The organism is Corynebacterium hesseae, assembly GCF_037850265.1.
Lineage (GTDB): Bacteria > Actinomycetota > Actinomycetes > Mycobacteriales > Mycobacteriaceae > Corynebacterium > Corynebacterium hesseae.
The window spans coordinates 507485-565155 of the sequence record NZ_CP137211.1 but is presented as its reverse complement, the minus strand read 5'-3'; the positions used below and the strand labels follow the sequence as shown (position 1 = coordinate 565155).

The window sequence follows — 57671 nt, the reverse complement described above, 5'->3', positions numbered from 1 at the left end:
AGGACTAGCCCCAGACCGGTTGCTCGTTGAGGATGTCCTCGACTCGTTTGGCTTTGGGGATGGAGGGGAAATACATCGGCTTGTCATAGCCGTGAAGTGCCAGCGAGATCCCACCGCGGCGGCGGCGCGCACCGCGGATATCGGTGAGCGGGATCGAATCAACGCGCTTGCCTTCGCGGGCGATGACGCGCAGGTTGGTCACTATGAAACGCTTGCGGCGGGCTTTGATGAGGGGCAGGACAAAGCGCCAGACGGCAAGCAAGGCCCATATAGCTACCAGGCCATTGCGAAGCGCTAGGTCAATGCCGTTGTAGTCACACCAGCCGATGGCGATCCAGCACACCCCAGTAATCACGACGAGCTCTAGAAAAGGAAAGAGCAGCGTGCGAAACGGGGCGGTCATGTCCGCGCGAACAACTTCGCCGCGGCCCATCTGCATGAGGTTCATGGGGCTCATGGTACCTCCCTGCTCCCGCTGCCCAGGTGAGAGGACGTCACGTCCCAAGCCTTGCAGGCCCAGCCAAGGCTTCGCACATGGCATTTCCTAAAAGGCGTCAGTCAAAAGGCGTCTTTGCCCCCGAAAACGCCATGTGGAGGCGTCCAAAAGGTGTCTTTGACCCCAAAGACGCCTTTTGACTAATGCCTTCTGACAGATGCCTTTTGAATAGCGCCATGTGTCGAGCACGGCGCCTTCTATGAAAGCCTCGCCGGTCGACGCTTGGATGTCCCAGCGCGGGCGATTATTTATCAGCCGGGCGCAGGTGGATGACATCACCGGCGGAGTAGTACTCGCCGCCGACGTTGATGCGGCCGTCGTCAGCCACGCCCTCGACGGTGCCGATCACATCGCCCGTCGGGGCTTCGAGGCGAACCTCTTGGCCAATGGAAGAACACACCTTGCGGTAATCAGCCATGAGCTGTGGGTCCTGCTGCTCCCACTGGGTGATGCGGCGGCGCAGGTTCTTCAGAACGGTGATGGCCAGCTCAGTGCGGTCGGTATCAAGCCCCTCGAGCGCTAGCGAAGTCGCGGCCTCGATGGGCAGTTCCTCGCGGGTCAGGGTGACATTGATGCCCATGCCCACGACCACGCGTGCTGAAGGCGGGTTAGCGGCTTGAGTCTTGGGCGCGACCTCAGCCTTGTTGATTTCGGCCTTATTAACTTCAGCCTTGTTGATTTCGGCCTTGTTGATCTCTGCCTTCGAGACTTCAGTCTTCGGAGCGGACTTGAAAGCCTCCCCCACAGGGCCGGCTTCCGCGAGGATGCCGCACAGCTTCTTGCCATCGATGTGCACGTCATTGGGCCACTTGAGCACCGCACCATCGACCGAGTCGGTCACGGCCAAGCCGGCAGCCAGGGGCAAGGTGCCAAGGTGCTCTAGCGACTCCGGGAGGATCAGAGCGGAGAAGATAAGCTGCGACCCCGCCGGGCTCACCCACTGGCGGCCCAAGCGGCCTTTGCCGGCCACCTGTTCGTCAGCAAGCAGTACGGTGCCATCAGCCACCTTCTCCGCCTGCATGAGATCGGTATTGGTGGAGCCAGTGGACTCGGTGAAATCGATGACAGCGAAGTCGTCACTCAACGCCTCGCGGATGCGGTCCATATCAAGTGCAGTCATGCACCCTAGGTTACCCGCCGGGCAGTGGCCTTCTAGACGTAACTAAAAGTAATCCGGATTGGCCAGAATTGTGTGTGCGGTGGCCTCGTCGAGACAGGTGGTCAAGACCGCTTGCGGCAATGCATGGGTTACCTGTTCAGGCGTAACGGAGATCTGCCGAGAATCCGCTAGGAAGGACACAGTGTCCTCAACCAGCTTGTCGTAGTCTGCGCGTTCCTTCGCGCCGAGGCTATCTGGTTTGCCTTCAGTCACCAGCACGTAGCGGATCTCCGGGGCAACCCACTCACACACCCACTCGCCGTATTCTTGCGCTTCCGAATCCGAAAGGTCCAACCCCATCCGTTTCATGCTGGCGCGCATGGTGTCACGATCAACCTTGCCGTTATCCACCAGTTGTGAGCGCACCTTTGATGAGTCCACGGTGTCGGCGAAAATAGCGCGGAACACGGTATCGCGCTGAGCCGCGGAAGGCGAAGTGGACTGCGTCGAAGACGCGTCAGCGGTCCCAGTGGAAACAGTTGTTAGCGGTGTGAAAGTCTCTGCAGATTCCGTACTAGAGCAACCAACCAAGAGCACTGCGAGGAGCGGGGCGAACTTCTTCATAGCGAATTCCAGCCTAATCCACGTGCCGCTGGGTGCTAGTGTGTGTCCATGGCAAAGGTCACTTTTGAGAACGTCGGCATCACCTATCCCCGCGCCGAGAACCCCACGGTCAAAGACCTCAATCTCGAGATTGCGGATGGCGAATTCCTGGTCCTCGTCGGACCGTCCGGCTGCGGTAAATCCACCACCCTGCGCGCCCTCGCGGGACTCGAGCCGGTCTCCAGCGGCCGCATCCTCATCGACGGCAAAGACGTCACAGGGCTGGAGCCCGGCGAGCGCGATATCGCCATGGTCTTCCAAAATTATGCGCTGTACCCGCACCTCACCGTGGCCCAGAACATGGGATTTTCCCTCAAGCTGGCCAAGATGCCCAAGGCAGACATCAAAGCCAAGGTCGAGGAAGCCGCCAAGACCCTCGGGCTCACGGAGTACCTGCAGCGCAAGCCCAAGGACCTGTCCGGTGGTCAGCGCCAGCGCGTGGCCATGGGCCGCGCCATCGTGCGCGAGCCGAAGGCCTTCCTCATGGATGAACCCCTGTCCAACCTCGATGCCAAGCTGCGCGTACAAACCCGCGCGGAGCTGGCCAGCCTCCAGCAGCGCCTCGGCACCACCACCGTCTACGTCACCCACGACCAGGTCGAGGCCATGACCATGGGAGACCGCGTCGCCGTGCTCAAAGACGGCGAACTGCAGCAGGTCGCCCCACCGCGCGAGCTTTACGACGCCCCCGCTAACGAGTTCGTCGCCGGCTTCATCGGCTCCCCCGCGATGAATATCTTTGACTACAACGGCGGCCGCGTCGGCGTTCGCCCAGAAAAACTATTCATTAATAAGGGGCCGGTGGGCTTCCAAGGAACGGTGGAGTTCGTGGAAGAGCTGGGCTCGGAATCCTTCGTCTACGTCATGGTGGGCGAGCAGCGCTTCGTTGCCCGCGCCAGCGATAGCGTTCCGCAGCGCGGCGACACCGTCGTCCTTACCTTCAACCCCCGCGAGGCCCACCACTTCGATCCGGAAACCGGCCAGCGCATCGAGGCTTAGGTAGTAGCACTAACAGGGGTAGCTTCACCCCCGTTTGAAGTGAATTAAAAGCCAAAACCACGTGCCTTGTGGGGATGATCCCCTATTTTGAAGTCATCAGAAGTTTTCCGAAAGGTGAATACTCCATGAAGAAGCCGTTTCTCCCTAGCTCGCTGCGTTCTGTCCGCCGCGGCGTAGTCGTCACCACCGCTGCACTCGCGTTGACCTTGGCAGGTTGCTCGTCGGGTGACGAGGGGTCGTCGTCAAGCGCTGGCTCCGATGCCTCCTCAACCGATGGTGGCGGCCGCGGGCCCATCACCTTTGCCATGGGCAAGAACGACACCGACAAGATCACCCCCATCATCGAGGCATGGAACGCCGAGCACCCGGACGAGAAGGTCGAGCTCAAGGAGCTCGCCGGCGAGGCCGACGCGCAGCGCGAAACCCTCGTGCAGTCCCTGCAGGCGGGTAACTCCGACTACGATGTCATGGCGCTCGACGTGGTCTGGACCGCGGACTTCGCTGCTAACCAGTGGCTAGCACCGCTGACCGGTGACCTGGAGGTTGATACCTCTGGCCTGCTGGAGCCCACCGTGGAATCCGCGACCTACAACGACACCCTCTACGCACTGCCGCAGAACACCAATGGCCAGCTGCTCTTCCGCAACACCGAGTTGGCGGATAAGGCTCCGGAGAAGTTCGAGGACATCGCGTCTGCCTGCGAGGCCATCAAGGACGATAGCTCCTGCCTGACCACCCAGCTCAAGCAGTACGAGGGCCTCACCGTCAACACCGCCGGCTTCATCGAGGGCTGGGGCGGCTCCATCTTGGATGACGAGGGCAACGTGACCGTTGACTCGGACAAGTCCAAGGAAGGCCTGCAGGCGCTTGTCGACGCCTACGAAGACGGCACCATCTCCAAGGACTCCACCGCCGCGACGGAGGAGGAGACCAACTTGGCCTTCACCGAGGGCAAGACCGCATTCGCCATCAACTGGCCGTACATGTACACCAACGCTGAGGACAAGGGCATCAAGTTCGAGGTCCAGCCGCTGGTGGGCAAGGACGGCGTCGGTGTCTCCACGCTCGGCGGCTACAACAACGGCATCAACATCAATTCCGAGCACAAGGCTACGGCCCTGGACTTCATGAAGTTCATCATCAACGAGGAGAACCAGAAGTCCTTCGCTGAGGCTTCCTTCCCGCCGGTACTGGCTTCCATCTACGACGATGAGTCCCTGGTGGAGGAGTTCCCGTACCTTCCGGCCCTGAAGGAATCCCTGGAGAACGCCGCACCGCGTCCGGTTTCCCCGTTCTACACCGCCATCTCCAAGGCCGTGCAGGATAACGCTTACGCGGCATTGACCGCGGGCAAGTCCGTCGATGACGCAACGAAGGACATGAAGGCAGCCATCGAGGCAGCCGCGCAGGGTTAATGCTCCCCAGCGTGAATGGGGCGCGAGTAAGTCCACGAGACTTGCCCGCGCCTCTTTCTTTGATCTGGGTCTCGTGCACAGAGGATGTCTCAGCCACCCGCTATGATTTTCCCCAACCCCCGATAAACCCCTCCCCCTATTAATCAGAAAGGCAGGCACCGCATGGCTGGAGCACCGCCTACCGCGCAGCCCCGCAGACAGTATCTGCGCGTCGCTGCGCTCATCGCACCGGCGCTGATAGCGCTGGCCGTGGTCATCGGCTATCCCATCGTGCGCGCTGTGATGTTGTCCTTCCAGGGCAACAAGCGGCTTAACCCGACTACGGGTGTATTCGAGGAAGGCTCATTCGCAGGCCTCGAAAACTACCTGTACTGGCTCACCAATAAATGCATGTCTGCCACCGGCCAGGCCACCACATGCCCGGACGGCGTCATCGCCACCGATTTCTGGCCAGCGCTCAAAATCACGCTCTTCTTCACCGTGGTCACGGTGGCACTGGAGACGATCTTGGGCATGTTCATGGCGCTGGTGATGAACGGCGAGTACCGCGGGCGCGGCCTCGTGCGCGCGGCCGTGCTGGTGCCTTGGGCCATTCCCACCGCGGTGACGGCGAAGCTGTGGCAGTTCATGTTCGCGCCGGACGGCATCATCAACGCGCTCATCGGCTCGAACATCGCGTGGACCACGGACCCGTTTTATGCCCGCCTCGCGGTCATCATCGCCGATGTGTGGAAGACCGCCCCGTTCATGGCGCTGCTCATCCTGGCCGGTCTGCAGATGATTCCGCGCGATGTCTATGACGCCGCCCGCGTCGACGGCGCCTCGCGCATCCAAACCTTCTTCACCATTACCCTGCCGCTGGTACGCCCAGCGCTCATGGTGGCCATCCTCTTCCGCACGCTGGACGCGCTGCGCATGTACGACCTGCCGGTCATCATGATCTCCGCCTCCTCCAACTCCCCGACGGCCACCATTTCCCAGTTGGTGGTGGAGGACATGCGCCAGGGCCACTTCAACTCTGCCTCCGCGCTATCCACCCTCATCTTCCTGCTCATCTTCACCGTCGCGTTCATCCTCGTTCGCTTCCTCGGCGCTGATGTGTCCGGTACTGCTCGCCAGAAGAAGGAGAAGAAGTCATGAAAAAGATCGGACACTACCTTGGCATCCTCTTCATCATGTTCTGGGGGCTCGCGCCCTTCTACTGGATGGTCGTCACCGCCCTGCGGCACAAGTCCCATACTTTCGACACCACCCCGTGGCCCACGCACGTAACCCTGGATAACTTCCGGGACGCCCTAGCCACGGACAAGGGCAATGACTTCCTCAATGCGCTGGGGAACTCTTTGATCATTTCCTTGGTCACGACCGCGGTGGCGGTCCTTATCGGTGTGTTTACCGCCTACGCCTTGGCACGCTACGACTTCCCCGGCAAAGGTATTGTCACCGGCATCATTCTGGCTGCCTCGATGTTCCCGGCCATCGCGTTGGTGACCCCGCTGTTCCAGCTCTTTGGAAACCTCGAATGGATCGGCACCTACCGCGCGATGATCATCCCGAACATCTCCTTCGCGCTACCGCTGACGGTCTATACGCTGCTGAGCTTCTTCCGCCAGCTTCCCTGGGAGTTGGAGGAGGCCGCCCGCGTGGACGGTGCTTCCCGCGGCCAGGCCTTCCGCCTCGTGCTCCTGCCCTTGGCCGCGCCGGCGCTGTTTACCACCGCCATCATCGCCTTCATCACGACGTGGAACGAGTTCATGTTGGCCAAGCAGCTATCCACCACCGCTACTGAGCCGGTGACCGTGGCCATCGCGCGCTTCTCCGGCCCCTCGGCCTTCGAGTACCCCTACGCCGCCACCATGGCCGCGGGCGCGCTGGTGACGATTCCGCTGATCATCATGGTGCTCATCTTCCAGCACCGCATCGTTGCCGGCCTCACCGCCGGCGGTGTTAAGGCCTAATGCGCCGCGCTCTGCTGTGGGACACCGCGCTGGGATTCGTTGGTTTCTTTGCGTTCCTGGCGCTGGTGCAGGCAGTCCTCAACCTTTTTCACCCCTCCCCCGCAATCTGGCCGGGGCTCCTCGCAGGCACGCTGTGCCTGGCCGAGTTTCTGCTGTGGCGGGCTAAACGGAAGGATCTCCGATGACCTGGCACGATAACGCCATTTTCTACCAGGCCCTCGTGGGCTCGTACAAGGACACCCGCGGCGAAGGCGTCGGCACGCTGCGCGGCGTTATTGAGAAGTTGGATTACCTCAAGTGGCTCGGCGTGGACTGCCTGTGGCTTTCCCCGTTTTATGCCTCCCCGCTGCGCGATGATGGCTATGACATTGCCGATTACTACTCCATCCACCCGGATTACGGCACGATGGAGGACTTCGAGGAGCTCGTCGCCGAGCTCCACGCGCGCGGCATGAGGCTGATGACGGACTTGGCGTTCAACCACACTTCCACCGATCACCCGTGGTTCCAGGCCTCGCGCACCGATCCGGAAGGGCCGTACGGTGATTACTACGTGTGGGGCGATGATCCCCTGCGCTACCCAGAGATCCGCATCATTTTCACCGATACGGAAACCTCGAATTGGGCGTGGGATCCGGAGCGCAAGCAGTACTACTTCCACCGCTTTTACTCGCACCAGCCGGACCTGAACTATGACAACCCGAAGGTCCACGAGGAAGTGTTCAAGATCCTCTCCTTCTGGCTGGACAAGGGCGTGGACGGCTTCCGCCTCGATGCCATTGCATACCTCTACGAGCGCGATGGGCTGGGCGGCGAGTCCCTGCCGGAAACAGTCGAGTTTGTGGAAAGAATCCGCGCTTTCATTGACGAGAACTATCCCGAGGCCATCATGATCGCGGAGGCCAATCAGCCGCCGCACGACACCATGGAGTTCTACGGCACGGGCAATCGCTTCCACATGGTGTTCAATTTCCCCGTCATGCCGCGGCTCTACCAGGCCCTTGCACTGGGGGACGCCACACCGGTCTACGAGATCATGGCGGAATTGCCGGAGTTGCCCCAGGGCTGCCAGTGGGGCACCTTCCTGCGCAATCACGACGAGCTAACGCTGGAGATGGTTGGCGAGGATCAGCGCGCCATCATGTACGAGCACTTTCTGCCGGATGATCAGATGCGCGCTCACGTGGGTATCGCGCGGCGACTCGCCCCGCTGTTGGGCAACGACTACCGCAAGATTGAGCTCTTCTATTCCCTCCTCATGACGCTACCGGGCGCGCCCTTCCTGTATTACGGCGATGAGGTTGGCATGAACGACGCCCCCGAGCTGCCCGACCGCGATGCTGTACGCACTCCTATGCAGTGGGAGCCGGGCGAGGGCGCAGGATTCAGTACATCCGCTCAGACGCGCCGCCCCGTCGTTGGCGGGGTTGGTATTTCGGTGGAGGAGCAGCTTGCCGACGACTCCTCGATCCTCCACCGCGTTCGCAGCCTCATCCAGCAACGCAAGGCGCATCCGGAACTCGGCACCGCGCCTTTCGAGGCGGTGGAGACCGGCCACGCGGGCGTGCTGGGATTCCAGCGCGGTGAATTATTGTGCTTGCACAACTTCACCGAAAAAGCCGTGGACTTAGGACCAGTCGAACTGGGCCCCTTCGGTTATGCCTGGCTTCCGGTGGAGGCTTAACGGTCTTTTAGCGAAAACGGTAAACAGAACATGAACAGTCGATGTATTGTGCTGTAATTTTTGAGGTTTTTTAGCGTTTTATGACCAATTAAAGCTACATAATGCCTATTTGCCGAGGTCACCGGCCTTTTGCGCACAATTGGCACCATTACCTTTCGGGACTATCGTCAACCGCGGTTAGCTCGCAGTCGTCGCGCCACCCCTTTGGCCCCGACACGCTGACCCCTCTTTGTAGATTATTGCCCTAGTCCTGAAAGGGATCACGCTCGTGTCAGCGACTCTTATCATCTTGGCCATCGTGGTCATCACGGCACTGGCCTTCGACTTCACTAACGGTTTCCACGACACAGCCAACGCTATGGCAACGTCAATTGCTACCGGCGCACTGAAGCCGTTCACCGCGGTCGCCATTTCCGCCCTCCTCAACCTCATCGGCGCATTCCTCTCCGTCAACGTGGCCGCCACCGTGGCCAAGGGAATCGTCAACCTTGACCAGTACGATGTCTCCGTCCCCGCCGACGGCGACGCTTTGCTCATGGTCGTCTTCACCGGCCTCATCGGCGGCATCACCTGGAACCTATTTACCTGGCTCCTTGGCATGCCGTCTTCATCCTCCCACGCCCTCTTTGGTGGCCTCATCGGCGCTGCCTTCGCAGCCCTGGGCACCGGCGGCGTGGCATGGTCCTCCATCGCCGGCAAGATCATCATCCCGGCTATTGCCTCCCCGCTCATCGCCGCTCTGGTTTCCGCCTGCGGTACCGCCCTGGTGTACTGGGTGACCAACACCATCCCGAGCAAGGTTAAAAACGAGCACTTCCGCCACGGCCAGATCGTAACCGCCTGCCTCGTATCCCTGGCCCACGGCACCGGTGACGCACAGAAGACGATGGGCGTTATCTTCCTTGCCCTCGTTGCCGCTGGCGAGGCCAACTCCGATTCCCGCATCCCAACCTGGGTCATCGTGGCCTGTGCCGTCGCGATTGCCGCCGGCACCATGTCGGGCGGCTGGCGCGTCATCCGCACCCTGGGCAAGGGGCTCGTGGAGATTGAATCCCCGCAGGGCATGGCCGCTGAGGCCACCTCCGCCGCCATCATCCTGACCTCCGCCACCGGCGGTATGGCACTGTCCACCACCCACGTGTCCACCGGTTCCATCCTGGGTACCGGCCTGGGCCGCAAGGGCGCGAAGGTTCGCTGGGGCGTCGCCATGCGCATGGTGGCCGCGTGGCTCATCACCCTTCCGTGCGCCGCCTTCGTCGGCTTCGTTACGTGGTGGATTGCCAACGGCGTGGGCGCAGCCACCAACACCATGGTGGGTGCCATCGTTGACCTAATCATCCTGCTGGGAATGGTCGCCCTCATCCTCCTGCGCGCTCGCCGCAACCCGGTTGACGCTAATAACGTCAACGACGACTGGGACGAGGACTCCGAGTCCGTCGACTCCTCGATGTCTCACCGCGAAAAGGTCGCCGCCGGCGTTTCGACCGGCAACGCCCCTGGCGCCGCAAACGCCGTCAATGATGTGGTCAAGTCCCACACCGCTCACAAGGACAACTAAGGATTCCAATCATGACCGCAATGGAAATCGTCACCGCCCTCATTCGCGTGGCCGCACTCGCGCTCGCCTTCGGCGCCGGCATCCCACTCCTCTTCGCTTTGGGCATGCGCTGCATGACGGGCGACCCCATCCGCAACGCCGAAGGCGTTGTCGTTGATGACACCGAAGCTTCACCCCAGATGAAGATGCTTGGCTGGACGGTATACGCCGTTCTCGCCCTCCTCATCCTTGTCGCTATCACATGGATTGCAAAGGACTCCATCGCCCATTACTTCGGCTGGGAGCCATTTGCCGGAATCGCTAGCGGGCACTAAGCCTTCCCCCCTCCCACCGACAACACCAACAGCCCCGTCGCCCTACACGGCGGGGCTGTCCTTTTTGCCCTTATTCATTTTCCTCCGCCGCAGGAAGCACATGTGTGCCCCTGGTCACACATCAGCCAAGGTAAACAACAAGTTAACTTAACTTGAAATCTATGTAGCGTTTTGGACGTTTACACGATATAGTTGGTGAATACCAACGGTACGGTACCCCGTACCTTTACTACGAGAGACAAAAAGGGGCGAGCACGAATGAATACCATTTCCGGCTTTATTTCCGCCATTACTAACACATTCAAGACCGCCACCGGTACCGGTCTTGACACCATTACCGCTGCGCCCATCGCAGCGCAGGTGGCAGAAGATCTTGTCAAGCACGATCTCATTCCGGCAACCCATACCGACATCGAGGAAAGCTTCGCCGCCCTCACGGGCGACTTCCCCCGGGAAGGCGACCTTGCCGAGGTAGAGCTATTCCTCGACAGCTTCGGATGGCTTGCATAAAATCCTTCACCAAACCCCGCCCCCACCGGGCGGGGTTTTCTCATGCGGCCACCCTTCAAACGGTACATTTCGCGCCCACTACACTGTCAGCCATGCACCCAACACGCCGTTTCCGAGGATTCCCTCATCTTTTTCACCGCCCCTCACCTGCCCGAACGTAAATTGTGAGCGGAATCACCCGTGCGCTGCTATACATTCCTATACAAAACTTCTCTACACTGCCAAACATGACTATTTCCTCACATTTGTCGGAGCTTGACTCCCTGAGCGCCGACACCACCGCAGGCAAGATCGCTGAACTGAAGAGGCGTCGCGAAGCAGCGGCGCAGCCCATGGGAGAGAAAGCCCACGAAAAGGTCCACGCCCAAGGCCGCCTCACCGCACGTGAGCGCTTGGACTATCTCCTCGACGAGGGCTCCTTCGTCGAGACCGATATGCTCGCCGTGCACCGCACCACGGACTTCGGCATGGGCAAGAAGCGCCCGCTGACCGATGGCATCGTCACCGGCTGGGGCACCATCGACGGCCGCGAGGTCTGCATTTTCTCCCAGGACGGAACCGTCTTCGGCGGTGCACTCGGTGAGGTCTACGGCGAGAAGATGATCAAGATCATGGAGCTGTCCATCACCACCGGCCGCCCGCTCATCGGCCTGTACGAGGGTGCCGGCGCCCGCATCCAGGACGGCGCCGTGTCCCTGGACTGGATTGCCAAGACCTTCTACCAGAACGTCAAGGCCTCCGGCATCGTCCCGCAGATCTCCGTCATCATGGGCGCGTGCGCCGGCGGCAACGCCTACTCCCCTGCCCTGACTGATTTCGTGGTGATGGTGGACAAGAAGTCCAAGATGTTCGTCACCGGACCAGACGTCATCAAGACCGTCACCGGCGAAGAAGTCAGTCAAGAAGAACTCGGCGGCGCGGGCGTCCACATGCACAAGGCGGGAACCTCGCACTACACCGCCGCCAGCGACGAGGAAGCCCTGGATTGGGTTCACGATTTGCTGACCTACCTTCCCTCCAATAACCGGCAGTTGACCCCGGTCGAGCCCTACGAAGACCTGGGCGAAGAAACCGCCGACGACCTCATGCTGGATGAGATCATCCCGGATTCCCCAAACCAGCCCTATGACGTCAAGGAGGTCATCGAGGCCCTCACCGATGACGGTGACTTCCTGGAGATTCAGGCCGACCGCGCCGATAACGTGGTCACCGCCTTCGGACGCATCGAGGGCCGCACTGTTGGTTTCGTTGCCAACCAGCCCCAGGTCTTCGCCGGCTGCCTCGACATCGATTCTTCCGAGAAGGCCGCCCGCTTCGTGCGCACCTGCGATGCCTTCAACATCCCCATCATCATGCTTGTCGACGTCCCCGGCTTCCTCCCCGGCGCCGACCAAGAACACGACGGCATCCTGCGCCGCGGCGCCAAGCTGCTCTACGCCTACGCCGAAGCCACCGTTCCCAAGATCACCGTCACCCTGCGCAAGGCATACGGCGGCGCCTACTGCGTGATGGGCTCCAAGGGGCTGGGCGCGGACATCAACCTGGCATGGCCCACCGCCCAGATCGCGGTCATGGGTGCAGCAGGTGCCGTCGGTTTTATCTATCGCAAAGAGATCAAGGCAGCCCATGAGAAAGGCCTCGACGTGACGGAACTGACCAAATCCTTCGAGCGCGAATACGAAGATCACATGCTCAACCCGTATAAGGCAGCAGAGCGCGGGCTTATCGACGCCGTCATTCTCCCCTCCGAAACCCGCAGTGCAATCGCTAAAAACCTGCGCTTCTTCACGGACAAGAATGTCGCGCGCCCATCGCGCAAGCACGGAAACATCCCGCTCTAGGCCGCGCTCGTTTCAGCACAAATCAGTGCAGCAGAAGCACTGTATTACACTAGTGTTCCATGACTGACTTGAAGACGACCGCTGGCAAGATCGAGGACCTGAGCGCCAAGCTCACCGAGTCCCGGGCGCCGCAGGGAGAAGTCCCGGCAGCCCGCAGCGCCATCGAGGCGCTCTTTGACGCCGGCTCCTTCGTGGAGACCGACGCCCTTGCTCGCCACCGCTCCACCGAGTTCGGCCGCGAGCACATCCGCCCCTACACCGATGGTGTCGTCACCGGCTTCGGCACCGTCGATGGCCGCAAGGTCTGCGCCTATGCGCAGGACGCCTCGCTGTTCGACGGCACCATGGGCGAGGTCTATGGCGAAAAGGTCACCAAGCTCTACGACCTGGCCATTAAGACCGGCGTGCCCATCGTCGCGCTCGTTGCCAGCGATAAGCCCCGCGCCCAGGAGGGCATCGTCTCCTCCGCCATGCAGGCCCGCATCCTCGCCCGCGCCACCACCGCCTCCGGCCTCATCCCGCAGATCACGGCGGTTTACGCGGAGTCCAAGGAGGCCTCGCTCGTGGCCGCTCTGTCCGATGTCGTCATCGCCCCCGACGGCGACGTGCAGGCGGACGGGGAGCACGAGGTGAGCGTCGCCAAGCGCGTGCTCTCCTATCTGCCCTCCAATAACCGTGCCGCCGCGCCCCGCACCGAGGCCACCATCGTTGCGGGTTCGGTGGAAGACAACATCAGCGAGGCCGACCACGCGCTCGATACCCTCGTCGGCGATGACGGCACCGTCGATCTCGCCGACGTAGTCACCGCCACCTGTGAGGATGTCTTCGAGCTCGGCGCCCGGGTGCGCGGGGTCTTCACCGGCTTCGGCCGCGTGGAGGGACGCACGGTCGGCATCATCGCCAACCGTGACTCCCTCGATGCCGCAGCCGCCGCCAAGGCCGCCCGTTTCATTCGCCTGTGCGATGCCTTCAACACCCCCATCGTCGAGTTCGTCGACTCCCCGGCTTTGGATGTGGAGAAGGCAGCGTTGGCCAAGCTCGTGCATGCTTATGCTGCGGCAAGCGTGGGCAAGATCAGCGTCATTGTGCGCCGCGCGCACGGCACCGGCTACATCGCTTTCGGCTCCAAGGAGCTCGGTGCGGACCTGTCCTATGCGTGGCCGACGGCCGAGATCGCCGTGGCCGATGCCCCTGAACTGGCCGCCGAGCTGGAGCTGAGTGAGGAGGAGGCTGCCGCCTACCTCACCCCGTACCAGGCCGCTGAGCGTGGACTCGTCGATTCCGTTATTACCCCGGCAGCCACGCGCGGTTCCCTCATTGAGGGCCTGCGTCTGCTGGATCGCAAGATTATTCCGACTCTGCCGAAGAAGCACGGCAATATCGTTTTGTAGAGGTTTCTTTATGACCGCTTCCCTGTTTACCGTTCTCAACGGCAACCCCACCGACGCTGAGGTGGCGGCTCTGACCACGGTGCTCAGCCAGCTCGACTCTGAGGCGCGTGCCAAGGCCGCCGATACCCGCTCCGAGCGCGACCTGTGGGGCCAGCCGGGTGACGTGTTCAACCCGTCCGCCTTCCGCAACGTCCGCTACTACTAAGCACATGCGCCTGGTTCTGGCTTCCCAGTCTCCGTCCCGCCTGTCCATCCTGCGGGGTGCGGGCGTGGAACCCGTCATCGCCCCGGCCCACGTGGATGAGCGGGCCATCGAGGAGCGCCTGGCGGGTGCTGAGCCCGCCGAGATCGTCTGCGCCCTCGCCACGGCCAAGGCAGAGGCCATTGCCCCGGACTATCCCGAGGACGTCGTGGTGGGCGGGGATTCCATGCTGCTTCTCGACGGCTCCCTCCAAGGCAAACCCCACACCCCCGAGGCCACCGTAGAGCGCTGGCACGCGCAGGCAGGACGCGCCGCGGAGCTCATCACCGGCCACTGCGTGCTGCGCGGCGACGCACGCTTCGTGGAGGCCTCGCGCACGACGGTGCACTTTGCCCAGGCCTCGGACGCCGATATCGAGGCCTACGCCCGCACCGGCGAGCCGCTGGAATGCGCCGGCGCCTTTACCTTGGAAGCCCTCGGCGGCTGGTTCATCGACCGCATTGAGGGCGATCCTTCCTCCGTCATCGGCCTTTCGCTGCCGGTGCTGCGCCGCGCTCTGTATTCCTTTGGGCTCAACGTTTCCGACTTCTGGGCCCAGTCCTAATTCGGGGCGAGCTTTTCTAGTTGCGGGTGAATCCATCCAGCTGCGGGTGAATCCATCCAGCTGCGGGCGAACCTTTCTAGGTTCGCCCCCTCGCTGCCACATGGCTAGAGTGGGGCGGCATGGAAATGAAAGATATGCTCGCTCCCCCGCCCATCAAGCTGCCGGCCGATCCGGGTGCTAACAGCACCTCCGATCTCACCGCGGGAATTGTCGCCCACCCGGATTCCCCGCTGCTGTGGGCGCTGCTGGCGGAGCAAGAACTAGACAAGCACAAGGGCGCTGCGCCCACCGCTTTCATCACCGCCTACGCCTATGCGCGCACCGGCTACCACCGCAGCCTCGACCGCCTGCGCGGCAATGGGTGGAAGGGATGGGGCCCTGTCCCCTTCTCCCACGAGCCCAACCAGGGCGTGCTGCGTGCCATTGCCGCACTGGGCCATGCCGCGAAGGCTATCGGTGAGGACGCGGAGTATGACCGCATCCGTCAGATGCTTTCCGACGCCGACCCCGAGTCCGTCGCCACGCTGCTGGACTAAGCAGCCAGTAGCGCCGTTGCGCGCTGGCCCGCCTCCCCCGGCCCGCCACGTGGTTCTAGTCAACTGGTTCTACTCAAAAGGTTTAGCTGGGGGCAGGTGAACCATCCAGGTGCCCAAAGAAGGTTTGTTTGGGGGCACATAAACCTTCTGGCCCGAACCATATGACTGGGTCCATCCGTGGCAGCTAGCGCCCCTCTCAGACTGGCACGGCACGTTACGTACAAAAATCCCGCGGACCTCGAATAGTGAGGCCGCGGGATTAGTCTGTCTGCTCTAAAGCAGCGCAGGGATTGGTATGCGATTAAGCCTTGTCGCCGTCTGCCTTAGCAACAAGATCACCGGTGTTCTGCGCGGTGCGGATGTTCGCCACGAAGAACTCCAGGATCAAACGGAATTGGATGACATAGAGAAGGAACGCGATTCCACCGCCGATCACGGCACCGAGGAACGCGACGATTCCGATGCCAAAGCCCTCAGCGAAAAACGCGAAGGAGAAGAGGATCGCTCCTACCCAGCAGACTGCTGACAAAATGACGAGCAGCATGTAGATGAAGGAGGAGAACTTCAGGGTGACAAAGCTGCTGAAGGAGAAATCAAACAGCGCCTTGAAGAAGCCCGTGCTCTTAGAAGAACCACCGTTCTGTGCGGCCTGCTGCGGGTACTGATTGTTCTGCGGAGAGGCAGCAAAGGGCGAGTTCTGCTGGCCGAATCCCTGCTGCTCCTGTGCCCCGAAGCCCTGCTGGCCCTGGGAGCCGAAGCCTTGCTGCTCCTGCGCGCCGAAGCCTTGCTGCTGGTAGCTACCAAAGCCGGACGTGGAGTTGGAGTGAGAAGCCGGGGAGCCGAAGCCATCACCAGACTGCTGCCCAAAACCCTGGCTCTGGTTGGGTTCTGCCTGCGCAGTGCCGCCAAAGCCGTCGTTGCCAAAGCCGCTGTTGCCGTAACCGTGGTTGCCGTAGCCCTGATTCGAGTTCGTCGACTCAGCGGAGTGCTCGGCACCAGCACTGCTATCGGAGTTGTAGGAAGCGTAGGAGGCGCCAAAAGAGTCATGGTTAGCGCGGGTATCATGGTTTTCAGACTTGCGGTCAGCTGACTCCGCGTTGGCAGAACCAGAGGCAGACTCAGACGCAGCAAAGCTGGAGCCAAAAGTGCTGTCCTTGGCCTCACCTTCAGACTCCGGCTGCGAATTCTGGGAAGACGCACTTCCGAACGAGGAGGTCTCAGCGGAGCTCTCGGAGTAATCGCCGTAGCCGGCCTGGCCGCCCCAGCCGAAGTTGGAGTTCTGTCCCTGGCTGTTCCACCCAGAAGCAGAATTACCGCTGCCGGACTGAGAGCTACCGTAGCCGCCAAAGCTACCGAAGCTGTTGTTCCCAGCGTTGTCGCTGTGGGAACCGTGAGCGTTGTAGTCGCCAGCGTTGTTATCGCTCTTGTCGCCGTTCTCACCAAACTGGTTGGGGTTCGTCATAGTTTTAGACCTTTCGAAGAATCATTGATTTTCGCAGTGCGCTACAGCACGATACTGTCATAAATTTTTTACCCCACCGAACGTACCTGAGATCTTGCTCACCGGCAGCGCGAGTTAGGCGAATACACCTCAGAAAACGACAGTTTCCCCCGCCACGGCAGGGGAAACTCGACAGGATTAGTGCGAAATAAAACGCTTAAGCGTGCTTGGCCTCCACGCGCTTGATGGCCTCAGCAGCCACCTTCTCCTGAATGCCCATGTCCAACTCAGAGGTGAAGCCCACGCAGGAGCAGTTGATCTCACCAAGGACGTAAGTATCTTCGCCGTTTTCGCCGTCAGCCAGCATGAAGTCCGCGGTCCAGATCAGCGGGATGTTGTCACCGCCGAGCTTCTCTGCGATGACCGGGCGGACGTCAGCGAACATATCGACGAGCTCCTGCCACTCCTCCGGCTTTTGGTAGGTGTACTTGGCGCCGGAGAACAGGGTGGCGGAGAAGGCGTCGCCGCCCTCGGCCGGCTTCTTGTGCACCACGAAGACTGGGTCCGGGCCCACGAGAAGAATACGAATCTCACCCTCGACGATGCGCGGCATGAAGCGCATGTCCACGAGCATGCCGTTGTCACCCACGATGTACTGATCGCAGAAGTCCATGAACTCGCCCAGCTCGCGCTCCTCGGTGTGGTTGTCCACAGCCTCGGTGCACTTGATCTTGGTGTCGAGCGGCAAAGCCGTACCCGGCTCGACGGACTCGGCCAGCTTCTCGTCGGCAAGGCGCACGCGCCAGATGCCGGAGCCGGTGGAGCCGCGGTTCTGCTTAAGCACGCGCTCGCCGTAGGACAGGGAGGTCGGGAAGGTGTTGTGGAAAGACTCGACGTCGTAGTAGGCGGCGGTATCGGACGGGACCAGGTCGGTGTCGTTGAGCTTGACCAGGGCATCCTTGGCGCCGTAGGCCATCATCTCGTACGGGGTGGACATGCCGACCAGGCCAGCGTCGGACAGCTTGGAGAGCAGGTCAAAGTAGCCCTTTTCACCGCCCGGGATGTTGCCCGGGTTCACGCGGGAGATGTAGGCATCAAAGTTCTCGGATACATACTCGAAGAGCTTCTCGGACCACTCAGGGCGGTAGAACACGACCTCTGCATGCCAGCCTGCATCCTTGATGCAGTCGACGATTGGCATGGTGTCCTTACGGTGTCCGTTGATCTGCTTGTCTGATCCGCCCTCAACCTCGAAGACGACGATTGCCTTGTGCACAGTAATTCCCTTTCGCTAGGGGGTTGATGAGTGTCACTACTTAAAATAACCCAGGTTTGGCCTGCGCGCTCCCCTACAGAATCAGCCCAACAAAAGGTTAAAAAGCGAGCTTAGCGCACTTTTCAGCCCCTGACCTGCATACTTGTTATAACCAGTAAGTGCGAAGCAGCACTACCCTCTCAAGAAATGTATCCAACACCACAAAAGGCTCTCCCCCGTGACCACTAGTTGGCCAAGCACGCTAGAGTTGAAGCGAACGTTCCCCCTTAACGAGAAAGGCAGGTGGACCGTGGCCGAATTCGACCCGAATCCCCCTTTCCAGGAATACGCGCACCCCGAGCGTCTCGTGTCCGCACCGTGGTTATCCGCGCGACTGGGCATTAACGGCCTCCACGTGATCGAGGTCGATGAGGATTCACTCCTCTACGATATCGGCCACATCCCCACCGCTATCCGTATCAACGTCCAGACGGAACTGCTCGATAGCACGACGAGGGACATCATCAGCGCCGAAGACTTCACAGCCCTCCTTCGCTCGAAGGGCATCGAGCGCGATGACACCGTCATCCTGTACGGCGATAAGTCCAACTGGTGGGCTGCATTCGCCCTGTGGATCTTTGAGCTGTACGGCCACGAGGACGTGCGGCTTCTCGACGGTGGCCGGGACGCCTGGATGTCCGAGGAACGCGATACCTCTTTCATGGTCCCCGAACCATCCGCGTCCTCTTACCCGGAGGTTTCCCGCGAAGAATCCTCCCGCATCTTTGTCGATGAGCTGCGCGGCTCCACCGCCACCGTTGTCGACACCCGCAGCCCAGACGAGTTCTGCGGCGAAGCCGCCTTCAAGAACGGAACCGGCGAGTCCGCCTACGGCACCACCTTGACGCACGGCCATATTCCCGGGGCCATCAACTTGGAATGGGATCGCGCGGTCTACCCCAACGGCTGCTTCCGTGTACTCAGCGAGCTCAAGGTCAACTATGGCGAGCTAGAGCCCGCAACGGAAACCGTCCTTTACTCGCATGTCGGCGCTCAGGCCGCACACACCTGGTTTGTGCTGAAGTACCTGCTCGGCTTCGACAACCCGCGCGTCTACGATGGCTCGTGGGCAGAGTGGGGCAACATGGTTCGCATGCCCGTTGAACGCTAGCAACACGCCGAAATAAGCCCGCATCCTCGCTGGTGCGGGTTTATTTTTTGACACGAAACCAAGACGTGACGGTATCCTCATGTTTTGGTGTGCAAGAATAGTACGCAGTCCTATCAGAAAAATTGGAGGAGGGTTCCTGCCGTGGCAGTTGAAACCAAGAACATCACCAAGGTCCTCGTGGCCAACCGCGGTGAGATTGCGGTCCGCGTCATCCGTGCGGCTCGCGATGCCGACATCGCATCCGTAGCGGTTTATGCCGAGCCCGATGCTGACGCCCCATTCGTCACGCTTGCCGACGAAGCCTTTGCACTCGGCGGCCAAAACTCCGCTGAGTCCTACCTCGATATCAGCAAGATTCTCGACGCCGCCTCCAAATCCGGCGCCGACGCCATCCACCCCGGCTATGGCTTCCTCTCCGAGAACGCCGACTTTGCCCAGGCCGTCATCGACGCCGGCTTGATCTGGATCGGCCCCTCGCCGCAATCGATTGCGGACTTGGGGGACAAGGTCACCGCCCGCCACATTGCCGAGCGTGCCGACGCGCCCATGGCACCGGGTACCAAGGATCCCGTCGCCAGCGCCGAAGAGGTCGAGGCCTTCGCCGACGAGCACGGCCTGCCCGTTGCCATCAAGGCTGCCTTCGGCGGCGGTGGCCGCGGCATGAAGGTCGCTCACACCCGCGAGGAGATCAAGGACCTCTACGAGTCCGCCACCCGCGAGGCCACCGCAGCCTTCGGCCGCGGCGAGTGCTTCGTCGAGCGCTACCTGGATAAGGCCCGCCACGTCGAGGCGCAGGTCCTGGCTGACCAGCACGGCAACGTCGTCGTCATGGGCACCCGCGACTGCTCCCTACAGCGCCGCTTCCAGAAGCTCGTCGAAGAGGCCCCTGCCCCCTTCCTCACCGATGAGCAGCGCGCCTCCATCCATGAATCCGCAAAGCGCATCTGCCGCGAGGCCGGATACTACGGCGCCGGTACGGTGGAGTACCTTGTGGGTGCGGATGGACTCATCTCCTTCCTCGAGGTCAACACGCGCCTCCAGGTGGAGCACCCCGTTACCGAAGAGACCACCGGCTACGACCTCGTTCGCGAGCAGTTCCGCATCGCCGAGGGCCGCGAGCTTTCCATCTCCGAGGATCCGACCCCGCACGGCCACGCCTTCGAGTTCCGCATCAACGGCGAGGACGCCGCTGCGGGCTTCATGCCGGCTCCTGGAACCATCGTCTCCTACTCCGAGCCTTCCGGCCCGGGCGTGCGTATGGATTCCGGCGTGCGCGAAGGTTCCGTCATCGGCGGCCAGTTCGATTCCATGCTGGCCAAGCTCATCGTCTGGGGCCCGGACCGCGAGACCGCCCTCGCGCGCGCACGCCGCGCGCTGTCCGAGTACCGCATCGAAGGCCTGCCCACGGTTATCCCCTTCCACCAGGCAATCCTCACCGATCCTGCCTTCACCGCCGAGGACGGCAACTTCACGGTCTACACCAAGTGGATCGAGGAAGAGTGGGTCAACGAGCTGCCCGAATACACCGACACCGCCGAAGCACCTGAGGATGAGGACCAGGAAGCATCCCAGAAGTTCGTCGTCGAGGTTGGCGGCCGCCGCATCGAGGTGGCCCTGCCGGGCAACTTGCTCTTGGGTGGCGGCACCAAGCGCAAGAAGTCGAAGAAGCGCCGTGGTAAAGGCGCAGCAGCCAACGTGTCCGGTGACGCCGTGACCGCACCGATGCAGGGCAGCGTCATCAAGGTCGCCGTCGAAGAAGGCCAGGAAGTAGAAGAGGGTGAGGTCGTCGTCGTCCTCGAGGCCATGAAGATGGAAAACCCCGTCAAGGCCCACAAGTCCGGCACCGTGACCGACCTCAAGGTGTCCACCGGCACGCAGATCAACAAGGGCGAGCCGATTCTGGAGATCAAGTAGTCCGCTAACGCTTCCCTGCCGGCAGAGAGCAGTACAAAACTGCTAGAAGCCTTGCCTCGATTAGCACAGTTAAGTACTCTATGACGTGATACCCCGGTGGAGCTCTGCTCTGGGTCACTGACCTGCTGAGTACTACTTACCGGGGTGCTGACTTGTCGCTCCGGGGGGATGCAGTAGTGGCGCATCAGGATAGCCAGTGGATTACGCGATGGCTCTCAACACCGCGTTGGGAGCCATTTCTTCGTGCTGCCCCATCAAGACGGCGAAGCTGCATTAGCACTATATGAATGGAACATCAGCGTCGCGATGGCATTTCTTCACGACGCCTCACACGCCGAAGTACTGCTCAGAAACTCTTATAACACTGTTTTGGAACGGTGGTGGCTGGGGGACCAGCATTGGCTTATAGATCCCAAGTCACCAGTGAATGCGCCTCTCCACCGAATGCGCGACGGAGTACAAATAGATTCGAACGATAAGAACCGGCAATCAATAGCGGAAGCTCTGCGACGCAATCATACGAAGCATGTCAGTCCAGGAGCTTTAGTCGCCGAGCTCCCCTTTGGATTCTGGCGCCACTTAACAGACGCAGCTCATAAGCAATTGTTGTGGATTCCTGCGCTGCACAAGGCATTTGAGCCGCACACACGCCGCAAGGAAGTCGAACAACATCTAGCGCTAATCAATCGTGTCAGAAACCGTGCGGCCCACAATGAGCCATTCATAAGCTCACGACGTCGCAGGGAGGCCATTCACGCCTTCCGCTCGATCTTGAAAGTCGAGGAGTTACTGAACCCGCGAGTTACACGTCACACCACCGCCACGAGTACTCTTCTCCGGACCATAGAGAATCCACCAACGCCCCTCGAGCCACTCTGTGAGTAGCTAAATTCAGAGATCAAGTAGCCTCGAAAGGCATGAGCGTTAACGATTCCGAGTTCGGCGTACGGTTGGCCAAGGAGCACGACCGTACCTACCTCTCCCGCCTCCTTTTCCTCGCCGATGTCCTCGGTGACGAGGACGCCCATATCGGGGATTTTCACACGCCTGACGTGGGATTGTACATCGACGAATGGTCCCCGCACGTCGACGGCGGCGTCATCGCAGTCTCCAGCCACCGCGTTCCCGTCGGTGGTGCGTGGCTGCGCTACTACACCACTGAAGCGAAGGGCGCCGCCTACACCGGCAACCCCGAGGCCGATCCTTTTGATGAGTCCCAGTGGGCCACCGACCTAGATCCGGAGGAAATCCCCGAGCTCTTCATTGCTGTGGAGTCCCGCTACAGGGGCCTCGGCGCTGGACGACGCCTCCTGCGCAACACCTGCGACCTCGCCGAGGCGCAGCAGGCTCCCGCCGTATCGCTGTGGATTGAGCCAGAGAATACCGGCGCCCGCAAGCTGTATGAATCCGAAGGCTTCGTCGACATCGACGTGCCCGGCCGCCCGGATGCTCACGTGATGCTCAAGCGCTTCTAGTACGCAAACCGACAAAAGGTGTCGACTATACTCGACACTACCTCGGTTTCTTCTAAAAGTGTCGACTATACTCGACACCATGGCTGACCTCATTCCTCGCCCAAACTATCTTGCAAAATTGCACGCGATCGAGGATCGCGACCTTGTCCGTATAGTCACGGGCGTACGTCGCTGCGGAAAGTCCGCACTGCTTTCCTTATATCGACAGGACCTCCTCAACTCGGGAGTGCCTGCTGAGGACATTCTCGTCATCAATTTTGAGGACGCGCGTAATGATCGGCTCCGTGAGCCGCATGCCTTTCACGCTTTCGTCGAAGAAGCCCTAGACCAAGGGCTTCGCTATCTCCATGTCGACGAAGTGCAAGAGCTCGAAGACTGGGCACGAATCATTAACTCGCTAAGACTCAATGATGAGCTCGAAATCACTCTCACTGGTTCGAATGCCTCTATGTTTGCTGGCGAATCCCTTACATATCTTGCCGGCCGCTACATAGAGCTTCGAATGCTCCCCTTGTCATTGAGCGAGTTCACTGCCTTCGCCCATCGTGAAAAGTCACCGCCAGTGATTCCGACTGCCGAAGACTTTTCGGCGTGGATGCGAATCGGTGGGTTCCCTGCAAGCGTGTTGGCAAACGATGTCGGAGTTGCCTCAGATTTCAATCGGGCACTTTTCGATTCAATTTTTACCCGAGACATCGCTCTTCGTGGCCAAATCCGTGATACGTCGACGTTCCTACGGCTTGCTCAATTCATCTTCGATAATTCTGGTTCAGAACTATCCACCCGCCGAATCCGGGGAGTCCTTAAAGCAGATGGATACGCTAGCTCTTCTGAAACCATCGACCGCTACCTCGAGCTGATGGAGGACGCCCACCTGCTATACCGCTGTCGTAGCCGTGACACGAAGGGAAAACAATGGCTGCGAAGCAACGGTAAGTACTACTTCGTGGATCCAGGATTACGTAATGCCGTACTTGGCTCCCGTGATTTCAACCTAGGCCACGACCTTGAGAATATGGTGTTTCTCGAGCTTCTTCGCCGAGATTATGAGGTGTCCACTGGCTCAGTCCCAGACGGGGAAATAGATTTCATCGCAACTCGTGGGGATGACACCTTTTACGTGCAGGTAGCTTACGCCACCTCAGAACCTTCTACTCTGGAACGCGAATTAGCCCCTTTCGCGCATACTCCTGCTGGCTCACGCTGCATACTCATCACACTAGACCGATTTCCACCGCCGACAGGCCACGTCCAGTGGGTCGATGGCCTTGCGTTCCTAGCCGGACAAGACCTAGCCCCTTAAGACCGACTTAGGTCATGGGTAGGAGCGCAACGTCATTCTTGACACTGCTACTTAGCGGTTTTCGGCGGTGAGGTGGGATTGTTCCGCACTAAATTGACCTAAGTCTGTGATGTCTAGCGACTTTTTGGACACGGAGTCCAGGATGTTTTTGGACGGGATGTCTAGTGGCTTTTTGGACGTTTGCGGCGGTGGAATAGCCGGATGGCTATTCCATTGCATAAGCGTAGAAAGGTCGCAGATTTCGATCCCGTTCGTGACGGCAAGACGGTCACACAGTTTTGCAAAGAATTAGGAATCTCGCGGCAGACGTACCACAACATCAAACACCGGATAGCGCAGAAGGGTCGCGCAGGTATTGTGCCCGATTCGACTGCCCCGAAGAATCCGATTAAGAAGTTTGACGAGGCCGATAAAATCGCAGTCGTCCACGCCAGACAACAGTTAATGGAGCAAGGCTTGGATTATGGGCCTTGGTCGATCTACTACTTTTTGTTCGACACTGTAGGCGCAGATTACACCCCATCGCGTTCTACAATCGCCTCGTGGCTGCATGAACTGGGGTTTGTTGATGCCAATGCCCGCAAACGGCCACGCAGCTCCTATAAGCGCTTCGCCCGTGATCGCGTCGGTGAACTCTGGCAAATCGATGGACTGGTCTATCGCCTCTTTGACCATGCCCACACACATGTCACGATTTACCAGATTATCGATGATGCCAGCAGATTCGATGTCGGAACCACAGCGTTCGCCCTGCCAGAAAACGGTACTGACGCACGCGCCGTACTGGCCGCAGCGTTCGCTGCCTACGGCAAACCTCAAGAAATCCTTTCCGACAATGGCGATGCGTTCGCCACCTACCACCGTGGCTTTCTCTCTGCTACTGAAACCTGGCTCGCCAGCCAAGGTGTTCTTGCTATTGCTGGTTTCGCCCCGACAACCCAGGGAAAAGACGAGCGCTCTCACCGCACGTTGACCCAGTTCCTCGATGCACGCCACCCAGTCAGCCTTGCTGAGGTCAACACATATCTGGCTGAATACCGCCAGGTCTACAACGAACGACGACGGCACCAATCACTGCTTATCGGCAAAATGCACATCACCCCACGCCAAGCTTTCGATACCTTCCCCAAAGCACCATCACCTCAGCATCCACTCGATCCCGAGCAGGTCTGGGCCCGCATAGTCGCCTATAACCAAGCACACAACCCACAAGCAGTATCCGAAATGCTAAACGGCCCCGCGGAAGCGGCAACTTCCCACGAGGCCTGCACCGATGACATGGCAGCTTTGCAAGGCATACCTCCCACCGATACCCCAACACTAACGGCGCTGACGACACAATCAACAAACCATTGGGGCATCCCAGACCAGCTCTGCGTGAGCAAAGGTGGGGTTGTACGTGTGTGCGGATTCGGTCTTTACATTGGTCTGAGGTTTAAAAACCGCAGACTCTACTCCACAGTCACAGCCGATAACGTTGCGGAGTTCTACACGGCCCATGACGGTGAATTCCTCTTCAGCGTGCCACTGCCGATCACGTTGAGCCACAGGCCACCAGGTGGCCAGATCAACATCAACCTCGTTGAAGGAATGAAACACCGCCAACCACCACGGATGAACCCGAAACTATCCAAACCCCGGCCCAAACGCAGGCAACAACCATAAACCGCTAGAAGTGTCCAAGAACTCCACGGATTCCGTGTCCAAAAAGACACCGGACTCCATGTCCAAAAACCCTATGGACATAACAAAATTGACCTAAGTCAGGTTAAAGCAGAGAAGTAAACCCTCCTGCTTAGATGCCCTATCTAAGCAGGAGGGTTTAGCGGCTTTTTCTAGCTGATAACGGCGATGAGGTCGCCGCCCTCCACCTTGGTGGCGGCGCCAATGGCGACGCGCTCGATGGTGCCATCCTTGGTGGCGGAGATGGAGGCTTCCATCTTCATGGCCTCGATGACGGCGATCTGGTCGCCGGCCTTGACCTCGTCGCCAGGCTTGGCGGTCGGGTTCACCACGCCGGCAAACGGTGCGGCCACGTGGCCCTCGTTGGACGGATCGGCCTTCTCCACGGTGGCGACGGTGGACTCGACGTTGTTGTCGCGCACCTTGAGCGGGCGGATCTGGCCGTTGACGTTGAGCACGACGTTGCGGATGCCCTTCTCGTCCGGCTCACCCATCGCGTCAAGACGCACGGTGATGGGCTTAAGATCCGCGCGGTCGTTGGAGCCCTCCGGGAAGTGGTGAACAATGTAGTCCTTACCTTCTTCCAGACCGTAGAAGAAGACCGTGTCCGTCAGCGCCTCGGTGTTGCCGTAGGTGCGGCGGAACTCGTTGAACTCCTCGAACTGCTTCGGGAAGAGCAGGCGGTTGAGGGAAGCGCGGCGCTCGGTGGAATCATCCGAAGCCAGGTGCTTCTTCTCATCCTCCGGCACGGGCTTGACGGTGACGTCGCCAGGCGCGCGGCCCTCCAGAACCTTATCGCGCAGCGGCGGCCAACCACCCGGAGGCGTGCCGAGCTCACCGCGCAGGAAGGCGATGACGGAATCCGGGATGTCGTACTTGGTCGGGTCGGCCTCAAAGTCAGCCGGGTCTACTCCAGCGCCCACGAGGTGCAGGGCGAGGTCACCGACCACCTTGGAGGACGGGGTCACCTTGGTCGGGCGGCCGAGCATCTCATTCACTGCCGCGTAGGTGTCCTCGATAATCTCGAAGCGGTCCTCCAAGCCCAGCGCGGTAGCCTGCGCGCGCAGGTTGGACAGCTGACCACCCGGAATCTCGTGGCGGTAGACGCGGCCGGTCGGTCCAGGAATACCCTTCTCGAACGGCTGGTAGAGCTGGCGCACGGCCTCCCAGTACGGCTCAAGGTCGGAGACGGCCTTGAGCGAGATGCCGGTGTCACGAGAGGAGTTCGAGAACGCCGCGATGATGGCGGACAGCGAAGGCTGGGAGGTGGTGCCCGCCAGCGGTGCGGAAGCACCGTCGACGATGTCGGCACCAGAAAGCGCTGCCGCGTAGTAGGTAGCCAACTGGCCACCTGCGGTGTCGTGCGTGTGCACGTGAACCGGCAGGTCGAACTCCTTGCGCAGAGCCATAACCAGCTTGGATGCGGACTCCGGGCGCAGCAGGCCCGCCATGTCCTTGATAGCCAGGACGTGAGCGCCTGTGTTCACGATTTCCTCGGCCAGCTTGAGGTAGTAGTCCAGCGTGTAGAGCTTCTCATCCGGGGAGCACATGTCGCCGGAGTAGGCCATGGCAACCTCAGCCACGGTGGTGTTGGTCTCCAGGACGGCGTCGATAGCCGGGCGCATCTGGGTAACGTCGTTCAGCGCGTCGAAGATGCGGAAGACATCCACGCCGGACTTGGCGGCCTCCTGCACGAAACCGGTGCACACGTCGTTGGAGTACGGCGAGTAGCCCACGGTGTTGCGACCGCGCAGGAGCATCTGGATGTTCTGGTTCGGCATGGCCTCACGCAGCAGATCCAGGCGCACCCACGGGTCTTCTTTGAGGAAGCGCATGGCGACGTCGTAGGTCGCACCGCCCCATGCCTCCACCGAGTACAGCTCCGGGGTCATGCGGGCGACGGCCTCAGCGGCGGTGACCAACGCGGTACCGCGCACGCGGGTAGCCAGCAGGGACTGGTGGGCGTCACGGAAGGTGGTATCAGTGACGGCCAGAGCGTCCTGCTTGCGGATCTTCTCCGCCCACTTCTTCGGGCCCAGCTCCAACAGCTCATCGCGGGAACCGCGGGGCAGCTCGGAGGAAAAGTCCAGATCCGGCAGCTTATCGAAGGGACGCAGGGTGGTCGGGCGCTCGCCGTTCGGCTTGTTGACGGTTACATCAGCGATGTAATCAATGATGCGGCCAGACTCATCCACGGCTGGCGGAGCCTTGAGCAGGTCCGGGTGCTCCGGAATGAAGCTGGTGTCCACGCGGGTGTTGACGAAGTCCGGCTCGCGCAGCAGGGCGCGCAGGAAGCCGATGTTGGTGGCCACGCCGGCCACCGTGAACTCGTTGAGCGCGCGCTGTGCACGTGCCACGGCCTGCTCAAAGTTGACTCCACGGCAGGTCATCTTCACCAGCAGGGAGTCGAAGTTCGGGGAGACCTCAGCGCCGACGGCCGTTGCGCCGTCGAGACGCACGCCTGCGCCGCCCGGCGAGCGGTACTGGGTCAGCGTGCCGGTATCCGGGCGGAAGCCGTTGGAGGGATCCTCGGTGGTGATGCGGCACTGGAGCGCCGCGCCGGTGATGTGGATATCCTCCTGCTTCAGGCCCAACTCCTCGAGGGAGAAGCCCGCCGCAATCTGCATCTGGGACTTCACGATGTCCACGCCCGTAACCTCCTCGGTCACGGTGTGCTCCACCTGCACGCGGGGGTTCATCTCGATGAAGACGTGGTTGCCCTTCTCATCGACGAGGAACTCGACGGTGCCCGCACCTTCGTAGTTGATGTGCTCGCAGAATTTCACGGCGTCTGCACAGATGCGGTCACGCAGCTCCGGGTCCAGCGTGGGTGCCGGGGCGATCTCGACGACCTTCTGGTGACGGCGCTGCACGGAGCAGTCACGCTCAAACAGGTGCAAGACGTTGCCGTGGGAGTCAGCCAGAATCTGCACCTCGATGTGCTGCGGGCGAATCACCGCGGTCTCGAGGTAAACGTTGCCATCGCCGAAGGCTGCCTCAGCCTCGCGGGAGGCCTCAGCACACTTGGTCTTCAGCTCCGCCTCGTTCTCGATGAAGCGCATACCGCGGCCGCCACCGCCGGCCACTGCCTTCACGAAGACGGGGAAGTTAAAGTCCTTGGCATATTCCGCCAGCTTGTCGACGTCCGTCGAGGGCTTCGAGTCCTTCAGAGTCGGCAGCCCCGCCTCCTGGGCAGCGGCTACCGCGGCGGCCTTATCACCGGTCAGGTCCAAGGTCTCCGGGGTGGGACCGATGAACTTAATGCCGTTGTCACGGCAAGCACGCGCCAAATCGGCACGCTCCGACAGGAAGCCGTAACCAGGGTAAATGGCATCCGCGCCGGACTTCTTGGCGGCGCGAATGACCTCATCGATGTCGAGGTAAGCCTTGACCGGCTGGCCCTCGTTACCAATGCGCACTGCCTCATTGGCAAAGGCGCGGTGGAAGGAGTTGCGGTCTTCCTTTGGATAAATTGCAACGGTCTTGGAGCCGACCTCAAAGGCAGCGCGGAAGGCGCGCACGGCAATCTCACCGCGGTTGGCCACCAAGATCTTAGAGAAGGACTTGTGGGCGGTATCAGACACTGGGAGTGATCCTTTCAGATAAGCACAATACGAACTTAAGGATAGTGTCCGAGGCGACAACGCGGGCGAAAATCGGTATACCAAACAACAGAAATTCACGCGCTGCAGGGGACTCGGACAAAGACTTAAAACCAGCGCACGAAGAGAATAGTTCGTGCGCTGGTTTTAAGTTCTCCGTTAGCTAATGCTGCATTAGCTAACTTTGCTTTTCTAGATCTGCTTCGGCGGAACGGAGCGCTGCTCCTTGCCGTTGTAGGCAGACAGCGGGCGGATCAGGGAGTTGTTCTCGTTCTGCTCCACGATGTGTGCGGTCCAGCCGGTGATGCGGGCCATCACGAAGATCGGGGTGAAGAACTCAATGTCGAAACCAAGGATGTGGTACGCAGGGCCAGCCGGGAAGTCCAGGTTCGGCTGGATCTTGATGGAGGTGTTCTCGTACATGGTCTTGGCCATCTTCTCGTACATCTCCACCCACTGCTCCTGGCCGTGGTCCTTGGCCAGCTCGCGGAAGGCAGCCTCCATGGTCGGAACACGGGAGTCACCGTTCTTGTACACGCGGTGACCGAAGCCCATGACGAGCTCCTTGTTCTTGAGCTTGTTGAGCGTCCACTCCTCTGCCTTGGCCGGGTCACCGACCTCCAGGAAGTTCTTCATCACGGCCTCGTTAGCACCACCGTGCAGCGGGCCCTTGAGAGCGCCGATGGCGGCGGTGACGGCGGAGTAGGTATCGGACATCGTGGAGGTCACCACGCGGGCAGCGAAGGTGGAGGCGTTGAAGGAGTGCTCAGCGTAGAGGATGAGGGACTTATCAAAGGCCTCAATATCGGAGCGCGACAGGGCCGGCGAGCCCTCCTCCTCACCGAAGACCATCCACAGGAAGTTCTCCGCAAAGCCCTTCTTGCGGGAAGGCTCGATGTAGCCCTCACCGCGGCGACGGCGGATATCGAGGGCGACGATGGTCGGCAGCTTCGCCATGAGCTCCAGCGCGGTGCGGCGGATGTGCTCGGAATCCTTGGTGTACTCCTCCGGATCCTGGGAACCAATGAAGGAGACTGCGGTGCGCAGAACGTCCATCGGGTGGCAAGACTTCGGCATGGAGGTGATCAGGTCAATGAGGTGGCGGTCCAGGTGGCGCAGCGCCTTCTCACGAGCGGAGAAACGGACCAGTTCATCCTGGGACGGCAGCTCGCCGTTCCACAGCAGGTAAGCAACCTCCTCGAAGGAGCAGTAGCGTGCCAGCTCCTGGACCGGGTAGCCGCGGTAGGTCAGGGAGTTGGTCTCCGGGACAACCTTGGACACGGCGGTCTCATCGACGACGACGCCGTACAGGCCCTTGCGGATTTCTGGGGTTTCAGACATGGTGTTTTCTCCTTTTTATTGGGTTCTAGTGTGAGTTTCAGGCCGTGTGCCCTAGTCGAAGGTGGGCTTGTAGCTGTCCTTGGAGTAGGTGAACACGCTCTGGTCGAAGGCGTTGTACTCGTCGTAGCGCACCAGCTCATACAGGCGGGAGCGGTGCTGCATGCGGTCGAGCCATTCCTCGGATTGCAGGCCGGTTTCCTGCATGTCGCGGAGGAATTCTTCGGTAGCGCCCATGGCCACGCGCAGGGTGGACACCGGCCAGATGACGGCGTTATAGCCCAGCTCCTCAATGCGCTTGGCGGACAGCAGCTCGGTCTTGCCGAACTCGGTCATGTTGGCCAGCAGAGGGGTATCCACGGCGGCGCGGAACTTTTCGAAGTCCTCCGGCGAGTACAGGGCCTCAGTGAAGATGAGGTCCGCACCGGCGTCGGCGTAGGCCTTGGCGCGCTCGATGGCTTCATCGATGCCGTGGATGCCGGCGGCATCGGTGCGGGCACAGATGATGAAGTTCTCATCGCGGCGCTCGTTGACGGCGGCGGTAATGCGGCGAACCATAAGATCCGTCGGCACCACTTCCTTGCCATCGAGGTGGCCGCAGCGCTTCGGGTTAACCTGGTCCTCCAGGTGGCAGCCGGCCAGGCCGGCGTCCTCCAGCGCGGCGACGGTGCGGGCGGCGGACATGGGTTCGCCGAAGCCCGTGTCGGCGTCGACAAGCACAGGCAGGTCCGTGGCGCGGGCAATGTGCCCGGCGCGCTGCGCCACCTCAGTGAGGGTGGTGAGACCAATGTCCGGCAGGCCCAGATCATTAGCCAGCACCGCGCCGGAGACGTAGACGCCGCCGAAGCCGCCGATGTCCTGGATGAGCCGCGCGGTCAACGGGTTGAAGGCGCCCGGCAGCGTGGTGATTCCCGGTGCGTTCAGCGCCTCGCGGAAGCTCTTGCGCTTGTCTGCATTGCTGATAGTAGAGCCAAATAGGCCAGCCATTTAGAACAGTCCCTTCGGGGTCTCGGGTGCGGTGGCGATAGCCTCGTCGGTGAGGCGAACGTTGAGCTCGCTCAGGTCGGTGAGGTTTTCCAGGTTCTGGGCGGCAGCGAGGAAGCGCTCCTGCTCCTCCTCCGAAACCTTGCCGGCGGCGAGCTTCTTGAACTTGTTGATGTACTCCTCGCGGCCGAAGGGGCGGGCGCCGAGCGGGTGGGCGTCGGCCACCGCGCGCTCGTCCTCGATCACGGTGCCATCCTTGAAGGTGATGACGGCCTTGCCGCCGAAGGCCTTCTCGCTGAGGTCGTTGGAGTGGTAGCGGCGGGTCCACTCCGGGTCCTCAACGGTGGAAATCTTGTGCCACAGGTCGATGGTGTCCTGGCGGTGCTTGCGCTCGTCAGAGTAGGAGGTCTCGTAGTCCCACTCGCCGTCCTGCAGGGCCACGGCGAAGATGTACATGATGGAGTGATCCAGAGTCTCGCGGGAGGCGTTCGGGTCCATCTTCTGCGGGTCGTTGGCGCCGGTGCCGATGACGTAGTGGGTGTGGTGCGAGGTGTGCAGGACGATGGACTCAATGTCCTCCACCTTCAGGCCCTTCTCAGCCAAGGTCTTCTTGAGGGCAAAGGCCATATCAATCGGGGCCTGTGCCTGGTACTCCGCGGAGTGCTCCTTGGTGTAGGTGTCCAGGATGGCGCGCTTTTCCTCGCCCTCAGCCGGGAGGGGGACGGTGTAGGTGCGCTCCGGGGAGTGGAGCATCCAGGCAATGAAGCCGTCCTCGCCTTCCCAAATCGGGGCCGGGGCACCCTCGCCGCGCATGGAGCGGTCTACTGCTTCGATGCCCATCTTGCCGGCAAACGCCGGTGCATAGGCCTTCCAGGAGGAGATGAGGCCCTTGCGGGACTGGCGGGTGGCGGTGGTGGTGTGTAGCGCCTGGCCGATGGCCTGGTAGATGGTGTCGACGTCGAGGCCGAGCATGGTGCCGATGCCCGCGGCGACGGAGGGGCCGAGGTGCGCCACGTGGTCGATCTTCCACTCGTGAAGGCAGATGCCCTTGACCAGGTTGACCTGGACTTCGTAGCCGGTGGCGATACCGCGGATGAGCTCCTTGCCGGTCAGCCCCTTGTGCTGTGCCACGGCCAGGATTGGCGGGATGTTATCGCCCGGGTGGGAGTATTCGGCGGCGAGGAAGGTGTCGTGGTAGTCCAGCTCGCGCACGGCAGTGCCGTTGGCCAGGGCTGCCCACTCGGCGGAGTAGGTGCCGTCAACGCCGAAGATGGTGGCGCCGCCTTCTTGAGCCGGGTGGGCCTGCGCGATGACGCGGGCGGAGGTCACCGGGCGGCGGGTGGCTGAGGCCACGGCCACGGAGGCGTTATCGATGATGCGGTTGATGATCATCTCGGTGGTCTCGGCCGGAACCTCAACGGGATCTGCTGCGACCTTGGCAATCTTGTACGCCAGGTGCTCTTCGATGGGGAAGTTCTCGGCGGACTTGTGGGTACGTACTTCGTGGTTAATCAACGGGGTTTTCCTCCTAGACAACAACGGCTGCGATAGCCATCACACTATCCCCCGCCCGTGTGGCCTGCCACATGTGTAAACTGTGTTTATCTGTTGCAGGGTTTTGCGTTGTTTGCAAACCTTGTGTAATTACCAGTTGGGGCGGCTTTTTGGGAGGACGTACACAATGAGCAAGCACTACGCGGGGGCAAGAATCCACGCACTACGCAAAGAACGCAAACTCACCCAAGCGGCCATGGCACAACAACTGGGGATGTCCACCAGCTATCTCAACCAGCTGGAAAATGACCAGCGCCCCCTCACCGTCACCGTCCTCATGCAGCTGACGCAACGCTTTGGCGTTGACGCCACCTACTTCGCGGGGGATCGCGACCTGCGCGCGCTCGCCGAGCTGCGTCAGCTCTTCCCCGAGGCCTCCGACACCACACTCACCGACTTAAGCGGGCGCTTCCCCGAGCTACTCCCCCGGCTTGTCGCCGCCGCCGCGCACACCCCCGCGGAAACCGGCCCTTTCGAAGCGGTCCGCGACTTCTTCTACGACGCCCACAACTACATTCACAGCCTGGACGTAGCTGCCGAGGAGCTGTCCGATTCCCTCGGTGACCGCGTCCTGCGCCGTGGGCGCTTGGCCTCAGTCCTCCAGGACGAGTTCGGTGTTACGACACGTTTCTCCTCGGCCTCCCCGCGCCGACGGACCTTCCACGACCGCGAGCTGCACCTGCGCGCAGGACTCACGGAAGCCCAGCTCGTCTTCGAGATGGCGCTCCAGTACTGTCTTCTGGCCTATCCAGAGCACTGCGCGGAACTCGTGGCTGAACTCCCCAGCGCCGAAGCCCGCTCCATCGGCACCTACGGACTGGCCCAATACTTCGCGGCGGCCGTCACCATGCCCTATACGCAGCTCCTCACCACCGCGGAGGAGACGCGCTACGACATTGATGTGATCGCGGCATCCTTTGGCACTGGTTTCGAGACCACCGCGCAGCGCTTGTCGACGCTTCAGCGGCCCCACCACCAAGGTGTCCCTTTCTCCTTCATCCGAACCGACCGCGCGGGCAATATTTCCAAGCGCCAGTCCTCCACCGCTTTCCACTTTGCACGCAGCGGCGGCTCGTGCCCGTTGTGGGTGGTCCACCGTGCTTTTGAAACACCAAACCGCATCACGCGCCAGGTGGCCTCGATGCCCGATGACCACACCTACCTGTGGATCGCGCGCTTCGTCCAAGGCCAAGCTCAGGCCTGGGGTACACCGCGCAAGGAATTCGTCGTGGGGCTGGGCTGCGATATCGCGCAGGCGGATCGCGTGGTTTACGCCGATGCGCTCAACCTCTCCCCTTCCGAGGCAACCCCCATCGGCCCCGGTTGCGCCGCCTGCCCACGCCCGGCCTGTCCGCAGCGCGCCTTCCCACAGGCGGGGCGCTCCGTCAGCCTCGACCTCAATGCCACTCCGGTTTCGGCCTACGCGACCTCGTAGTTTCCACAGTCCGCCCAAGCTTTCGAACTTCCTGCGGCAATGTCCAGGCCGCTTGCCAAGATAAGACTCGTTCGGCACCACGCCGGGCTCTCGTCTCTCACCTACGCAGGAGGTTCTCTCATGTCCAACCCCTATGCAGCTCCCCAGCGACTACGGCGAGCGGTTCACCATGGAAGAAGCCCAGCATGCGGTGAGCACACTGAGCTTATAAAACCGAACCGAAGCTAGAACAGAGCTGGAGCCTGCCTACTCGAGGTCGTCGTGGGCAACGAGGCGGCGGGCTGCCTCGGTGATGGTGCCGGACAGCGACGGGTAGACCGCGAAGGAATCCGCCAGCTGGTTCACGGTGAGCTGGTTGGTTACCGCCACGGCGATGGGCAGGATGAGCTCGGAAGCGGTCGGGGCGACGATAACGCCGCCGATAACGCGGCCGGAGGTGGCGCGGCAGAAGAGCTTGACAAAACCGTGCTGCAGAGAGCGCATCTTGGCGCGCGGGTTGGTGTTCAGCGGCATCGTGATGGTGCGCGCGGCAACCTCGCCCGCCTCAATCTCTGCCTGGGTAAAGCCCACGGCAGCGATCTCTGGGCGGGTAAACACGGCCGTGGCAACCGTCTTCAAGCGCAGCGGGGACACGCCCTCACCCAGGGAGTGATACATGGCGATGCGGCCCTGCATCGCGGCAACGGAGGCCAGCGGGAAGAGGTCGGAGCAGTCACCCGCGGCGTAGATGCCGGCAACGTTGGTGCGGGAAACGCGGTCAACCTCGATGTGACCGGACTTCGTGGTAGCCACGCCAACGTGCTCGAGGCCCAGGTTCTTCGTATTCGGGATGGAACCGATGGACATGATGACGTGGGAGCCGTGGATCTCGCGACCATCCTGGGTCTTGACCACGACGTTTCCGTCCTCGGTGCGGGAGACCGTTTCGACGCGGCAGTTCTTCTCCAGCTCCACGCCGCGCTCAGCCAGGACGGTCTCGAGGACGTCGGCAGCATCGGCGTCATCATGCGGCAGAATGCGGTCGCGAGAAGCCACCATGGTCACGCGCACACCCATCTCCGCGAAGGCGGAAACGAACTCGGCACCGGTCACGCCGGAGCCGACGACGATGAGGTGCTCCGGCTCCTCCTTGAGGTCATAAACCTGCTGCCAGGTCAGGATGCGCTCGCCGTCCGGCTGCGCGCCCGGCAAGATGCGCGGGGTGGCACCGGTGGCAACGAGGACCAGGTCCGCGTCGAGGGTCTCGGTGGTGCCATCAGTGTGGGTGACATCAACCTTGTGCGCGGCACCCTTCACGCCGTGTTGGTCCTCGGAGAATGCGGCGCGGCCATCGATGACCTTGACGCCGATCTTCTCCAGGCCCGCGCGCACGTCGCGGGACTGGTTGCCGGCCAGCGCCTGCACGCGGCCGTTAAGCGCCTCCAGGCTCAGCTTCAGCGAGCCGAGCTGGTGGTTCAGGCCCATATCATCCGCGCGGCGGAAATCGGTGCGGATGTTGGCGCCGGCAATAAAGGACTTCGACGGGACGCAGTCCAAGAGAACGGAGGAGCCACCGGGGCCCTGTTCCTCAACCAACGTAATGTGCGCGCCGTACTTGGCGCCGGCAGTCGCAGCCTCATAGCCTGCGGGGCCGCCGCCGATAATTACGATGCGGGGGGCTTCCTGTGACACTGTCGCTCCTTTTTGAAAAATCTGCCTATAAGAACTCTGGGAAATCCTTGTCACAGTGTAGTAGTTAGGAAACTAATCCTCCACGTTGGCAAACTGTTCCGCCACGGAGCCGAAGAGTTTGACGCCCACGCCGATAGCCCTCTCATCGGGGGCCAAATCACCCATATGCAGATCGTGCTGCTCGCCTTCGCCGGACCAACAACCCAGGCGGGCCATGGAACCGGGGACCTTCTCCAAGTACCAGGAGAAGTCCTCGCCGCCCGAGGACTGCGGCGCTTGGACCACGGCTTGCGGGTCGATGGCCTGGGCAGCGCTGGCGAGGAGAGCGGTGGAGACGTCGTCGTTAAGCACCGGCGGAACCCCACGGTGATAGACCAGCTCATGCTCCACGCCCAAGGGTGCTAGGACCTGCTCCACCAGCTCAGAGAACAGCGATTGCATCTCACGCCAAATCCCGATATCCGCCGTGCGCATGGTGCCAGACACCGAGCCGGTCTCGGGAATCGCGTTCGGTGCATAGCCGGAATTCACCTGACCAAAGACCAAGACGGTGCCAGTGCGTGGATCGACGCGGCGCGAAAGCAAACCCGGCAGGTCCGTCAGCAGCTTGCCCAGCGCATAGACGACGTCCGCAGACAAGTGCGGGCGCGACGTGTGCCCGCCCGGACCGGAGACGTTGATTTCCACGACGTCAGTCGCGGAGGTGATCGCCCCGGCGCGGACGCCGATGCGCCCGACGCGCAGCTTCGGCTCGACGTGGACCGCAAAGATGGAATTCACGCCCTCGAGCGCACCCCACTCGATGACATCGGTGGCGCCGCCTACCCAGACCTCTTCGGCGGGTTGGAAGATGACGCGGACACCGAAGTCCAGCGGGTGCTCGTGGTTGAGATCCGCCAAGGCACAGGCCGTGGCCAGCGCAATGGTGGTGTGCATGTCATGCCCGCAGGCATGCATGACGCCGGGGACCTCGGAGGTGTACTCGAGGCCGGTAACCTCCGTGACTGGGAGCGCGTCGATGTCGGCGCGGAAGGCCAGGCGCCCGAGTTCCGTGTCGGGGCCGATGTCCACCATGAGGCCGGTTTCGGGGAAAAGCTGCGGCTCCAGACCGTACTCACGCAGGGTGCGAGACAGGAAGCGAGTGGTTTCTACTTCCTTATTGGAGGTCTCCGGGTGGCGGTGAATATGGCGGCGCCACGCGATGACCTCCGCGCGGTGGTTGCTGAACCACTCACTGACGTAGTCCGAGATCACTGCTTCCTCCTCCGTGGTGTCCTATTGAGAAGAGTCTACAACTAGACCATGCGGTTCAGTTAGCCGGGCAGGTCACACGCCGGATATACTGAGCGGTCTACCTTCGCTACAGGTCGATATTGCGGGGACCGTAGAGGCGGTCGCCGGCGTCGCCAAGCCCCGGCACGATGTAGGCGTCCTCGTTGAGGGCCGGATCAATCGCCGCGGTAACCAAGCGAACCGGCAGCCCCGAGTTGGCCAGCGCATCGACGCCCGGCTGCGCGGACACCATGCAGATCGCGGTGATATCGGTGGCGCCGCGGTCCGCGAGAAGCTTCAGGGAATGCAGGAGGGAACCGCCCGTGGCGAGCATCGGATCGACGACAAAGACGCTACGCCCGCTGAGATCCTCCGGCAGGGCCTCCAGGTAAGGCACCGGCTCATGGGTTTCTTCATCGCGCGCCATGCCGATGAAGCCAACTTGGGCATCAGGGATCATCGACAGCGCCGGGTCAATCATGCCCAGTCCAGCACGGATGATGGGCACGATAATTGGCGGGTCCTGCAGGCGGGTGCCCTCCGCCGTGGCAACGGGAGTAACGCAATCAAAATGCTCGACGGGCAGGTCGCGCGCTGCCTCATAGACAAGCATGGTGCCAAGATCCCGCAGAGCTGCACGGAAGGCGGCATTATCGCTGCGGGCATCGCGCATGAGTGTGAGCCGGGAGGCGGCGAGGGGGTGGTCTACTACGTGGATATCCATGCCCTTCACTGTATAAGAATCGGCCGGGAACCGATCAGCGGGCGGCACAGTCTAATAAGCCATGACTAGCTTCCACACGTTTAATATCGACACCGAACACACCCGTAGGCTGGCGCATGAGCTTGCCGCCGTCTCCCAGGCCTCCTCCACTCCCCCTCCTGAGCTACCGGTCGATACCGTTCTGGGCGGTTTCACTGGAATCTTTAACACCGCCATGGAGAACCTTTCCGCCCGCCTTGCCCAGGTCAGGGTGGATGCAGGTGCCGTGGCGGACTCCAGCTTCCGCATGGCCCGCGAAGCGGAAGACGCCGATGGTGCTCTCGCGAACGCGTGCGGGGGTCTGTGATGTTGGAGTCAGCACTCGCCCACATTGCCCGGATTCAGCCGGCGCAGCTTCCCGACGTCTCCCTGCCCACTGTGCCCGATCTCACTGCTGCAGGGCCGCTAGCGGAAATTGCGCATGGAGATCCACGGGCGTTGTTAGACACTGTGCGCCAAGCCACCGAGGATCTCTCCACCGCCCGCTCAGCTCTGGATGCTGCCCGCAGGCTCATCGCGGCGACAGTCAGGGACCTCATCGGTCTGGGCTTCGAGCTTCTCCAGCGCGGACTACCTACCGCTCTCGGGCTGCTTATCCCGAATCCTGCAACACAGGCTGCGGCGCGTTCAGCATTGCAAGCCCTGGCCATGGAATACGTTGGCAAAGCGATGCTTCGCGTCAAGCAGCTGGCTGGGGAGCTCCTGCAAGCAGCAGCTCCCCTCATCCCCATTGGCCAGCGTGCTGTTCGCCCCTCGGTGCGCGGCCCGCAGGAGGAAGGCGTGGTGCGCCACGCACTCACCGCGTCCTCCACCGCAAGCGTAGGAAGCGCACAAGGGCAGGCAGCGGCACAGGCCGCTTTGTCCCAGGTGGGGACTCCTTATGGGTGGGGCGGTACCGGCAATGGCAGCTTTGATTGCTCTGGGTTGACGCAATGGGCTTGGCGCCAAGCGGGGGTGGAGCTGCCGCGCACCGCAGAAAGCCAGACCGTGGGCCGTCAGGTAAGCGCAGACGAACTGCAGCCCGGTGACCTCATCGTGTGGGATGGGCACGTGGCCATGTACTCCGGCGGCGGACAGATGGTGGAGGCGGGCAGCCCTGTGCAAACCAATCCGCTGCGCACTAACAACATGGGGATGGCTTTCAAAGGGTTCTGGAGGCCTACAGGGTAGACTGTTTGCCCATGAACACCCGCGCGATTGTACCCATCCAACTCTCCCTTTCTGAGGGTGATTTTTATACCCTTTGGGCGCCGAAGTGGCGCCAAAATGGTTCCGAGTGGCAGGCCTTTCTCGGTGATGACGAGTCCGTCTTGCTCTTTAACACCGAAGCCGAGATGCTGTGCTTCCTCGAATCCGGCTCGAAGCACGACCTGCTCGATCACCCAAAGTGGGAGGCCTTCAATTCCCAGGCAGCGGACCGCGTCGTTCCGGAGAAGAAGCATGTATACGACCTCATCGGCATGCCAAAGCACTTGGCTGGCCGCCCCAGCCACGAGAACGTGTCCACCGTCGCACGCTGCCTAGAAATTGCACACGCGCTGGCAGAGGTCGGGGCCGCGGAGCACACCGTTATTTTCTTCGCTTCGCATTCCATCTTGCGCAACCCCGCCCGCGGAGCCGATCACTATGCCGGTGACCAGGGCATGGGCGAATGGTCCGGCGTAGGCCGCGTTATTCATAGCAACTGGCGTGAGGTCATCGAGGACCTCGACAAGGTAGTCAAGGTCATCCCTTCCTCCGATTTCAGCCAGGAGGCAACCGCGGATGCCGCTACCCGCATCTCTGCCGCCAGCGAAGCCGCGGAAGAAGCACGCAAGAAGGCCGAAGAAGAGCGCGAGGCGGCAGCGAAATCCGCCGATCCCTACGACAATTCCCCGTGGGCAGCCGCAGGCATCGACCCGATTAAGATCACCGCCAACCAGCGAACGGTCTACACCCTGCGCACCTACCTCAACGGCAAGCCGGTGTTCTTGGGCAAGTGGGGCGAGATCTTTACCTTCCCCAGCTCCAAGGTGCTCGTGCGCTGGATCATGGAGAACGATGACCACGACTTAGCAAAAGTTTCCACTTGGGAGGAGGTCGTTGCCGCGGCGAACGCGGGCGAGCTCGAGGTCACCGTCCACCCGGATAACCAGTACACCTTCAATGGCATCGTGCGCGACATTGAAAAGGGCCCGGAGGCTGTCGATACGGATCAGATGAGCCGCTGCTACGAAGTCTGCGCCGACGCCGCCGACTGGGCCGGTGATGACTCCATCAACTCTTATATGCTGCAGAACCCGCGCTTCCAGGACTACCTGGGCTACATGCTCGGCTCCACCGAGCACGCAGGTTACGTTCCTTCCAAGCCCTACACCGAGCATGCGGAGTCCTGGAAGGGCCTGGAAGAAATGCTGACGAAGCGTTTCTCCCGCTTCTAGCTTCTACTCGGAAGACTCACTGTCTTCTTCCGCATCGGAATCGCTCATATCTGAAGCGTCTTCCGCGAATTCCGGAGCCGCCAGTTCCTCATAGGCGGGCAGGATCTCCTGCTCGATGAGGCGCTGGCGGTCTTCTTCGCTAGCAAAGGAATTCTCAATGGCCTTGATGGTGAGGTCGAAGAACTCCTCGAGGCCATAGCCGAAGGTCTCGCTCAGGGCGAGGAAGACATCGCTGAGCTTCTCGCCCGCCACCGTGCAGGTAAAGCCGAGCTGCTGTAGCAGCGGCAGAGGGTGATCGGCCAGCTCCTCTGCGGGCAATTCCTCTAGCGGCGCAAAGGTCAGCGCGATGCGGCGATCCCGCACCCACGCAGAGGCCTTGCCCGGGCGAACGCCGTCAAGGTCGGCACCGAAATCATCGATGAGATCCGTTGCGTGAACCAGACGCGTGGCACCCGCGCGCACGGCCGCCACGGCATCCTCGTACGAAGCCACGTCCCGCTCCCAGGGAATGAAATTTTCACGCAGCTTCTCCGCTGCGGACAGCTCAGTCAGCGCCACGCCCACCGCGGCCTCGCCGGCATCCACATTGTCGGCCGCGCCCTCCACGATGATCCGCGCATCAATACCGGGAACATCAAGACCCTCTTGCGCCGCAGCCAGCGCCTCGGCGGCACCGAAGGGGAAAGCACTGGGGCGCAGGCGGAGCTCGGCGTAGACCACGTGGTCGTCGGCAAGCGCCTGCACAGCAGCGTGCGTGGCCGCGCGGAGCTCGTCCGGGGTGGATGCATCCGTGGGCAGCGGCGCCAACAGCGTCACTTTGGGCAGACGAGCGAAAATCTCGGCGCCGGAATCTTTGTTTTCAGGGCTAATCAGAGGTGCGTCATGCATGAGGTTCATCCTAGGACGGGGTCTAGGATTAAGCACGCTATGAAACATATCCCCGTGCTCCTCACTGCCATCGCTCTGGCCACCACGCCGCCAGCGTTCGCAGAAGAGGAAGAGTCTTCATCGCCCACGCGCACCACCGCGCCGGATACTGACTCGTGCCCGCATTCCCTCGTGCCTGAGGAGCCGACGACCACCTCGGAGCGGTTGGCTCCCGGCCAGGCAGCGCCCACTCCCCTGCCCGCGGTTGAGGGCGCGGCCTGCGGTGTCACCGCACCGCGCGGCTTTCGGGTCAATAAGGACGTCGTTGCCTCGGCGTGGATGGTTAGCGACCTGGATACTGGCGAGATCATCGCCATGAAGGACCCCAACGGGCGCTACCGCCCGGCCTCCATCATCAAGGCGCTACTGGCGCTCGTGGTCATCGAGGAACTTCCCCTGGACCAACGCATCACCGCCACGCTTGACGACGCCTCCGTCGAAGGCTCCGCTGTCGGCCTCGGCCCGGATGGGGTCTATACCGTGGAGCAGCTCCTGCAGGGCCTTCTCATGGCCTCCGGCAACGATGCCGCACACGCTCTCGCGCAGGCCATAGGCGGGGATGAGGAGGCGCTGGAGAAGGTCAACGCGAAGGCGAAGGAGATTGGCACGCGCTCGACGGTGGCGGCCAGCTACTCCGGGCTGGACGCGGCGGGTATGTCGACGTCCGCGGCGGATATCTCGCTGATTTACCGCGCGGCTTTTGCCAACGACACCTTCGCGCGCATCGTCGATACTGAGCACGTGGAGTTTCCCGGCTGGGGTGAGATGCCCGGTTATGAGCTGTGGAACGATAACGGGCTCTTCCTCAATGATCCGGATGGCATCGGCGGCAAGACCGGCTATACCGAGGACGCTCACCACACTTTCGTCGGTGCGATCAACCGCAATGGGCGCCGCCTCCAGGCGGTTCTCCTCGATACGACCGTTGAGCATGGTTTCCGCGCCTGGGAGCAGGCGCAGATGCTTCTCGACGAATCTTCCGACGTCCAGCCCGGCGACGGCGTGGGGCAGCTCGATGATTTCGCGGCTGGGAGGCACGAGCCTTCGGAGTCGCAGGAGCCAAGCCCTGTGCCTACCGCGCCTTCTGCCACCGCCACCGCTGAGGCCCCGGCGGCGACGTCCTCCTTCGCGGACTCGCAGGGCTGGATCGGGTGGCTGGTGGCGGGCCTCGTCGCCCTCCTCGTGGTGGCGGTGGCTACTTTTTCACTACTTCGGCGTTAGCCATGATGTCGTGCTGGCCGCGAAGCGCGTTCTTCGGGCCAATCGTGGTCACCACGTAGAGGGCTCCGAAGAAGGCAATGAGCGGGCCGACAAGCGGCACGAGGGAGGCCACGCGCCACCAGTTGCGCTTAATGCTCTGCTGCCAGGTGAGCTTCTCGCGGGTGGTGACATCGCGCACCGTGTATCCAGCTATCAGCTTCGCCGGCGTTGCTCCTACGAGGACCTCGAAGCAGATGTAATAGGCCACCGTGATGATGCCCGAGATGCTGGTGAGCCAGACCTCATTGAAAGCGGAGTTGTACACCCCGAGACTTACGAGGAGGGACACACCAATCGCCGCAATGACGTAGTCGATGACGGCCAAAACCACGCGGGTACCGGGGGTTGCGCGCGGGGCGTCGTGCGCGGGCGCGGGAGCGTGGTGGCTTTCGTCCCAGCGGCCGGTATTCGCGTAGTCCTCCAGTTGCGCCCAGGTAAGCCGGGCGCCTAATTCTACCTTTTGGTCATAGCTTGCCCGGGAAGAAGGCTCGCAGAGGATGCGGGCGGCAACGGCAAGCTCCTCGCGCTCCGCATCCTCGGGGAGGTAGCCGAGGCCTTCGAGGCGGGCGTCGGCAGCCGCCAGCTGCACGCCGAGTTCGCGTGAGGTCGCGCGCGAATCCAGGGTGAAGTGTTCGTACAGGTTCGGAGCGAAAGATACTGGAAGCATCGGCCTACTTTCGGCGCAGCAAGGCCCATGCGCCCGCGGCCGCCGCGCCGAGTGCGGCACCAGCACCCAAGGTCACGCCCGGGTTCGGGCCCCGGCGGATCTCATTGCGGACGCGGATAACCGCCTGATCCGGAACCGGCGGGACCATCAGCTCCAGGGATTCCTCGGTGGTGGCCGTCCACGCGGAAACATAGAGCACGACGCGCCACACCAGGTACATGACCACCATGAGGACGATCACCGGGCCAAACACGGCACCAGCCGGGTTTCCCGCCGCGGAGGACATGATGACGGTGGACAGCTGCTTGATGGCTTCAAAGAGCACCGCGCCGATGGCCGCGCCCATCAAGCCCGACTTGGTGGGCACCTTCGTGCGCGGCAGGAAGGCCACCATCCACCAGAAGACCAGGAAGTTAGCGATAAGACCAATCACGATTCCGGCGATAACAAGCACCGCTCCCATGCCAGGGAAGGACTCGATGCCGACCCACTCGAAGATCTTTTGGGTCAGCCCGGAGGAACCCGCTGCCGTCACGCCGAAGGCGATGATCATGGCCACGAGCAGGCCAATGAGGCCCAGCAGGTCGCTGAGCTTCTTGGTGACAAAATTGCCCGGGGCATCAGTCGGATCCTGCATCCACATCGCTGAAATACCAATGCGCAGATTATTCATCCACCCCAGCCCGGACCACAGGGTGGTCAGGCCACCGATGCCGTACATTGCGCCGCGCTGCTCAATCGCGGTGTGCAGGAGCTCCGTGATCGAATTACCCAGATCGCCCGATACGGCGTTGGTGATCTGCTCCTCCAGCTGCTGCATGAGGTCGGGGCGGTTCGCCAGCACGGTCGCGGCGGCGGCCACGGTGAGCATGAAGATGGGAAAGAGAGCTAGAACCGAGAAATACGTAATTCCGGCCGCGAACTGGTTGCCGCCTTGGCTACCGTAGCGGTCCAGCATCTTCATAATGTGGTCGATGAAGCCGGACTTCTCACGGACTTTGTCTACCGCGCCCGGTTCATCGGCGTGAGCTCGCTCAATGCCGTAGTCATCGGTCTTCTTCTCATCAGGTCGAGTCGTTGGCGCCACTGGCGTTCCCCTTAAAAGTTAATTACAGAAACCTCTACACAGTCTTCATCATGCTAGCCAACTCAGCCGCGACGCGCGGGGAGGAACCCCACCGCCTCGTAGACCTTGTCCACGAGGGGGGTGGCGATCTCCGTAGCGCGCTCGGCGCCCTGGGCCAAGATGCGCTCGAGCTCGCCGCGGTCTTCCATGAGCTCGTCGTAGCGAGCCTTGAGCGGAGTGGTGAAGGCCTCGAGCGCCTCGGCCGTATCGACCTTGAGGTGGCCATAGCCCTGACCGGCATACTTGTCCACGAGATCCGGGATGCTCTCCCCCGTCAGCGCGGACTGGATGGCCAGTAGGTTGGACACGCCCGGCTGCTTCTCACGGTCAAAGGCCACCACGCCGAGGTCATCGGTCACCGCGGACTTGATGCGCTTGGCGGAGGTCTTGGGAGCATCGAGCAGGTTCACGATGCCCTTCGGGTTGGCCCCCGACTTCGACATCTTGGACGTCGGCTCTTGCAGGTCATAAATCTTGGCCGAGCCTTCCGGAATGAAGGCCTCCGGCACGCGGAAGACCTCACCGTACTTGTTGTTGAAACGCTCCGCCAGGTTGCGGGTGAGCTCGAGGTGCTGGCGCTGGTCCTCCCCCACCGGCACGTAGTGCGGGGAATAGAGAAGGATATCCGCGGCCATCAAAACGGGGTAGGTAAACAAGCCCACCGAGGTGCGGTCCTGGCCCTGCTTTTGAGACTTGTCCTTGAACTGGGTCATGCGGGAGGCCTCACCGAAGCCGGTCAGGCACTGCAAAACCCACGTCAACTCCGCGTGCGCGGGGACGTGGGATTGGACGAAGAGGGTAGATTTCGCCGGGTCGATGCCCAACGCGATCAGCTGCGCAGCACCCGCCACAGTGCGGTGGCGCAGCTCCTCCGGGTTCTGCTCCACCGTGATGGCGTGCAGGTCCGGGATGAAGTAGAAAGCCTCGTGCGAGTCTTGCAGGTCAATCCACTGCTTGAGCGCTCCGAGGTAGTTACCCAGGTGGTAAGAGTCCGCCGTGGGCTGAATGCCAGAGAGGACTCGGGAAGCCGAGTTCGATGCAGAAGTGGAGTCAGTCATGGTTGACCACTCTACTCTGCCGCCTCCGCTGGGGCGGCGCTGCGTCGGTTAAATCTTGCGGGAGGTCGGGCTAATAACGTCCATCATGACGGCGAAACCGGCCACCATGAACGCGCCGCCAACGCCCTGGAGGACGATCGGGCCAAGGAAGGCAAAGGACGGTCCGACGATGGTCCACCACCAGATACCCAGGGCAAGCAGAATAGCGCCGAGGACAAAGTAGATGATTGCGCGGGTCATGAGCATCTCCTGCGAAATAGAAAAGGACGTTAAGACGGGATTATCGTACCACTACTTGGAGTGGGCTACTTGTACTCGACCAGAAGCGGAGAGTGATCAGACCAGCGCTCCTCCACCGTCGGCGCCTTCTCCACCCAGGTGCGCTGCGCGCGCTCCAGCATGGCCTTCGTGGCCGCCTGGTAGTCAATGCGCCATCCGGCATCGTTGTTGAAAGCCTGGCCACGGTAGGTCCACCACGTGTAGGGGCCATCCGCCGCCGGGTGCAGGCGCCTGGCGACGTCAAACCACTGCGGATCCTTGGCCGCCTCCCACGCGGTCTTGGTCTCATAGTCCACCACGCCAAGCCAGTCCCCCAGCCCCTTCTTGTCCTGCGGCTGCTCATCCGGGAAAGATCCGAAGACGCGGTCCATGAAGGCGCGCTCCTCCGGCAGGTGGCCGGACTTTTTCTCGTTGGCCTTATTGTTCTTCAGGTCCTGGGCACGGTGGCAGATGTTCCAGTCACCGCCGATGACGGCCTCCGGGTAGGTCACGGCCATCTCATCCAGAACGTCAGAGAATTCATCCAGGAAGAGGTATTTCTCATCCTGCTTCGGGGAATCGGTATCACCGGAAGGCAAATACAGGGAAGCCACCCGCACGCCGTCCACGGTGGCGGCGATGAAGCGGCCGGATTCGGCGAAGGAGCCGAAGCCCACGGAGACGTCGCCAAGCGCGTGCTTCGATAGGATGCCCACGCCCGCGCGGCCCTTGGCGGCAGATTCGGCCTGTACCAGGTTCCATCCGGCCTCCAGAGCCGGGGCCAAGGCCTTCTGGGTCTGCTCGGGGTTGGCGCGCACCTCCTGCATGAGGACGACGTCGGCCGGTGTGGTCTCCAGCCACGCGTTCATGCCTGGGTTGTTCTCATTGCGCTGTTTGCAAGCCGCGCGGATGCCGTTGACGTTGACGGAGGCGATGGTGAAACTCATGCCGGACAGTCTAACTCTGTTCAATAATCTTCACGGAAGGGGCTAGACGGCGCTTGTCCCACATTGTGACAACCCAGGTGAGACAGCCTGCCACCGCCAGGCCCGCACCGGCCAGCGCGGTGGAGTTATAGGAGTAGCCCGCGCCCACGACTGCGCCGCCGATGGCCGCGCCCGCCGCATTGGCGATGTTGAGGGCGGACTGGTTCAATGCCGCCGCGAGGGTCTGCGCATCCCCCGCCACGTTGACCAAGCGCAGCTGCAACGACGGCACAAGGATGGAGCCGAAGAAGGCCAAGACGCCAAAGACAATCGTGCCCGCCCACGCGCTGTGCGCCACGAAGTAGAAGGTCACCGACACACTAACCATGCAGATAAGGGCAAAAATGATGCCGAATTCCAGGTTACGGTCCGCCAACCAGCCACCGGCGACGTTGCCTGTCGTCATGCCGATGCCATAGGCCATGAGCACAATCCACGTGTGGCTCGGGTCCATGCCGGCGACGTCCGTCATGGTCCACGTGATGTAGGTGTAGACGGCGAACATGCCGCCGAAGCCAACGGTGCCAAGGAAGACGGTGAGCAGAACCTGGCTGTTTTTCAGCGCGCCAAGCTCAGTAAACATATCCGTTTGCGGCATGCGCGTCATGTGCGGGAAGAGGAAAAAGAGCAGGATCATCGTCAGCCCCGCAATGGCCACGACCAAAAAGTACGCCGCATGCCAGCCCAATCCTTGGCCTAGGGCCTGGGCCGCGGGCACACCGATCACGGTGGCGATGGACAGACCCATGCCCACCATCGACATGGCAAAACCTTGGTGGCCAGGAGGTGCCATCGAGACCGCCGCCAGGTTAGCTACGGAGAAGTACGCGCCGTGCGGCAGGCCAGCGATGAAGCGCGCCACCAGCAGAACTCCGTAGTTCGGGGCCAAGGCCGTGAGCAGGTTGCCCACGAGCAAGAAACCAATAAGCAGGATAATGAGGCGGCGGCGTGGGAGCTTGCCCGTGAGTGCAGCGATGACCGGCGCGCCCACGACAACGCCGAGTGCATAGACGGAGATGACTACCGACGCCGTGTCTTCCGTAATCCCGAAATCATCCGCGATGAGCGGTAGCAGGCCCATCGAGGTGAACTCCGTGGTGCCGATGGCGAAGGCACCCAGCGCCATGGCGATCATGACGATGGTGCGGCGGGTTGAGGAGATTTCCGTTTGGCGCGGGACGGGACGGCGTTGGATGCGGGGAGCGGAGTGCGGGAGATTCACGTGCGCGTACCTTAGTCCCTTTCCCGCGCGCAGACGAGAAGGCCCTAGCGATCACACAGCCCCGCCCCGCTGGTGGCGCGAGTCACAGGGGGACCGGCACCGCGAGAAAATAAGACAGGTATCCTGTGAGGTTGAACAGTTTTCAACTTCTTTAGGAGAACCATGGCAAAGATTATCTGGACCCGTACCGACGAGGCGCCGCTGCTGGCGACCTACTCCTTCAAGCCGGTCGTGGAGGCCTTCGCTTCCACCGCGGGCATCGAGGTAGAAACCCGCGACATTTCCCTGGCCGGCCGCATCCTGGCCCAGTTCCCGGAGCGCCTTGGTGACAAGAAGGTTTCCGACGCCCTGGCTGAGCTTGGCCAGCTGGCCAAGACCCCGGAAGCCAACATCATTAAGCTGCCGAACATCTCCGCTTCCCTGGTGCAGCTGAAGAAGGCCATCGCTGAGCTGCAGGCAGCCGGCTTTGATCTCCCGGAGTACGAAGAGGCTCAGGAGAAGTACGACGCCGTCAAGGGCTCCGCCGTCAACCCGGTTCTGCGTGAGGGCAACTCCGACCGCCGCGCTCCGATTGCGGTCAAGAACTTCGCTAAGAAGAACCCGCACAAGATGGGCGCTTGGTCCGCTGATTCCAAGACCACCGTGGCCACCATGGACGCTAACGACTTCCGCCACAACGAGAAGTCCGTCATCATGCCGGAGGAGGACACCCTCTCCATCGTCCTGAAGACCGCCGAGGGCGAGCAGACCCTGCTGGAGAAGCTGCCGGTCCTCAAGGGCGAGGTCATCGACGGCACCTTCATGTCCGCCAAGGCACTCGATGAGTTCCTCAAGGCGCAGGTTGCCCGCGCCAAGGAAGAGGGCGTTCTCTTCTCCGCTCACCTCAAGGCCACCATGATGAAGGTCTCTGACCCCATCATCTTCGGCCACGTGGTGCGCGCTTTCTTCGCTGACGTCTTTGAGAAGTACGGCAAGGAGCTCGAGGCCGCTGGCCTCAATGGCGAGAACGGCCTGGGCGCTATCTACGAGGGCCTGGACAAGCTGGAGAACGGTGCTGAGATCAAGGCTGCCTTCGACGCCGCGCTTGCCGACGGTCCTGACCTCGCCATGGTCAACTCCCACAAGGGCATTACCAACCTGCACGTTCCGTCTGACGTCATTATTGACGCCTCCATGCCGGCCATGATCCGCACCTCCGGCCACATGTGGAACAAGAACGACGAGGAGCAGGACACCCTCGCCGTCATCCCGGATTCTTCCTACGCCGGCGTCTACCAGGCCGTGATCGAGGATTGCAAGGCCAACGGCGCTTACGACCCGACCACCATGGGTACCGTCCCGAACGTCGGCCTCATGGCACAGAAGGCTGAGGAGTACGGCTCCCACAACAAGACCTTCAAGATCCCGGCTGCGGGCACCGTCGAGGTCCGCAACTCCAAGGGCGAGGCCCTCATCTCCCACGACGTGGAAGCTGGCGATATCTGGCGCGCCTGCCAGACCAAGGACGCCCCGATCCAGGACTGGGTCAAGCTGGCCGTCAACCGCGCTCGCCTGTCCGGCATGAAGGCCATCTTCTGGCTCGACCCGGAGCGCGGCCACGACGCCAACCTCATCGAGCTGGTCAACAAGTACCTGCAGGATCACGACACCGAAGGCCTCGACATCTCCATCGAGGACCCGGTCACCGCGACCAAGATCTCCGTCGAGCGCATCCGCAAGGGCGAGGACACCATCTCCGTGACCGGCAACGTGCTGCGTGACTACAACACGGACCTCTTCCCCATCCTCGAGCTGGGCACCTCCGCAAAGATGCTCTCCGTGGTTCCGCTTATGGCTGGCGGCGGCCTGTTCGAGACCGGTGCCGGCGGCTCCGCCCCGAAGCACGTCCAGCAGGTTCAGGAGGAGAACCACCTGCGCTGGGATTCCCTCGGTGAGTTCCTGGCCCTGGCTGAGTCCTTCCGCCACGAGCACAACACCAACGGCAACGCCAAGGCCGGCGTGCTGGCCGCTGCTCTGGACAAGGCCACCGAGACCCTGCTGGATGCTGGCAAGTCCCCGTCCCGCAAGGTGGGCGAGAACGACAACCGCGGCTCCCACTTCTTCCTGACCCTCAACTGGGCCAAGGAGCTGGCCGCGCAGACCGACGACGCCGAGCTGGCCGAGGCCTTCAAGCCGGTTGCTGAGGCCCTCGAGGCCAAGGCAGGCGAGATTGAGCAGGCGCTTCTCGACGTCCAGGGCGCCCCCGTCGACCTCGGCGGCTACTACGCCCCGAACGAGGAGAAGCTCAACCAGACCATGCGCCCGGTCGCTGCCTTCAACGACATCATTGATGGCCTGAAGAAGTAATTCTGCGCTAGGCGCTTAACAAAAGACCGCTTCGTCTCCTCCCCGGAGTTCGAGGCGGTCTTTTCTTGCTTCATTAACCACAAACAGGCCTAAAACAGCACTCCGCGACGCTATTTTTACCCGTTGAGCTGCGAAGACTTTTTCTTGACTGTTTCTTGCTTCTCGCGCCTTATCTCGCGAATTTCTCGCCCTTTTCATGCCGAGGACCCCAGTTAGTTAAAAAGTTTTTCAATACCTGGGAACCGAGAAACCCTCGCCTCCGACTACTAGTGCAGTTGATATCAGCACCTGTCCATCGCCCCTCCTGAACGCCCCGCGAACGTTCAGCAGAGGCCCTAATCAATAGACCCCGAAAGAGCACTACTTATGAGTCGGACGGCTCTGCGATCCTTCATTCAACGCATCCACTTTTATGGCGGCATGTTCGTCGGCCCCTTCATCCTCATCGCGGCATTGACCGGCTGTCTTTATGCCGTGGCGCCCTCCCTGGAGAAGGTGGTCTACCACGACGTATTGACGGTGCCTACCGTGGAGAATCCGCTGAGTTTGGAGGAACAAATCCAGGCCGCGCAGCACGAGCACCCTGACATGCCGGTCACGCAGGTCTGGCCCGCCACGACACCGACAGATTCCACGCGCGTGCTGGTCTCCGATGAAAGCATCGACGAGAGCCTGCAGCGCACCGTCTTCATCGACCCCGCAACCGCCAAGGTCATCGGGGACTACCCCACCTACTCGGGCCTAGGCGAGATGCCGCTGCGCCGCTGGATTTCCTCCCTGCACGAAAGCTTCCACCTGGGCAAGGTCGGTGAGCTCTACTCGGAGCTAGCCGCTTCGTGGTTGTGGGTCATGGCCTGTGGAGGCCTCTATATGTGGTGGATTCGCCGCCGCCCGAAGAACAAAGCAACCGCGAACGCCGCGCAGCAGCAGCCCAAGCGCTCTGCCCGCTGGAAGGCCACTCGCCTGCACTCCACTATTGGCGCGTGGATCTTCATCGGTCTGCTTGGCCTCTCTGCCACCGGCATCACCTGGTCCGGTCTGGCCGGCGGGAACGTCGATTCCCTCGTCGAGCGCATGCACTGGAAAGCCACTCCCATCAACACCGCCCTGCACGGCACCACCGCTGAAACGCATGAGCACACCGGGCATGAAGGCCATGAAGGGCATGGAGCGTCGGCAAGCACGAGCGTGGCTGCCGACGCCGAGCGTGTCCTCGCCACCGGCCGCGCCGAGGAACTGACCGGACCGCTGCGCCTGTACCCGCCGGAGGATGCCCACTCCGCCTGGCAGGTCAGCGAACGGTGGGTGGAATGGCGCACCACCTCCGATGCAATTTCGGTAGATGGCACCACCGGGGAGGTCATCGACCGGCAGCCTTTCTCCAGCCTGCCGCTGTTTAGCAAACTCAGCAGCTGGGGCATCTACCTGCACATGGGCATCATGTTCGGGCTGCCACTGCAGATTGCACTGCTCGCACTGGGGCTGGCCACCGCCGCTCTCGTGGTGCTGGGCTACTGCATGTGGTGGAAACGCCGCCCGCGCTTCCTCCCGACTGCCCACTTCTCCTGGGCCACCACAGGACTGGGCGCGCTATTCGCGGCCACCGTCGGCGTCTTCCTGCCGCTCTTAGGAATCACCTTGGCGGCGTTCTTGGTTCTCGATGTCATCCTCATCCACACACCACGACAGAAGAAACTAGTGAATGCCATCACATAGAGCAGGAGGCATAGGTACGGTAGTTTCTTATGACTAACCCACTGCTGACTCCCTCCACGCTGCCCTACCAGCTCCCACCGTTTGCGGAGATCAAGGTCGAGCACTACCGCCCCGCCTTCGACGAGGCACTCGCGCTTCACGACGCCGAAATCGCCTCCATCACCGACAACCCCGCCGCCCCGACGTGGGAAAACACGGTGGAGGCGCTCGAGCGCTCCGGCCAGGACCTCGACCGCGTCATGGCGGTCTTTGGCAACCTCTCCGGCACCGACGTCACCGAGGAGATGGAGGAGATCGCCGCCGACATCTACCCGCGCCTGTCCGCGCACTATGACGCGATCTACCAGAACGAGGTGCTCTACGCACGCATCAAGGAGGCCACGCCGCCTGCCGACGACGCCGAAAGCCAGCGCCTCCACGACCACCTCCTGCGCACCTTTGCCCGCAAGGGCGCCGACCTCGACGCAGCCGGCAAGGCCCGCCTGTCCGAGATCAACCAGCGCCTCTCCGCGCTCTCTGAAGAATTCGGCCGCAACCTCATGGCGTCTACCCGCGAGCGCGCGGTCTCCTTCACCGAGGAAGAACTCGAGGGCCTGCCCGCAGAGCGCATCGCCTCCGCCAAGGCCGACGCCGAGGCGTTAGGCCGCGAGGGCTATGTCATCCCGCTGGAGCTGCCGACCGTGCAGTCCGAGCTGAGCCGCCTGGCGCGGGAGGATGCGAGGGGGAGGTTGTATGGGGCGTCGACAAGCAGGGGCTCCGAGAACAACATCCCGGGTCTCATCGAGGCCGTCCAGCTGCGCGCCGAGCGCGCTGAGCTGCTGGGCTTTGCCACGCATGCCGACTACGTCATCGCCGAGGAAACCGCCGCGACTGCCGACGCCGCCCGCACCATGCTCTTCGACCTCGCCCCCGCCGCCGCGGCCAATGCCGAAGGCGAGCAGAAGCTCCTCGCGGAGGAAGCAACGCTCAACGGCCAGGGTTTTAGCACAGCGGACTGGCCTTATTGGGAATCCAAGGTCCGCGCCCGCGACTTCTCCCTCGATGAGGAGGAGCTGCGCAAGTACTTCCCGCTGGATCAGATCCTGGAGAAGGGCGTCTTCGCCGCCGCCGAGCGCCTTTACGGCATCACCGTCATCCCGCGCGATGACCTCGAGGGCTATGCGGAGGGGGTTCGCGTCTGGGAGGTGCGGGACGGAAACGTCCCGCACGTAGATATCGACTCGCACGGAGATAAGGGGATCGGCCTTCTCCTTACCGACTACTTCGGACGCCCCACCAAGCGCGGAGGCGCATGGATGAGCGAGTTCGTGGGCCAATCCCGGCTGCTGGAGCGCAAGCCGGTCATCGTCAACGTCATGGGCATCACCAAGCCCGCCGACGGCTCCCAACCGCTGCTGAGCATGGACGAGGTCCGCACCGTCTTCCACGAATTCGGCCACGCCCTGCATGGCCTGCTTTCCGACGTCCGCTACCCCACCTTCGCCGGCACCAACGTGCCGCGCGACTGGGTGGAGTTCCCCTCGCAGATCAACGAGAACTGGGCGCTCGATGAGAGACTGGTCAAGGAGTACGCCCGCCACGTGGAGACGGGCGAACCTATTCCGGACGAGCTTCTCGACGCCATCTCCGCCGCCTCCGAGTTCGGCCAGGGATTCGCCACCTCGGAGTATCTGGGGGCGTCGATCATCGACCTCGCGTGGCATTCCCTGAGCGCGTCGGAGGCCGCCGAGTTGGAAGCTACACCGGAGGCCGTCGCCGAGTTCGAGGCCGAGGCCCTGCGCGCGGCCGGGCTAGACAACGAGCTCATTGCGCCGCGCTATCGCTCGACCTACTTCAACCACATCTTCGCCGGTGGCTACTCCGCGGGCTACTACTCCTATCTCTGGGCCGAGGCCCTCGATGCCGATGGTTTCGAGTGGTTCAAGGAGCAAACCGACCTTCGCGAGGCCGGCCAAAAGTTCCGCGATGTCATCCTGTCGAAGGGCGCATCCCGCGACTTCACGGAGGCTTACCGCGAGTTCCGCGGCCGCGACAAGGACGTTGCGCCGCTGCTCAAGCGCCGCGGCCTCGCCGGTGCCTAGTTCCCCGATGGCACTAGTGCCCACCATCAAGGCGTCCGGTGAGCTGCTCCAAGCGATGCCGGCTCGGGCCGTTTAAGCCGACGATGTCCACGGTCTTGCCCTTTTCGTGGAACTTGCTAGTAATGCCGTCCAAGGTAGCAACCGTGGAAGCATCCCACACCTCGGCACCGGTGAGGTCGATGACAATGTGCTCAGCCTCATCGGTGTAATCAAATTGGTACACCAAGTCATTCGACGACGCCCAGAAAAGCTGTCCGTGCAGCTGGTAGGACCGTACACCGTCGACAAGCTCGGAAGCATCCACTCGCACCAAATGAGCCACGCGGCGGGCAAAGCTCACCATCGCTGCCAGCACACCGAGCACTACGCCGACCGCCAGGTTATGCGTCACCAACGTGCCAGCCATGGTCACCAGCATCACCACGGTTTCCGACAGCGGCATAAATTTTAGCGTGCGCGGGTGCACTGAGTGCCAGTCCACGGTGCCTACCGAAACCATGATCATGATGGCTACCAGCGCTGCCATTGGGATCTGGCCAACAATGTCCCCCAACGCCAAGATGAGAACTAGTAGGAAAGAACCGGCAACCAGCGTGGACAAGCGTGTGCGCGCCCCGGACTCGCGGACATTGATCATGGTCTGGCCAATCATCGCGCAGCCTCCCATTCCCCCGAACAGTCCGGTAGCGATGTTCGACACGCCTTGTCCCCAGCTTTCACGGGTTTTGTTGGAGTGGGTATCCGTGATGTCGTCGACAAGCTTGGCAGTCATCAGCGATTCCATCAACCCCACCACGGCCACTGCCAGCGCATACGGCGCAATAATCTTGACGGTCTCCAGATTTAGCGGCACGTTCGGCCAGAACAGCGCCGGCAGCGAAGTCGGTAGATCGCCCATATCGCGCACGCGCGGAACATTAAGGCCCGCCAGAACCACCGCAGCTGTCAACACAACAATCGTCACCAGTGGAGCTGGCACCGCAGCAGTAATCTTGGGAAAGCCCACCATGATGCCGAGCCCCACGACGACGAGAACATAGACCATCCACGGCACATCGATAAGGTGCTCCAACTGTGCTGTAAATATGAGAATACCCAGCGCATTGACAAACCCCAGCATCACGGAGCGTGGGATAAAGCGTTGCAGCTTGGGCACGCCCAACAGCGCGAGCACAATCTGAAGCACCCCGCCCAGCATGACTGTGGCCACGAGATAATCCAGGCCGTGGTCTTGTGCCACCGGTGCCACTACAAGGGCGATAGCACCAGTTGCTGCGGAAATCATTGCCGGGCGGCCGCCAGTAAAGGCAATCACCACAGCCATAATCACGGAAGAGAACAAACCCACCGCCGGGCTCACCCCGGCGAGGATGGAAAACGCAATCGCCTCCGGAATCAGCGCCAAGGCAACGGCTAGTCCGGCCAACACCTCGATGCGCAGTCGCGTAGCTGAGGAAAAGGCATAGCGGAAGGAGGCCACAACACCCATGGGCGCTTCAGTGACCGTGGTAGTTTCAGTCATAGCAATCCTGTCGTTCGTATCCCCCGAGCTTAACCCTCAAGTAGCTTTAGGGTTTTGGACTTGCATAACTTTAACCGCTGCATAGGCGCGCGACAAAACATGGTCCCTAAGGAGGAAAGCCATGGCTGAATCTGGCTACAAAATCGGCGAGATAGCCGAGCGCACCGGCATTTCACTACCCACATTGCGCCACTACGACTCCGTCGGGCTAGTCTCTCCCTCTCACCGCAGCCCCGGAGGCTTCCGTCTGTACAGCGAAGAGGATCTGCACCGCATTTTGCTAGTCCGCCGCATGAAGCCGCTGGGGTTTTCGCTGGAAGATATGCGCTCATTTCTTGAGGCCGCTAATTCTTCCACGCCGGCTGCGCGCGAGACTGTCGCTCGCGTCCAACTGGAGGCACGTACGCGCTACGAGAAGCTGTCCAAGCAGCTGGCGTATGCCGAAGAGTTCCTCGATATAGTGAACAACTTGGCTTAGCACCCCCGAGAAGTTATCCACAGATTTCGTGGCGGGCGGGAGCTCGCCCTTGTTGGCAGGGTGCGGCGCTTTTACTCTGAGGTTCATGAGAGTTCAGACGTTCTTCGCCGCCCTCGGCCGCGCCATTGACCTGGTGGCCGAGTGCGCGGGCCTGTCTGAATCTGACTTAGTGTCTTTCGGAGCCACGTCTGCCGACGCCACCGTGTTCCTCTCCCTCCACCACACCTACTTCGGGCACACCTCTTCGACGAAGAAGCAGCGCACGGCGGTTGAAGCCGCCCGCCGGCGCGGGCACGGGCTGGTGACCTTGCAGCTTATCGAGCACTTCGTTGCCAAAGTCCGGGACCATAACAAAGCGTGGGATTTGCGGGTAGAGCTGTGCCAGACCAGCGCGGAGCTGGTGGAAAAGGTAGCGCGCAAGAGACTGCGTCAGATGCGCAAGCCCCGCACGTATGCCGAGCGTGCCAAGCTCACCCAGCACGGCAATGGCCTGGCCACCCTCACGGTAACTGCGGACTCGCTGCAGCTGACCGGTGTCTTTGAAGGCATCGACCAGGAACGCCCCGGCGAGAGTTTCTTGGAGAATCTGGAGGGCGGTGGCGTCAAAACTGAGGTTGCCACCATGGCGGTCCTGCAGCTCGATGACTACGCAGAGCTGCTCAAGGGCAATACCGACAAGGATGGCGAAGAATTCATCGTCCGCACAACAAGTGGCGCGACGATGACCGGCTCGCAGCTAGTGGAGCGCGCTCTGCTGGACAAGGGAGTTATTGTGGCGGTCAGCCGCGAGCATGGCCCACTCGATGTGTTTCGTTTCCAGCGCTTCGCCACGGCCAAACAACGCCTCGCCCTAGCTGCGGAGAACCCGTGCTGTGCGTGGGAGGGCTGCAAAGTTCCCTTTGAGAAGTGCCAAATCCACCACATCAAAGCCTGGGCCCGCGGCGGGCCCACCAACATCCTCAACCTGGTGCCGCTGTGTCCGTACCATAACGGCGTCAACGACGATGACCCCGATGCCCCGCCCTCACGTGGCCGCATGGATCGCATCGGCGGGCGGACGGCATGGATTCCACCTTATGACGCCGCTCCGGTCTTCACCAGCGCCTTCAACTAACACTTCAACTAAACCTTCCGCGAAGGCATTCCGCCACTGCCATGTAGTGCTCGAACCCCGCAGGAAATCCCCTCCTCGCGGGGCCTTCAGCGTGCCGGTTTAGCCGGCGTTACGCAGCGCTGTGGCGAGACCATTCATCGTGACCTGGATGGTCTTGGACACCAGGAACTGATCGTCGCCGCGGCGGTAGCGACGCAGCAGCTCCAACTGGATGGCGTTGAGCGGAAGCAGGTACGGGTAGCGCCGCTTGAGCGACCGCGCCTGGCGCTGGTTCTCACTGACCAACTCCGCGTTGCCGGTGACCTTGAGGTAGACCTCGCGGGTGCGTTCAAACTCCGCGGAAATCAGGCTGAAGATAC

At 61.7% G+C, this 57671-nt stretch carries 53 protein-coding genes (2 of these 53 running past the window's edge); 32 read left to right on the top strand and 21 right to left on the bottom strand.

What is annotated here, in order from left to right; translation table 11 throughout:
• Positions 1 to 8 carry the 3' portion of an acetolactate decarboxylase gene (budA, locus tag R3O64_RS02770; protein WP_154762641.1) on the top strand. The gene continues 712 nt to the left of window position 1, outside the view, so only the last 8 of its 720 coding nucleotides appear in the window; its start codon lies off the left edge, out of view; its stop codon occupies positions 6 to 8.
• On the opposite strand, the gene R3O64_RS02765 is transcribed toward budA, so the two are convergent.
• The 3 genes from R3O64_RS02765 to R3O64_RS02755 form a co-directional block, all read right to left on the bottom strand.
• Positions 5 to 448, bottom strand: a complete 444-nt coding sequence (locus R3O64_RS02765; RefSeq protein ID WP_070521601.1) for a hypothetical protein — start codon at positions 446 to 448, stop codon at positions 5 to 7. The two genes, budA and R3O64_RS02765, sit on opposite strands and share 4 nt — an antisense overlap.
• Before the next feature lie 292 nt (positions 449 to 740).
• Entirely contained in the window at positions 741 to 1616 is an 876-nt protein-coding gene (locus R3O64_RS02760; RefSeq protein WP_339017234.1) for a biotin--[acetyl-CoA-carboxylase] ligase, read from the bottom strand.
• A 42-nt stretch (positions 1617 to 1658) separates the two neighbouring features.
• Positions 1659 to 2219, bottom strand: coding sequence for a hypothetical protein (locus R3O64_RS02755; protein WP_070563937.1), 561 nt, complete (start codon positions 2217 to 2219; stop codon positions 1659 to 1661).
• 48 nt (positions 2220 to 2267) lie between these two features.
• On the opposite strand from R3O64_RS02755, the gene R3O64_RS02750 reads away from it, so the two are divergent.
• From R3O64_RS02750 to R3O64_RS02685, 14 genes are all read left to right on the top strand, one after another.
• Positions 2268 to 3257, top strand: a complete 990-nt coding sequence (locus R3O64_RS02750; protein ID WP_339017233.1) for an ABC transporter ATP-binding protein — start codon at positions 2268 to 2270, stop codon at positions 3255 to 3257.
• A 125-nt stretch (positions 3258 to 3382) separates the two neighbouring features.
• The gene (locus tag R3O64_RS02745; protein ID WP_154736327.1) at positions 3383 to 4672 is read left to right on the top strand and encodes an ABC transporter substrate-binding protein; all 1290 of its coding nucleotides are present in this window, start codon (positions 3383 to 3385) and stop codon (positions 4670 to 4672) included.
• 162 nt (positions 4673 to 4834) lie between these two features.
• Positions 4835 to 5812 (top strand): carbohydrate ABC transporter permease, encoded by a 978-nt coding sequence (locus tag R3O64_RS02740; RefSeq protein WP_144675579.1) that lies wholly within the window; start codon positions 4835 to 4837, stop codon positions 5810 to 5812.
• Positions 5809 to 6630 (top strand): carbohydrate ABC transporter permease, encoded by an 822-nt coding sequence (locus tag R3O64_RS02735; RefSeq protein ID WP_070531054.1) that lies wholly within the window; start codon positions 5809 to 5811, stop codon positions 6628 to 6630. Before R3O64_RS02740 ends, R3O64_RS02735 begins: the two co-directional genes overlap by 4 nt.
• Positions 6630 to 6815 carry a hypothetical protein gene (locus tag R3O64_RS02730; protein ID WP_070531056.1) on the top strand — a complete coding sequence of 62 codons (186 nt, stop codon included), beginning with the start codon at positions 6630 to 6632 and terminating at the stop codon, positions 6813 to 6815. The genes R3O64_RS02735 and R3O64_RS02730 overlap by 1 nt, the downstream gene beginning before the upstream one ends.
• On the top strand, positions 6812 to 8314 hold the full coding sequence (treS, locus tag R3O64_RS02725) for a maltose alpha-D-glucosyltransferase (protein ID WP_070531058.1): 1503 nt from the start codon (positions 6812 to 6814) through the stop codon (positions 8312 to 8314). The genes R3O64_RS02730 and treS overlap by 4 nt, the downstream gene beginning before the upstream one ends.
• 268 nt (positions 8315 to 8582) lie before the next feature.
• Entirely contained in the window at positions 8583 to 9872 is a 1290-nt protein-coding gene (locus R3O64_RS02720) for an inorganic phosphate transporter (RefSeq protein ID WP_083303822.1), read from the top strand.
• An 11-nt stretch (positions 9873 to 9883) separates the two neighbouring features.
• Positions 9884 to 10186 (top strand): hypothetical protein, encoded by a 303-nt coding sequence (locus R3O64_RS02715; protein ID WP_070531060.1) that lies wholly within the window; start codon positions 9884 to 9886, stop codon positions 10184 to 10186.
• A gap of 258 nt (positions 10187 to 10444) precedes the next feature.
• Entirely contained in the window at positions 10445 to 10696 is a 252-nt protein-coding gene (locus R3O64_RS02710; protein ID WP_070531063.1) for a hypothetical protein, read from the top strand.
• A gap of 227 nt (positions 10697 to 10923) precedes the next feature.
• Positions 10924 to 12537 carry an acyl-CoA carboxylase subunit beta gene (locus R3O64_RS02705; RefSeq protein WP_070531065.1) on the top strand — a complete coding sequence of 538 codons (1614 nt, stop codon included), beginning with the start codon at positions 10924 to 10926 and terminating at the stop codon, positions 12535 to 12537.
• A gap of 59 nt (positions 12538 to 12596) precedes the next feature.
• A complete protein-coding gene (locus tag R3O64_RS02700) occupies positions 12597 to 13928 on the top strand; it encodes a carboxyl transferase domain-containing protein (RefSeq protein WP_339017231.1) in 1332 nt (443 codons plus the stop codon).
• 10 nt (positions 13929 to 13938) lie between these two features.
• Positions 13939 to 14133 carry an acyl-CoA carboxylase subunit epsilon gene (locus R3O64_RS02695; protein ID WP_070528100.1) on the top strand — a complete coding sequence of 65 codons (195 nt, stop codon included), beginning with the start codon at positions 13939 to 13941 and terminating at the stop codon, positions 14131 to 14133.
• Positions 14134 to 14137: 4 nt separating this feature from the next.
• Positions 14138 to 14734 (top strand): nucleoside triphosphate pyrophosphatase, encoded by a 597-nt coding sequence (locus tag R3O64_RS02690; protein WP_339017230.1) that lies wholly within the window; start codon positions 14138 to 14140, stop codon positions 14732 to 14734.
• Positions 14735 to 14853: 119 nt separating this feature from the next.
• Positions 14854 to 15270: a DUF3151 domain-containing protein gene (locus R3O64_RS02685; protein WP_339017229.1), complete on the top strand. Its 417-nt coding sequence runs from the start codon at positions 14854 to 14856 to the stop codon at positions 15268 to 15270.
• A gap of 301 nt (positions 15271 to 15571) precedes the next feature.
• Here R3O64_RS02685 and R3O64_RS02680 read toward each other — a convergent pair whose 3' ends face one another.
• Both R3O64_RS02680 and R3O64_RS02675 read right to left on the bottom strand, forming a co-directional pair.
• A complete protein-coding gene (locus R3O64_RS02680) occupies positions 15572 to 16732 on the bottom strand; it encodes a DUF4282 domain-containing protein (RefSeq protein WP_339017228.1) in 1161 nt (386 codons plus the stop codon).
• A gap of 196 nt (positions 16733 to 16928) precedes the next feature.
• Complete coding sequence (locus R3O64_RS02675; RefSeq protein WP_070531077.1) at positions 16929 to 17987, bottom strand: Cj0069 family protein; 1059 nt, start codon at positions 17985 to 17987, stop codon at positions 16929 to 16931.
• Positions 17988 to 18276: 289 nt separating this feature from the next.
• Here R3O64_RS02675 and R3O64_RS02670 point away from each other — a divergent pair, with 289 nt between their 5' ends.
• The 6 genes from R3O64_RS02670 to R3O64_RS02645 all read left to right on the top strand — a co-directional run bounded on the left by R3O64_RS02670 (position 18277) and on the right by R3O64_RS02645 (position 25494).
• Entirely contained in the window at positions 18277 to 19137 is an 861-nt protein-coding gene (locus R3O64_RS02670; protein WP_339017227.1) for a sulfurtransferase, read from the top strand.
• 141 nt (positions 19138 to 19278) lie between these two features.
• A complete protein-coding gene (locus tag R3O64_RS02665) occupies positions 19279 to 21051 on the top strand; it encodes a biotin carboxylase N-terminal domain-containing protein (protein WP_339017226.1) in 1773 nt (590 codons plus the stop codon).
• A gap of 306 nt (positions 21052 to 21357) precedes the next feature.
• On the top strand, positions 21358 to 21936 hold the full coding sequence (locus R3O64_RS02660) for a hypothetical protein (protein WP_257964725.1): 579 nt from the start codon (positions 21358 to 21360) through the stop codon (positions 21934 to 21936).
• A 32-nt stretch (positions 21937 to 21968) separates the two neighbouring features.
• Positions 21969 to 22526 (top strand): GNAT family N-acetyltransferase, encoded by a 558-nt coding sequence (locus tag R3O64_RS02655; protein WP_193629277.1) that lies wholly within the window; start codon positions 21969 to 21971, stop codon positions 22524 to 22526.
• Positions 22527 to 22605: 79 nt separating this feature from the next.
• A complete protein-coding gene (locus R3O64_RS02650) occupies positions 22606 to 23829 on the top strand; it encodes an AAA family ATPase (protein ID WP_193629278.1) in 1224 nt (407 codons plus the stop codon).
• Between the two features lie 201 nt (positions 23830 to 24030).
• On the top strand, positions 24031 to 25494 hold the full coding sequence (locus R3O64_RS02645; RefSeq protein WP_339016797.1) for a DDE-type integrase/transposase/recombinase: 1464 nt from the start codon (positions 24031 to 24033) through the stop codon (positions 25492 to 25494).
• Positions 25495 to 25664: 170 nt separating this feature from the next.
• Here R3O64_RS02645 and R3O64_RS02640 read toward each other — a convergent pair whose 3' ends face one another.
• From R3O64_RS02640 to prpD, 4 genes are all read right to left on the bottom strand, one after another.
• Complete coding sequence (locus R3O64_RS02640) at positions 25665 to 29096, bottom strand: pyruvate carboxylase (RefSeq protein ID WP_339017225.1); 3432 nt, start codon at positions 29094 to 29096, stop codon at positions 25665 to 25667.
• 210 nt (positions 29097 to 29306) lie between these two features.
• The gene (locus R3O64_RS02635; protein WP_070530628.1) at positions 29307 to 30455 is read right to left on the bottom strand and encodes a bifunctional 2-methylcitrate synthase/citrate synthase; all 1149 of its coding nucleotides are present in this window, start codon (positions 30453 to 30455) and stop codon (positions 29307 to 29309) included.
• 51 nt (positions 30456 to 30506) lie between these two features.
• Entirely contained in the window at positions 30507 to 31439 is a 933-nt protein-coding gene (prpB, locus tag R3O64_RS02630; RefSeq protein WP_070530630.1) for a methylisocitrate lyase, read from the bottom strand.
• The gene (prpD, locus tag R3O64_RS02625; RefSeq protein ID WP_070530632.1) at positions 31440 to 32951 is read right to left on the bottom strand and encodes a 2-methylcitrate dehydratase PrpD; all 1512 of its coding nucleotides are present in this window, start codon (positions 32949 to 32951) and stop codon (positions 31440 to 31442) included.
• A 166-nt stretch (positions 32952 to 33117) separates the two neighbouring features.
• Here prpD and R3O64_RS02620 point away from each other — a divergent pair, with 166 nt between their 5' ends.
• Entirely contained in the window at positions 33118 to 34425 is a 1308-nt protein-coding gene (locus tag R3O64_RS02620) for a short-chain fatty acyl-CoA regulator family protein (protein ID WP_070530634.1), read from the top strand.
• A 133-nt stretch (positions 34426 to 34558) separates the two neighbouring features.
• Positions 34559 to 34636 carry an Ltp family lipoprotein gene (locus R3O64_RS02615; protein WP_227486149.1) on the top strand — a complete coding sequence of 26 codons (78 nt, stop codon included), beginning with the start codon at positions 34559 to 34561 and terminating at the stop codon, positions 34634 to 34636.
• Positions 34637 to 34671: 35 nt separating this feature from the next.
• Here the strand turns inward: R3O64_RS02615 and R3O64_RS02610 are convergent, their stop codons facing one another.
• The 3 genes from R3O64_RS02610 to upp form a co-directional block, all read right to left on the bottom strand.
• Complete coding sequence (locus R3O64_RS02610; protein WP_070530636.1) at positions 34672 to 36096, bottom strand: NAD(P)H-quinone dehydrogenase; 1425 nt, start codon at positions 36094 to 36096, stop codon at positions 34672 to 34674.
• A gap of 72 nt (positions 36097 to 36168) precedes the next feature.
• Positions 36169 to 37350, bottom strand: a complete 1182-nt coding sequence (locus R3O64_RS02605) for an amidohydrolase (protein WP_101735878.1) — start codon at positions 37348 to 37350, stop codon at positions 36169 to 36171.
• A 106-nt stretch (positions 37351 to 37456) separates the two neighbouring features.
• Complete coding sequence (gene upp / locus R3O64_RS02600) at positions 37457 to 38092, bottom strand: uracil phosphoribosyltransferase (RefSeq protein ID WP_070530640.1); 636 nt, start codon at positions 38090 to 38092, stop codon at positions 37457 to 37459.
• Between the two features lie 61 nt (positions 38093 to 38153).
• On the opposite strand from upp, the gene R3O64_RS02595 reads away from it, so the two are divergent.
• The 3 genes from R3O64_RS02595 to R3O64_RS02585 are packed head-to-tail and all read left to right on the top strand — an operon-like array spanning position 38154 to position 40551.
• Positions 38154 to 38438, top strand: a complete 285-nt coding sequence (locus R3O64_RS02595; protein ID WP_339017224.1) for a hypothetical protein — start codon at positions 38154 to 38156, stop codon at positions 38436 to 38438.
• On the top strand, positions 38438 to 39301 hold the full coding sequence (locus R3O64_RS02590) for a C40 family peptidase (RefSeq protein ID WP_339017223.1): 864 nt from the start codon (positions 38438 to 38440) through the stop codon (positions 39299 to 39301). The genes R3O64_RS02595 and R3O64_RS02590 overlap by 1 nt, the downstream gene beginning before the upstream one ends.
• Before the next feature lie 11 nt (positions 39302 to 39312).
• Positions 39313 to 40551 (top strand): hypothetical protein, encoded by a 1239-nt coding sequence (locus tag R3O64_RS02585; RefSeq protein ID WP_070530645.1) that lies wholly within the window; start codon positions 39313 to 39315, stop codon positions 40549 to 40551.
• A gap of 3 nt (positions 40552 to 40554) precedes the next feature.
• On the opposite strand, the gene R3O64_RS02580 is transcribed toward R3O64_RS02585, so the two are convergent.
• The gene (locus R3O64_RS02580) at positions 40555 to 41439 is read right to left on the bottom strand and encodes an adenosine deaminase (protein ID WP_339017222.1); all 885 of its coding nucleotides are present in this window, start codon (positions 41437 to 41439) and stop codon (positions 40555 to 40557) included.
• 39 nt (positions 41440 to 41478) lie between these two features.
• On the opposite strand from R3O64_RS02580, the gene R3O64_RS02575 reads away from it, so the two are divergent.
• A complete protein-coding gene (locus R3O64_RS02575; protein ID WP_339017221.1) occupies positions 41479 to 42699 on the top strand; it encodes a D-alanyl-D-alanine carboxypeptidase family protein in 1221 nt (406 codons plus the stop codon).
• Here R3O64_RS02575 and R3O64_RS02570 read toward each other — a convergent pair.
• From R3O64_RS02570 to R3O64_RS02545, 6 genes are all read right to left on the bottom strand, one after another.
• Positions 42674 to 43405 carry an RDD family protein gene (locus R3O64_RS02570; RefSeq protein WP_339017220.1) on the bottom strand — a complete coding sequence of 244 codons (732 nt, stop codon included), beginning with the start codon at positions 43403 to 43405 and terminating at the stop codon, positions 42674 to 42676. The genes R3O64_RS02575 and R3O64_RS02570 overlap by 26 nt on opposite strands.
• A 4-nt stretch (positions 43406 to 43409) precedes the next feature.
• Entirely contained in the window at positions 43410 to 44492 is a 1083-nt protein-coding gene (locus tag R3O64_RS02565; RefSeq protein WP_070530653.1) for a YhjD/YihY/BrkB family envelope integrity protein, read from the bottom strand.
• A 62-nt stretch (positions 44493 to 44554) separates the two neighbouring features.
• Positions 44555 to 45589 carry a tryptophan--tRNA ligase gene (gene trpS / locus R3O64_RS02560; protein WP_070530655.1) on the bottom strand — a complete coding sequence of 345 codons (1035 nt, stop codon included), beginning with the start codon at positions 45587 to 45589 and terminating at the stop codon, positions 44555 to 44557.
• Between the two features lie 48 nt (positions 45590 to 45637).
• On the bottom strand, positions 45638 to 45829 hold the full coding sequence (locus tag R3O64_RS02555) for a hypothetical protein (protein ID WP_049157254.1): 192 nt from the start codon (positions 45827 to 45829) through the stop codon (positions 45638 to 45640).
• 65 nt (positions 45830 to 45894) lie between these two features.
• Complete coding sequence (locus tag R3O64_RS02550) at positions 45895 to 46794, bottom strand: exodeoxyribonuclease III (RefSeq protein WP_144268694.1); 900 nt, start codon at positions 46792 to 46794, stop codon at positions 45895 to 45897.
• Between the two features lie 10 nt (positions 46795 to 46804).
• On the bottom strand, positions 46805 to 48055 hold the full coding sequence (locus R3O64_RS02545) for an MFS transporter (protein WP_339017219.1): 1251 nt from the start codon (positions 48053 to 48055) through the stop codon (positions 46805 to 46807).
• A 162-nt stretch (positions 48056 to 48217) separates the two neighbouring features.
• Between R3O64_RS02545 and R3O64_RS02540 the strand changes: the two genes are divergently transcribed.
• The 3 genes from R3O64_RS02540 to R3O64_RS02530 all read left to right on the top strand — a co-directional run bounded on the left by R3O64_RS02540 (position 48218) and on the right by R3O64_RS02530 (position 54198).
• The gene (locus tag R3O64_RS02540; RefSeq protein WP_339017218.1) at positions 48218 to 50401 is read left to right on the top strand and encodes an NADP-dependent isocitrate dehydrogenase; all 2184 of its coding nucleotides are present in this window, start codon (positions 48218 to 48220) and stop codon (positions 50399 to 50401) included.
• A gap of 366 nt (positions 50402 to 50767) precedes the next feature.
• Entirely contained in the window at positions 50768 to 52117 is a 1350-nt protein-coding gene (locus tag R3O64_RS02535) for a PepSY-associated TM helix domain-containing protein (protein ID WP_154762130.1), read from the top strand.
• A 29-nt stretch (positions 52118 to 52146) separates the two neighbouring features.
• Entirely contained in the window at positions 52147 to 54198 is a 2052-nt protein-coding gene (locus tag R3O64_RS02530) for a M3 family metallopeptidase (protein WP_339017217.1), read from the top strand.
• Positions 54199 to 54211: 13 nt separating this feature from the next.
• Here the strand turns inward: R3O64_RS02530 and R3O64_RS02525 are convergent, their stop codons facing one another.
• Complete coding sequence (locus tag R3O64_RS02525; RefSeq protein WP_070530668.1) at positions 54212 to 55720, bottom strand: SulP family inorganic anion transporter; 1509 nt, start codon at positions 55718 to 55720, stop codon at positions 54212 to 54214.
• Between the two features lie 121 nt (positions 55721 to 55841).
• On the opposite strand from R3O64_RS02525, the gene R3O64_RS02520 reads away from it, so the two are divergent.
• Together R3O64_RS02520 and R3O64_RS02515 are read left to right on the top strand one after the other, a co-directional pair.
• Positions 55842 to 56198, top strand: coding sequence for a MerR family transcriptional regulator (locus R3O64_RS02520; RefSeq protein ID WP_070530670.1), 357 nt, complete (start codon positions 55842 to 55844; stop codon positions 56196 to 56198).
• An 85-nt stretch (positions 56199 to 56283) separates the two neighbouring features.
• Positions 56284 to 57312 (top strand): HNH endonuclease signature motif containing protein, encoded by a 1029-nt coding sequence (locus R3O64_RS02515; RefSeq protein ID WP_070530672.1) that lies wholly within the window; start codon positions 56284 to 56286, stop codon positions 57310 to 57312.
• 99 nt (positions 57313 to 57411) lie between these two features.
• Here the strand turns inward: R3O64_RS02515 and ppc are convergent, their stop codons facing one another.
• Positions 57412 to 57671: the final stretch of a phosphoenolpyruvate carboxylase gene (gene ppc, locus R3O64_RS02510; RefSeq protein ID WP_425248920.1), read on the bottom strand. Its footprint extends 2524 nt past the window's final position; only the last 260 of its 2784 coding nucleotides appear in the window; its start codon lies beyond the right edge, outside the window; it ends in the stop codon at positions 57412 to 57414.

Coding starts and splice junctions, on each gene's coding strand:
- R3O64_RS02765 (WP_070521601.1), bottom strand. CDS start 448: ATGAACCTCATGCAGATGGGCCGCGGCGAAGTTGTTCGCGCGGACATG.
- R3O64_RS02760 (WP_339017234.1), bottom strand. CDS start 1,616: ATGACTGCACTTGATATGGACCGCATCCGCGAGGCGTTGAGTGACGAC.
- R3O64_RS02755 (WP_070563937.1), bottom strand. CDS start 2,219: ATGAAGAAGTTCGCCCCGCTCCTCGCAGTGCTCTTGGTTGGTTGCTCT.
- R3O64_RS02750 (WP_339017233.1), top strand. CDS start 2,268: ATGGCAAAGGTCACTTTTGAGAACGTCGGCATCACCTATCCCCGCGCC.
- R3O64_RS02745 (WP_154736327.1), top strand. CDS start 3,383: ATGAAGAAGCCGTTTCTCCCTAGCTCGCTGCGTTCTGTCCGCCGCGGC.
- R3O64_RS02740 (WP_144675579.1), top strand. CDS start 4,835: ATGGCTGGAGCACCGCCTACCGCGCAGCCCCGCAGACAGTATCTGCGC.
- R3O64_RS02735 (WP_070531054.1), top strand. CDS start 5,809: ATGAAAAAGATCGGACACTACCTTGGCATCCTCTTCATCATGTTCTGG.
- R3O64_RS02730 (WP_070531056.1), top strand. CDS start 6,630: ATGCGCCGCGCTCTGCTGTGGGACACCGCGCTGGGATTCGTTGGTTTC.
- treS (WP_070531058.1), top strand. CDS start 6,812: ATGACCTGGCACGATAACGCCATTTTCTACCAGGCCCTCGTGGGCTCG.
- R3O64_RS02715 (WP_070531060.1), top strand. CDS start 9,884: ATGACCGCAATGGAAATCGTCACCGCCCTCATTCGCGTGGCCGCACTC.
- R3O64_RS02710 (WP_070531063.1), top strand. CDS start 10,445: ATGAATACCATTTCCGGCTTTATTTCCGCCATTACTAACACATTCAAG.
- R3O64_RS02705 (WP_070531065.1), top strand. CDS start 10,924: ATGACTATTTCCTCACATTTGTCGGAGCTTGACTCCCTGAGCGCCGAC.
- R3O64_RS02700 (WP_339017231.1), top strand. CDS start 12,597: ATGACTGACTTGAAGACGACCGCTGGCAAGATCGAGGACCTGAGCGCC.
- R3O64_RS02695 (WP_070528100.1), top strand. CDS start 13,939: ATGACCGCTTCCCTGTTTACCGTTCTCAACGGCAACCCCACCGACGCT.
- R3O64_RS02690 (WP_339017230.1), top strand. CDS start 14,138: ATGCGCCTGGTTCTGGCTTCCCAGTCTCCGTCCCGCCTGTCCATCCTG.
- R3O64_RS02685 (WP_339017229.1), top strand. CDS start 14,854: ATGGAAATGAAAGATATGCTCGCTCCCCCGCCCATCAAGCTGCCGGCC.
- R3O64_RS02680 (WP_339017228.1), bottom strand. CDS start 16,732: ATGACGAACCCCAACCAGTTTGGTGAGAACGGCGACAAGAGCGATAAC.
- R3O64_RS02660 (WP_257964725.1), top strand. CDS start 21,358: ATGGCATTTCTTCACGACGCCTCACACGCCGAAGTACTGCTCAGAAAC.
- R3O64_RS02655 (WP_193629277.1), top strand. CDS start 21,969: ATGAGCGTTAACGATTCCGAGTTCGGCGTACGGTTGGCCAAGGAGCAC.
- R3O64_RS02650 (WP_193629278.1), top strand. CDS start 22,606: ATGGCTGACCTCATTCCTCGCCCAAACTATCTTGCAAAATTGCACGCG.
- R3O64_RS02645 (WP_339016797.1), top strand. CDS start 24,031: ATGGCTATTCCATTGCATAAGCGTAGAAAGGTCGCAGATTTCGATCCC.
- R3O64_RS02635 (WP_070530628.1), bottom strand. CDS start 30,455: ATGTCTGAAACCCCAGAAATCCGCAAGGGCCTGTACGGCGTCGTCGTC.
- prpB (WP_070530630.1), bottom strand. CDS start 31,439: ATGGCTGGCCTATTTGGCTCTACTATCAGCAATGCAGACAAGCGCAAG.
- R3O64_RS02620 (WP_070530634.1), top strand. CDS start 33,118: ATGAGCAAGCACTACGCGGGGGCAAGAATCCACGCACTACGCAAAGAA.
- R3O64_RS02615 (WP_227486149.1), top strand. CDS start 34,559: ATGCAGCTCCCCAGCGACTACGGCGAGCGGTTCACCATGGAAGAAGCC.
- upp (WP_070530640.1), bottom strand. CDS start 38,092: ATGGATATCCACGTAGTAGACCACCCCCTCGCCGCCTCCCGGCTCACA.
- R3O64_RS02595 (WP_339017224.1), top strand. CDS start 38,154: ATGACTAGCTTCCACACGTTTAATATCGACACCGAACACACCCGTAGG.
- R3O64_RS02590 (WP_339017223.1), top strand. CDS start 38,438: ATGTTGGAGTCAGCACTCGCCCACATTGCCCGGATTCAGCCGGCGCAG.
- R3O64_RS02585 (WP_070530645.1), top strand. CDS start 39,313: ATGAACACCCGCGCGATTGTACCCATCCAACTCTCCCTTTCTGAGGGT.
- R3O64_RS02580 (WP_339017222.1), bottom strand. CDS start 41,439: ATGCATGACGCACCTCTGATTAGCCCTGAAAACAAAGATTCCGGCGCC.
- R3O64_RS02575 (WP_339017221.1), top strand. CDS start 41,479: ATGAAACATATCCCCGTGCTCCTCACTGCCATCGCTCTGGCCACCACG.
- R3O64_RS02570 (WP_339017220.1), bottom strand. CDS start 43,405: ATGCTTCCAGTATCTTTCGCTCCGAACCTGTACGAACACTTCACCCTG.
- trpS (WP_070530655.1), bottom strand. CDS start 45,589: ATGACTGACTCCACTTCTGCATCGAACTCGGCTTCCCGAGTCCTCTCT.
- R3O64_RS02555 (WP_049157254.1), bottom strand. CDS start 45,829: ATGACCCGCGCAATCATCTACTTTGTCCTCGGCGCTATTCTGCTTGCC.
- R3O64_RS02550 (WP_144268694.1), bottom strand. CDS start 46,794: ATGAGTTTCACCATCGCCTCCGTCAACGTCAACGGCATCCGCGCGGCT.
- R3O64_RS02540 (WP_339017218.1), top strand. CDS start 48,218: ATGGCAAAGATTATCTGGACCCGTACCGACGAGGCGCCGCTGCTGGCG.
- R3O64_RS02535 (WP_154762130.1), top strand. CDS start 50,768: ATGAGTCGGACGGCTCTGCGATCCTTCATTCAACGCATCCACTTTTAT.
- R3O64_RS02530 (WP_339017217.1), top strand. CDS start 52,147: ATGACTAACCCACTGCTGACTCCCTCCACGCTGCCCTACCAGCTCCCA.
- R3O64_RS02525 (WP_070530668.1), bottom strand. CDS start 55,720: ATGACTGAAACTACCACGGTCACTGAAGCGCCCATGGGTGTTGTGGCC.
- R3O64_RS02520 (WP_070530670.1), top strand. CDS start 55,842: ATGGCTGAATCTGGCTACAAAATCGGCGAGATAGCCGAGCGCACCGGC.
- R3O64_RS02515 (WP_070530672.1), top strand. CDS start 56,284: ATGAGAGTTCAGACGTTCTTCGCCGCCCTCGGCCGCGCCATTGACCTG.